Origin of the sequence: Metapseudomonas cellulosilytica, assembly GCF_049334135.1 — a bacterium.
Lineage (GTDB): Bacteria > Pseudomonadota > Gammaproteobacteria > Pseudomonadales > Pseudomonadaceae > Metapseudomonas.
Map to the genome: position 1 here is coordinate 172,720 of NZ_JBHZGN010000005.1, position 57,234 is coordinate 229,953.

48 protein-coding genes and 2 tRNA genes (2 of these 50 cut by a window edge) are annotated in these 57,234 nt (G+C 66.0%); 36 read left to right on the forward strand and 14 right to left on the reverse strand.

Annotated elements, in window-relative coordinates:
• The 4 genes from ACFW0H_RS08390 to ACFW0H_RS08405 form a co-directional block, all read right to left on the reverse strand.
• A protein-coding gene (locus tag ACFW0H_RS08390; RefSeq protein WP_422913439.1) for a molecular chaperone crosses the window boundary here: on the reverse strand, positions 1-975 show its 5' portion. 840 nt of this gene lie to the left of the window's left edge; only the first 975 of its 1,815 coding nucleotides appear in the window; its start codon is at positions 973-975; its stop codon lies beyond the left edge, outside the window.
• Positions 976-1,161: 186 nt separating this feature from the next.
• Positions 1,162-2,025, reverse strand: coding sequence for an archaetidylserine decarboxylase (gene asd / locus ACFW0H_RS08395; protein ID WP_422913440.1), 864 nt, complete (start codon positions 2,023-2,025; stop codon positions 1,162-1,164).
• Positions 2,026-2,191: 166 nt separating this feature from the next.
• Positions 2,192-3,007, reverse strand: a complete 816-nt coding sequence (gene rhdA / locus ACFW0H_RS08400) for a thiosulfate sulfurtransferase (RefSeq protein WP_422913441.1) — start codon at positions 3,005-3,007, stop codon at positions 2,192-2,194.
• 44 nt (positions 3,008-3,051) lie between these two features.
• Positions 3,052-4,575, reverse strand: coding sequence for an HDOD domain-containing protein (locus tag ACFW0H_RS08405; protein ID WP_422913442.1), 1,524 nt, complete (start codon positions 4,573-4,575; stop codon positions 3,052-3,054).
• 116 nt (positions 4,576-4,691) lie between these two features.
• Here ACFW0H_RS08405 and motA point away from each other — a divergent pair, with 116 nt between their 5' ends.
• Positions 4,692-5,543, forward strand: a complete 852-nt coding sequence (gene motA / locus ACFW0H_RS08410; RefSeq protein WP_422913443.1) for a flagellar motor stator protein MotA — start codon at positions 4,692-4,694, stop codon at positions 5,541-5,543.
• 10 nt (positions 5,544-5,553) lie between these two features.
• Positions 5,554-6,612: a flagellar motor protein MotB gene (gene motB / locus ACFW0H_RS08415; RefSeq protein ID WP_422913444.1), complete on the forward strand. Its 1,059-nt coding sequence runs from the start codon at positions 5,554-5,556 to the stop codon at positions 6,610-6,612.
• Positions 6,613-6,736: 124 nt separating this feature from the next.
• Here motB and rsgA read toward each other — a convergent pair whose 3' ends face one another.
• A complete protein-coding gene (gene rsgA / locus ACFW0H_RS08420; RefSeq protein ID WP_422913445.1) occupies positions 6,737-7,768 on the reverse strand; it encodes a small ribosomal subunit biogenesis GTPase RsgA in 1,032 nt (343 codons plus the stop codon).
• Between the two features lie 95 nt (positions 7,769-7,863).
• Here rsgA and orn point away from each other — a divergent pair, with 95 nt between their 5' ends.
• Positions 7,864-8,406 (forward strand): oligoribonuclease, encoded by a 543-nt coding sequence (gene orn / locus ACFW0H_RS08425; RefSeq protein WP_377693906.1) that lies wholly within the window; start codon positions 7,864-7,866, stop codon positions 8,404-8,406.
• A gap of 1 nt (position 8,407) precedes the next feature.
• Here the strand turns inward: orn and queG are convergent, their stop codons facing one another.
• Complete coding sequence (gene queG, locus ACFW0H_RS08430) at positions 8,408-9,478, reverse strand: tRNA epoxyqueuosine(34) reductase QueG (protein ID WP_422913446.1); 1,071 nt, start codon at positions 9,476-9,478, stop codon at positions 8,408-8,410.
• Positions 9,479-9,546: 68 nt separating this feature from the next.
• On the opposite strand from queG, the gene ACFW0H_RS08435 reads away from it, so the two are divergent.
• The 13 genes from ACFW0H_RS08435 (at position 9,547) to ACFW0H_RS08495 (ending at position 24,693) form a co-directional block, all read left to right on the forward strand.
• On the forward strand, positions 9,547-11,046 hold the full coding sequence (locus tag ACFW0H_RS08435; RefSeq protein ID WP_422913447.1) for an NAD(P)H-hydrate dehydratase: 1,500 nt from the start codon (positions 9,547-9,549) through the stop codon (positions 11,044-11,046).
• On the forward strand, positions 11,034-11,501 hold the full coding sequence (tsaE, locus tag ACFW0H_RS08440; protein WP_422913448.1) for a tRNA (adenosine(37)-N6)-threonylcarbamoyltransferase complex ATPase subunit type 1 TsaE: 468 nt from the start codon (positions 11,034-11,036) through the stop codon (positions 11,499-11,501). Before ACFW0H_RS08435 ends, tsaE begins: the two co-directional genes overlap by 13 nt.
• Positions 11,502-11,508: 7 nt before the next feature.
• Positions 11,509-12,945, forward strand: coding sequence for an N-acetylmuramoyl-L-alanine amidase (locus ACFW0H_RS08445; protein WP_422913449.1), 1,437 nt, complete (start codon positions 11,509-11,511; stop codon positions 12,943-12,945).
• On the forward strand, positions 12,942-14,819 hold the full coding sequence (gene mutL / locus ACFW0H_RS08450; RefSeq protein WP_422913450.1) for a DNA mismatch repair endonuclease MutL: 1,878 nt from the start codon (positions 12,942-12,944) through the stop codon (positions 14,817-14,819). The genes ACFW0H_RS08445 and mutL overlap by 4 nt, the downstream gene beginning before the upstream one ends.
• A 97-nt stretch (positions 14,820-14,916) precedes the next feature.
• The gene (gene miaA / locus ACFW0H_RS08455; RefSeq protein ID WP_422913580.1) at positions 14,917-15,888 is read left to right on the forward strand and encodes a tRNA (adenosine(37)-N6)-dimethylallyltransferase MiaA; all 972 of its coding nucleotides are present in this window, start codon (positions 14,917-14,919) and stop codon (positions 15,886-15,888) included.
• 101 nt (positions 15,889-15,989) lie between these two features.
• Entirely contained in the window at positions 15,990-16,244 is a 255-nt protein-coding gene (hfq, locus tag ACFW0H_RS08460; protein WP_003453015.1) for an RNA chaperone Hfq, read from the forward strand.
• A 12-nt stretch (positions 16,245-16,256) separates the two neighbouring features.
• On the forward strand, positions 16,257-17,558 hold the full coding sequence (gene hflX / locus ACFW0H_RS08465) for a ribosome rescue GTPase HflX (RefSeq protein ID WP_422913451.1): 1,302 nt from the start codon (positions 16,257-16,259) through the stop codon (positions 17,556-17,558).
• Positions 17,559-17,654: 96 nt separating this feature from the next.
• Positions 17,655-18,824: an FtsH protease activity modulator HflK gene (gene hflK, locus ACFW0H_RS08470; RefSeq protein WP_422913452.1), complete on the forward strand. Its 1,170-nt coding sequence runs from the start codon at positions 17,655-17,657 to the stop codon at positions 18,822-18,824.
• The gene (hflC, locus tag ACFW0H_RS08475) at positions 18,824-19,693 is read left to right on the forward strand and encodes a protease modulator HflC (RefSeq protein WP_422913453.1); all 870 of its coding nucleotides are present in this window, start codon (positions 18,824-18,826) and stop codon (positions 19,691-19,693) included. Before hflK ends, hflC begins: the two co-directional genes overlap by 1 nt.
• 107 nt (positions 19,694-19,800) lie before the next feature.
• Positions 19,801-19,986, forward strand: a complete 186-nt coding sequence (locus ACFW0H_RS08480) for a DUF2065 domain-containing protein (protein ID WP_044870772.1) — start codon at positions 19,801-19,803, stop codon at positions 19,984-19,986.
• A 34-nt stretch (positions 19,987-20,020) separates the two neighbouring features.
• Positions 20,021-21,205, forward strand: coding sequence for an ATP phosphoribosyltransferase regulatory subunit (locus ACFW0H_RS08485; RefSeq protein ID WP_422913454.1), 1,185 nt, complete (start codon positions 20,021-20,023; stop codon positions 21,203-21,205).
• Positions 21,206-21,308: 103 nt separating this feature from the next.
• Positions 21,309-22,604 (forward strand): adenylosuccinate synthase, encoded by a 1,296-nt coding sequence (locus ACFW0H_RS08490; protein WP_422913455.1) that lies wholly within the window; start codon positions 21,309-21,311, stop codon positions 22,602-22,604.
• Between the two features lie 154 nt (positions 22,605-22,758).
• Positions 22,759-24,693 (forward strand): methyl-accepting chemotaxis protein, encoded by a 1,935-nt coding sequence (locus ACFW0H_RS08495; RefSeq protein ID WP_422913456.1) that lies wholly within the window; start codon positions 22,759-22,761, stop codon positions 24,691-24,693.
• Between the two features lie 115 nt (positions 24,694-24,808).
• On the opposite strand, the gene ACFW0H_RS08500 is transcribed toward ACFW0H_RS08495, so the two are convergent.
• Positions 24,809-24,895: transfer RNA gene (locus tag ACFW0H_RS08500), tRNA-Leu, on the reverse strand.
• A gap of 111 nt (positions 24,896-25,006) precedes the next feature.
• A tRNA-Leu gene (locus ACFW0H_RS08505) sits at positions 25,007-25,093 on the reverse strand.
• A 206-nt stretch (positions 25,094-25,299) separates the two neighbouring features.
• Between ACFW0H_RS08505 and rnr the strand changes: the two genes are divergently transcribed.
• From rnr to alr, 8 genes are all read left to right on the forward strand, one after another.
• Entirely contained in the window at positions 25,300-28,047 is a 2,748-nt protein-coding gene (gene rnr / locus ACFW0H_RS08510; RefSeq protein WP_422913457.1) for a ribonuclease R, read from the forward strand.
• Complete coding sequence (rlmB, locus tag ACFW0H_RS08515; RefSeq protein ID WP_422913458.1) at positions 28,044-28,790, forward strand: 23S rRNA (guanosine(2251)-2'-O)-methyltransferase RlmB; 747 nt, start codon at positions 28,044-28,046, stop codon at positions 28,788-28,790. Before rnr ends, rlmB begins: the two co-directional genes overlap by 4 nt.
• 232 nt (positions 28,791-29,022) lie before the next feature.
• Positions 29,023-29,430 (forward strand): 30S ribosomal protein S6, encoded by a 408-nt coding sequence (gene rpsF / locus ACFW0H_RS08520; RefSeq protein ID WP_422913459.1) that lies wholly within the window; start codon positions 29,023-29,025, stop codon positions 29,428-29,430.
• A 28-nt stretch (positions 29,431-29,458) separates the two neighbouring features.
• Entirely contained in the window at positions 29,459-29,689 is a 231-nt protein-coding gene (gene rpsR / locus ACFW0H_RS08525) for a 30S ribosomal protein S18 (protein ID WP_003452992.1), read from the forward strand.
• Positions 29,690-29,725: 36 nt separating this feature from the next.
• Positions 29,726-30,619, forward strand: coding sequence for a YybS family protein (locus ACFW0H_RS08530; protein ID WP_422913460.1), 894 nt, complete (start codon positions 29,726-29,728; stop codon positions 30,617-30,619).
• 21 nt (positions 30,620-30,640) lie between these two features.
• Complete coding sequence (gene rplI, locus ACFW0H_RS08535; protein WP_422913461.1) at positions 30,641-31,087, forward strand: 50S ribosomal protein L9; 447 nt, start codon at positions 30,641-30,643, stop codon at positions 31,085-31,087.
• 113 nt (positions 31,088-31,200) lie between these two features.
• On the forward strand, positions 31,201-32,595 hold the full coding sequence (gene dnaB / locus ACFW0H_RS08540; protein WP_422913462.1) for a replicative DNA helicase: 1,395 nt from the start codon (positions 31,201-31,203) through the stop codon (positions 32,593-32,595).
• 71 nt (positions 32,596-32,666) lie between these two features.
• Positions 32,667-33,743, forward strand: a complete 1,077-nt coding sequence (gene alr, locus ACFW0H_RS08545) for an alanine racemase (RefSeq protein WP_422913463.1) — start codon at positions 32,667-32,669, stop codon at positions 33,741-33,743.
• 274 nt (positions 33,744-34,017) lie between these two features.
• Here alr and ACFW0H_RS08550 read toward each other — a convergent pair whose 3' ends face one another.
• Positions 34,018-35,925: a diguanylate cyclase domain-containing protein gene (locus ACFW0H_RS08550; RefSeq protein WP_422913464.1), complete on the reverse strand. Its 1,908-nt coding sequence runs from the start codon at positions 35,923-35,925 to the stop codon at positions 34,018-34,020.
• A 208-nt stretch (positions 35,926-36,133) separates the two neighbouring features.
• On the opposite strand from ACFW0H_RS08550, the gene ACFW0H_RS08555 reads away from it, so the two are divergent.
• The 6 genes from ACFW0H_RS08555 (at position 36,134) to ACFW0H_RS08580 (ending at position 46,583) form a co-directional block, all read left to right on the forward strand.
• Positions 36,134-38,431: a YgiQ family radical SAM protein gene (locus tag ACFW0H_RS08555; protein ID WP_422913465.1), complete on the forward strand. Its 2,298-nt coding sequence runs from the start codon at positions 36,134-36,136 to the stop codon at positions 38,429-38,431.
• Positions 38,431-38,643 (forward strand): hypothetical protein, encoded by a 213-nt coding sequence (locus tag ACFW0H_RS08560; RefSeq protein WP_422913466.1) that lies wholly within the window; start codon positions 38,431-38,433, stop codon positions 38,641-38,643. The genes ACFW0H_RS08555 and ACFW0H_RS08560 overlap by 1 nt, the downstream gene beginning before the upstream one ends.
• 108 nt (positions 38,644-38,751) lie before the next feature.
• Positions 38,752-42,039: a transglutaminase family protein gene (locus ACFW0H_RS08565; RefSeq protein WP_422913467.1), complete on the forward strand. Its 3,288-nt coding sequence runs from the start codon at positions 38,752-38,754 to the stop codon at positions 42,037-42,039.
• A 91-nt stretch (positions 42,040-42,130) separates the two neighbouring features.
• The gene (locus ACFW0H_RS08570; RefSeq protein ID WP_422913468.1) at positions 42,131-44,629 is read left to right on the forward strand and encodes a circularly permuted type 2 ATP-grasp protein; all 2,499 of its coding nucleotides are present in this window, start codon (positions 42,131-42,133) and stop codon (positions 44,627-44,629) included.
• Positions 44,629-45,564 (forward strand): transglutaminase family protein, encoded by a 936-nt coding sequence (locus tag ACFW0H_RS08575; RefSeq protein ID WP_422913469.1) that lies wholly within the window; start codon positions 44,629-44,631, stop codon positions 45,562-45,564. The genes ACFW0H_RS08570 and ACFW0H_RS08575 overlap by 1 nt, the downstream gene beginning before the upstream one ends.
• Positions 45,565-45,737: 173 nt before the next feature.
• Complete coding sequence (locus ACFW0H_RS08580; RefSeq protein ID WP_422913470.1) at positions 45,738-46,583, forward strand: mechanosensitive ion channel family protein; 846 nt, start codon at positions 45,738-45,740, stop codon at positions 46,581-46,583.
• A gap of 211 nt (positions 46,584-46,794) precedes the next feature.
• Here the strand turns inward: ACFW0H_RS08580 and ACFW0H_RS08585 are convergent, their stop codons facing one another.
• From ACFW0H_RS08585 to ACFW0H_RS08600, 4 genes are all read right to left on the reverse strand, one after another.
• Positions 46,795-47,241, reverse strand: a complete 447-nt coding sequence (locus tag ACFW0H_RS08585) for a GNAT family N-acetyltransferase (protein WP_422913471.1) — start codon at positions 47,239-47,241, stop codon at positions 46,795-46,797.
• A gap of 3 nt (positions 47,242-47,244) precedes the next feature.
• Entirely contained in the window at positions 47,245-47,616 is a 372-nt protein-coding gene (locus ACFW0H_RS08590; RefSeq protein WP_422913472.1) for a thiol-disulfide oxidoreductase DCC family protein, read from the reverse strand.
• Between the two features lie 58 nt (positions 47,617-47,674).
• Positions 47,675-48,262 (reverse strand): LOG family protein, encoded by a 588-nt coding sequence (locus ACFW0H_RS08595; protein ID WP_422913473.1) that lies wholly within the window; start codon positions 48,260-48,262, stop codon positions 47,675-47,677.
• Positions 48,263-48,512: 250 nt separating this feature from the next.
• A complete protein-coding gene (locus tag ACFW0H_RS08600) occupies positions 48,513-49,136 on the reverse strand; it encodes a LysE family transporter (RefSeq protein WP_422913474.1) in 624 nt (207 codons plus the stop codon).
• A gap of 119 nt (positions 49,137-49,255) precedes the next feature.
• On the opposite strand from ACFW0H_RS08600, the gene azu reads away from it, so the two are divergent.
• Positions 49,256-49,705 carry an azurin gene (gene azu, locus ACFW0H_RS08605; RefSeq protein ID WP_422913475.1) on the forward strand — a complete coding sequence of 150 codons (450 nt, stop codon included), beginning with the start codon at positions 49,256-49,258 and terminating at the stop codon, positions 49,703-49,705.
• 185 nt (positions 49,706-49,890) lie between these two features.
• Here azu and ACFW0H_RS08610 read toward each other — a convergent pair whose 3' ends face one another.
• A complete protein-coding gene (locus ACFW0H_RS08610; RefSeq protein ID WP_422913476.1) occupies positions 49,891-50,790 on the reverse strand; it encodes a LysR family transcriptional regulator in 900 nt (299 codons plus the stop codon).
• A gap of 183 nt (positions 50,791-50,973) precedes the next feature.
• On the opposite strand from ACFW0H_RS08610, the gene amaB reads away from it, so the two are divergent.
• The 5 genes from amaB to livM form a co-directional block, all read left to right on the forward strand.
• Positions 50,974-52,464 carry an L-piperidine-6-carboxylate dehydrogenase gene (gene amaB / locus ACFW0H_RS08615; RefSeq protein WP_422913477.1) on the forward strand — a complete coding sequence of 497 codons (1,491 nt, stop codon included), beginning with the start codon at positions 50,974-50,976 and terminating at the stop codon, positions 52,462-52,464.
• Between the two features lie 28 nt (positions 52,465-52,492).
• Positions 52,493-53,776 (forward strand): L-pipecolate oxidase, encoded by a 1,284-nt coding sequence (gene amaA / locus ACFW0H_RS08620; protein WP_422913478.1) that lies wholly within the window; start codon positions 52,493-52,495, stop codon positions 53,774-53,776.
• Between the two features lie 355 nt (positions 53,777-54,131).
• The gene (locus ACFW0H_RS08625) at positions 54,132-55,253 is read left to right on the forward strand and encodes a branched-chain amino acid ABC transporter substrate-binding protein (RefSeq protein WP_422913479.1); all 1,122 of its coding nucleotides are present in this window, start codon (positions 54,132-54,134) and stop codon (positions 55,251-55,253) included.
• A gap of 237 nt (positions 55,254-55,490) precedes the next feature.
• On the forward strand, positions 55,491-56,405 hold the full coding sequence (locus ACFW0H_RS08630) for an ABC transporter permease subunit (RefSeq protein WP_422913480.1): 915 nt from the start codon (positions 55,491-55,493) through the stop codon (positions 56,403-56,405).
• A 2-nt stretch (positions 56,406-56,407) separates the two neighbouring features.
• A protein-coding gene (gene livM / locus ACFW0H_RS08635; RefSeq protein WP_422913481.1) for a high-affinity branched-chain amino acid ABC transporter permease LivM crosses the window boundary here: on the forward strand, positions 56,408-57,234 show its 5' portion. 460 nt of this gene lie beyond the right edge of the window; the window shows 827 of its 1,287 coding nt (coding positions 1-827); the start codon lies at positions 56,408-56,410; the stop codon falls past the right edge of the window.

The following is a 57,234-nucleotide window of genomic DNA, read 5'->3' on the forward strand; positions in this document are numbered from 1 at the left end:
CGTCCGCTCGGAAATGTCGCCCCAGGCCGAGGCTAGATGCTGCAGCAGGTCGACGCTCAGGCCTTCGGGCATCGGCAGGCGCGACTGGCTGCGCTGCTCGGGTGGCAGCAGCAGGAATTCGCGGATGGCATCCACCAGCGGCAGCGGGTCCAGGCCCAGCAGGGTGGATGGTTCGACTTCATGGAACAGCGACTTGTAGCGCGGCGGCCCATCCAGTTGTGGTGCCACGGCGAAGAGGCTGGAAGGCAGTTCGGCAGACTGCAGCTTTACCATCGCGCTCCAGGCTTCCAGCGCTTCGGCCAGGCGGGCGATGCCGCTCTGGCGCATCTGGTTGCAGCGCGCGCAGCCCAGCAGCAGGGCGACCAGGTAGGTCTGCTCGGCGCTGAGGCCCTGGGTGTGGCGGGCCTGCGGGTCGCGCACGGTCACGCCATGGAGCTGGCGGCTCCGCGCCAACTGGTAGAGCTGGTGCATTTCCAGCCAGAGGCTTTCCGGTACCGGGCAGTACAGCTGGCTGGAGCGGATCAGCGAACCGTTCAGGCTGTGCAGTGCCCGTTGCAGGGCCATGACGAGGACTTGAGCACGGTCGCGGCTGGGGCGCTGCGATTCCTGCACGATGATCAGCTTGTAGCCGATGGCCAGATGGTTCTGCAGCGCCTGGCAAAGATTGGCCACCTTGCGCGGACGCTCGTCCAGGACGATGGACTGGCCGAGGAAGTGGCGCTCCAGATGCTGGCAGACGAAGCAGACCTCCGGGCGCATCAGCTCCAGCAGCTGAAGGCGATTCTCGCTCGGGGTGATCAGCTGGTTCAGCTCCGCCAGGGCCTGGTACAGCTGGCGGGCGGTCTCGCCGAGGTTGGCCTTCGGCAGGTGGGAGATCCAGCGTTTCAACTCGCGGGGAGTGGCGTCGCAGAAGGACAGGCTCTGCTTGCTCGGCGTAGGTACGCGCAATAGCAGGTGCGGGCTCCGGTGGTCCATCTGGATCGGCTACTCCGAGGTCTCGTGCGTTGGCGTGGAGAGGGTTTCAGCACTCTATCAGCATCTGCGCGCAGTGGCAGCTAGTCCCTGGCGGGACTGTCGATGAGTCGGCAGCTCGCCACTGCCGCAGGCGCTTTGCTGATCCGGCCCCGGCCGAGGGGATCGGCTCGACCGGGGGATCGTCGATCAGGCGTCCTTGGGCAGGGCCATCAGTTGGCCCATGCGCACCGGGCTGCCGGGCCAGGCGCTCTCGGCCCAGCGCACCTGGTCCGGGCCGAAGAGGACGATGGCGGTGGAGCCCAGCTTGAAGCGGCCCAGTTCGTCGCCCTTCTCCAGCTTGACGGGAGCGCGTGCCGCTTCGTCGTAGCTGAAGGTCTTCAGTTCGCGCTTGGGCGGCGTGACGAGGCCTGCCCAGATGGTCTCGATCGAGGCGACGATCATCGCCCCTACCAGAACCACGGCCATGGGGCCGCGCTCGGTGTCGAAGATGCACACCACCCGCTCATTGCGGGCGAAAAGCTCGGGGACGTTCTCCGCGGTGCTCTGATTCACCGAGAACAGGCGACCGGGTACGTAGACCATTTCCCGCAGGGTGCCGCCCAGGGGCGCATGCACGCGGTGGTAGTCCTTGGGCGAGAGGTAGACGGTGGCGAACTCGCCGCCCATGAAGGGCGCGGCGCGCTCGGCGTCGCCCCCCAGCAGCTCCAGTACGCTGAAGCTGTGTCCCTTGGCCTGGAAGCAGCGGCCGTGCTCGATCGGGCCGAGCTGGCTGATGGCGCCGTCGGCCGGGCAGAGAATCGCGCCAGGCGTCTGGTCCAGCGGCCGCGCACCGGGCTTCAGGGCGCGGGTGAAGAAGGCGTTGAAGTGCTCGTAGGCGGTGAGGTCCTCGACCAGCGCTTCGCTCATGTCCACCTGGTAGCGCTTGGCGAACCAGGCGGTGAAGGCGTTCTTGAACCAGCGTGCGCGGCATTCGGCGATGCAGCCGGCCACGCGGGAAACCAGGTTATGGGGCAGCAGGTACTGGCCGATGAGGAAAAGGCGTTCTTTCATTGGGTTTCCTTGGCGGTTGTGCCTCAGAGTCTGTTCACGATCTCGCGAGCTAGAGAAGAACAAGGCGAAAGTGGCTGAGGAAGCGGAGTTTACGTGTTGTAAATGAGCATTCCGAAGCAATTTTCAACGCAGTTATTCCGACGCGCAGCTGATCGTGAGCAGGCTCTCAGAGTTCTACGGGGGTGTCCGGATGATTGCCCCACTCGGACCAGGAGCCGGCGTAGCCTTTCACCCGCGGATAGCCGAGGGCCTTGGCGACCAGGTAGGTGAAGCCCGAGCGGTGGTGGGTCTGGCAGTGGGTGACGATTTCCTTGTCCGGGGTGATGCCCAGGGACTGGAGTATCTCGGCCATGTCGGTGCGGATGCGCAGGGCACGGGCCGGGTCCATGCCGGCGGTCCATTCGAAGTTGACCGCGCCGGGTATATGCCCGCCCTTGGCGGCCAGTACCTTGGTGCCGTTGTACTCGCCGGGGCCACGGGCGTCCCAGATCGCCAGGTCGGCGGCGCCGAGGCGGCCCTGCAGGTATTCGCGGGTGGCGGTGGGCTCGTCGTGCAAGGTCAGGCTGAGCGGGCCGCCGACTGGGGCGGGCACGGCGTCGCTGGTTTCCCGGCCTTCGGCCAGCCAGGCATGCAGGCCGCCGTTCAGGTAGTGGTAACGGTGGTGGCCGATCACATCCAGCAGCCAGATGAAGCGTCCGGCCCAGCCGCCGCCTTCATCGTCGTAGACCACGTAGGTGGCATCGCTGCGGTGGCCGAGCTCACCGAACAGTGCTTCCAGGTCGGCCTTGGCCGGCAGCAGGCCCGGCGCCGGTGGCTGGCCGAGTTGGGTGCGCTTCGGATCGACGAAGCGGGCACCCGGAACATGGCCGGCGGCGTAGCGGGCGGCGCTGGTGAGATCGACCAGGATCAGCTCGTCATTACCCAGCAGGGGTGCCAGGTCAGCCGGTTCGATCACCAGCGGCAGGTTGGAGAAGGCGGACATGGAAGCCTCCATTCATTGATGGGCAAAGTGGCGGATTGTAGCGCCTAGCGGCCGCGTCTGGCGAAGCTGGCGAGGGCTCGCTCGATGCACTGGGCGGTCTTGGCGAAGGCGCGCAGGCTGAGGTCGGCGAAGGGGGCCCCATCCTGGTCGGCAACCACCAGCATGGCCACGCGGCCATTCACGGCCAGGGAGCGCAGCAATAGGTGGTCGCCCGGGAACAGGCTCTTCAGCTGGCCCGGCAGCAGGGCCGAGAACTGCGCCATGTTGTCCGGGCCCAGGCGCAATTGCGCGGGCTGGCTGAGCAGGCGGCGCAGCACCTGGCTCTGCGTGGGATCGAGTTGCAGCCCGTTGGCCTCCCTGGGCAGGCCGGCCTGTTGCTGGGCGAGCAGGCGGCTGTGATCGCGGTCAGCCAGCAACAGCAGTACCCGACGCATGCCGCCGCTCTGCAGCGCGTCGCGAGCGCAGGCGCTGAGCTGCACCACATTGGCGAAAGGACTGGGGGCGCGGATCAATTCGGCGCAGTGGCGGCGCCAGTCTTCCAGGGCTGCGGAAGTGGGCGCCGGTGCGGCGACAGGCTCGCGGCGCAGGCGATGCTGGCTCCAGGGCCAGAGCAGCGCCTGCGCCGGGTGCCAGAGGTCGCCCCGGGCATGCAGGCGTCCGCTCTGTGCGGCCTGCTGGTGCACCAGTTGCTGCAGTTCGTCCAGCGGCACTTTCATGAACAGGCCGGCCAGGCGTTGCCAGCGCAGGCTGTGACCGCCGCTCCAGCCCGCGTGGGCGGAAATCGCCAGGCCATTGGCCAGCAGGACCGTGTTGCCCGGCTGGGTCAGCCAGCGGCTCAGGCTCGGGTTGGCGTCCAGTCGCTGCTGCTGGTGCAGCGGATGTTCGTTGTCGCGGGCGATGTGCAGGGCCTTGACCAGGAGGCGGCGGTCATCGTTCAGCAGGCGGTAGCCCTGGATGATCCAGTCGGGCAGCTTCCAGTGTTCCGCCAGCGCCTGGCAAAGCCGCAGCAGGGGTACGCCGAGCAGCTCGCGTTCCACTTTGGCGACCGGCTCGCCTTCGCCCAGGACGCGTTTCTCCCAGATCGCGAACAACTCCGGGTGACTGGCCAGCAGCGGCCAGAGTGGCGAAAGGAACAGCAGGCTGCACCAGTGGATTTCCTGCCAGAGACGCGCCAGGCGGACGGCGAACAGGCCATTGGCCTGCTGGGCGGCGTGCTGGCCGATCAGCTGCAACTGGCGCAGGGCGTGGGGAATCTCGTGTTCGGCGACGGCGGGCAGGCGATTGAGCAGGATTTCCGCGCGCTTCAGGCCCAGGCGGCTTAGGGCGACTTCCAGGCTGTCCGCCGGGCTGCTCAACAGGTTGCCGGCAGCGTTGGCCTCCCGCAGCAGGCTGAGGGCGAGGGCGGGGCTGTCCTGGGTCAGGTCGGCGATCTCGCGCAGAGAGCGGCGGCTGTCGCCCAGGGCGCGACGGACCCGCTCATGGGCGGTGGCGGGCACGGGCAGGCGCACCCCATCGAGGTGCTTGATCCAGCCGTCGAGGCTACGTGGCATGGGCTTTGCGGTTGACATAGAGGGGCCGCCAATCTGGCTTTTCGCCTTAACAGGCTATAGTCTGGCGCATATTTTCCGATAATTAGAAGGGGCTCTTTCATAACCCTTTCTACTGACTCCCCAATCTTCCTCCTATGGCAAAAATCCTCGGCATCATCGTCGTATTCGCCAGCGTGCTCGGCGGATACCTCCTCTCGCACGGCAAACTCGCCGCGCTGATCCAGCCTTTCGAAGTCATGATCATCGGCGGTGCCGCGCTGGGGGCCTTCCTCCAGGCCAACCCCGGCAGCACCACGATGGTCGTGTTCAAGAAGTCGCTGAAGATGTTCGGCACGCGCTTCAACCACGGTTTCTACCTGGACGTGCTGCGCCTGCTCTACGAGATCCTCAACAAGAGCCGCCGGGAAGGGATGATGGCCATCGAGGCCGATATCGAGGACGCCGCCGCCAGCCCGATCTTCAGCAAGTACCCCTCGATCCTCAAGGACGAGCGGATGACCGCCTATATCTGCGACTACCTGCGCATCATGTCCTCCGGCAACATGGCTCCCCACGAGTTGGAAGGCCTGTTCGACATGGAGCTGGCCAGCCTGAAGGAAGAGCTGGAACACCCGTCCCACGCGGTCAACCGCATCGCTGACGGACTGCCGGGCTTCGGCATCGTCGCCGCGGTGCTGGGCATCGTGGTCACCATGGCCATGCTCGGCGAGGCCGAACAGGCTGCCCTGGGCCAGCACGTGGGCGCGGCGCTGGTGGGGACATTCCTCGGTATCCTCGCGGCCTATGGCTTCTTCGGCCCCCTGGCGGTTTCCCTGGAGCACGATGCCCGCGAGGAGCTGAACGTGTTCGAGGCCATCAAGGCCTGCCTGGTGGCATCGGCGTCCGGGATGCCGCCGTCCCTGGCGGTGGAGTTCGGCCGCAAGACGCTGTTCCCGGCGCACCGCCCGAGCTTCAGCGAACTGGAGCAGGCCGTACGCGGCAGCTGAAGGCTGAACCATGGAGAACAACCAGCCGATCATCGTCAAGCGCGTCAAGCGCTACGCCGCTGGCCATCACGGTGGCGCCTGGAAGATCGCCTTCGCGGACTTCGCCACGGCGATGATGGCGTTTTTCCTGGTGCTCTGGCTGATGTCATCGGCCACGCCGGAGCAGAAGAAGGCCATCTCCGGCTACTTCAAGGACCCCATCGGTTTCACCGAAAGCGCCAGCCCCTACGTCATCGACCTCGGCGGCACGCCGACGCCGGCGCCCGACCGCACCCTCAATCCGGAATTGAAGGATGCCCCCGACTCCCAGGAGGCGGCGGTGGATACGTCGGACAACCAGCAGGTGGACGCCAGCCAGGTGGAAACCCTGGCCGAACAGATCGAGCGGGAACGCCTGGAACTGCTGTTGCAGGAGCTGCAGAACAAGGTCGAAGAGAACCCCGAGCTGCGCAAGTTCAAGGACCAGATCCTCTTCGAGATCACCCAGGACGGCCTGCGCATCCAGATCATGGACGCTGCCAACCGGCCCATGTTCGACCTCGGCAGCGCACGCCTGCAGCCCTATTTCGAGGACATCCTGCTGATCCTCGCCGAGACCATCAAGGCAGTGCCGAACAAGATCAGCATCAGCGGCCATACCGACGCCAAGCCCTACGCTGGCGACGGTGAATTCGGCAACTGGGAGTTGTCCGCCGGGCGTGCCAACTCTGCGCGCCGCGCCCTGATCGCCGGTGGTTATCCGGAACAACAGGTGGCGCGGGTGGTGGGCTATGCCTCGTCGGCCCTGTTCGATCGCAACGACCCCTTCAACCCGGTCAACCGCCGTATCGACATTATCGTCCTGACCAAGAAGGCCCAGCGCGCCATCGAAGGCGAGCAGGGCGAGGGCGACAAGCCCGCCGCTCCCGAGCAGCCCCAGTCGCCGGCGCCTGCTGCCGCGCCCCAGGCTCCCGCAGGCGCGTCGTCGGCTCCCGCGCAACCGCGTGAGCTGCGGCAGAAGCTCAACATCTTCGAAGACGGGGTGCTGAAGATGGACGAACCCAAGGGGCAGTACCCCCAGCGTCAATAAAAAGGCCACGCAATGCGTGGCCTTTCTGTTCCATGGGGGTAGGGTGCGCCGCGCGCACCAGCAACTCCGCGCAGAGTTTCCGGTGCGCGCAGCGCACCCTAGGTGGAGTCGTCCCCTGCCTTCTTCAATACTCGTCCTGCGGCAGGCTGGCGAGGATATGCCGGTAGCTGGCCATGCGCTGCGGGTGCACGCGGCCGTCTTCCAGGGCCTTGAGCAGCGCGCAGCCAGGCTCGCGGTCGTGCTTGCAGTCGCGGAAGCGGCAGGTGCCGAGCAGTTCGTTGAATTCGATGAAGCCCGCCTCGACGTCGTCGCGGCTGACATGGCCCAGGCCGAATTCGCGAATGCCGGGGGAGTCGATCAGCTCGCCGCCGCCGGGAAAGTGGAACAGCCGCGCCGTGGTGGTGGTGTGGGTGCCCTTGCCGGTGAGTTCGGAAAGGGCGCCGACCCGGGTGTCGACGCCCGGCAGCAGGCTGTTGACCAGGGACGACTTGCCCACCCCGGACTGGCCGACGAACACGCTGATGTGTCCGTCGAGCCGCGCCATCAGGTCCTCCATGCCACCGCCCTGGCGCGCCGAGACTTCCAGCAAGGGGTAGCCCAGCTGGCGGTAGATGCCGAGCAAATCGTCGAGCACGGCGCTGTTCTGGTCGTCCACCAGGTCGGCCTTGTTCAACAGCAGCAGCGGGTGGATGCCGGCGTGCTCGGCGGCCACCAGGTAGCGGTCGATCAGGTTGGCATGGGGTTCGGGCAGGGGCGCGAAGACGATGACGATCTGGTCGACGTTGGCCGCCACCGGCTTGAGCACCCCGCGCATGTCCGGGCGGCACAGCTCCGAGCTGCGCGGTAGCTGGGCGACGATCACGCCGCTGCCCTGGTTGCCGGCACGCCAGACCACGCGGTCGCCAGTGACCAGTGGCGGCAGGTTGGCGCGCAAGTGGCAGCGCATCACCTCGCCGGCGTGCTCGCCGTCCAGAGCCTCCACCTCGACCTGGACGCCGAAGTGGGCGATCACCAGGCCGGTCTGCTCGGGGCCGAGGTCGCCGCCTTCGAGTTCATCGAGGGCGCGGGATTCCCGCTTGGCCGCGCGCGCCGCGCGCTCTTCCTGGATCTTCTCGATGCGCCAGCTCTGCCGGCGGGTCAGTTGGCGTTTGGCCATGTTGGGTCCGCTTGGAAAAAACCGCGCGAGTTTAGCACGCAGCCCGCAGCAGCAGGCTCTAAGCTAGAATGCGTGCCCCGCCCTGGAGACACGACATGCAGAATGCCTTGAACCTGATCTGGATCGACCTGGAAATGACCGGCCTGAACCCGGACACGGACGTCATCATCGAGATGGCCACCATCGTCACCGACAGCGAACTCAACGTGCTCGCCGAGGGGCCGGTCATCGCCATCCATCAGAGCGACGAGGTGCTCGCCGGCATGGACGAGTGGAATACCCGGCAGCACGGCCAGAGCGGCCTGACCCAGCGGGTGCGCGAGAGCCGCATCGGTACTGCCGAGGCCGAGGCGCAGACCCTGGCGTTCCTCGAACAGTGGGTGCCCAAGGGCAAGTCGCCGATCTGCGGCAACAGCATCTGCCAGGACCGCCGCTTCCTCTATCGCCAGATGCCGCAGCTGGAAGCCTACTTCCACTACCGCAACCTGGATGTCTCCACCCTCAAGGAACTGGCCGCGCGCTGGGCGCCGGCGGTGCGCGACGGGGTGAAGAAGAGCAGCAGCCACCTGGCCATGGACGATATCCGCGATTCCATCGCCGAGCTGCGGCACTATCGTGAGCACTTCATCAAGGTTTGAATCAGCCCGCGCTTGCCCCGTGGCGGGCAAGCGCCCACTGCACATGCTCGCGCACCAGCGCCGATGGGTGCTCGCGGCGCAGGCGCAGGGCCTCCAGCACCGGGATGGTCGACGGCGCATTGCCCAGGCCGATTGCCAGGTTGCGCAGCCAGCGCTCGTAGCCGGCCCGGCGCAGGGGCGAGCCTTCGGTGCGGCTGAGGAACTCCTCTTCGCTCCAGCGGAACAGTTCGGCCAGCTCGGCGTTGTCCAGGCCGTGGCGCGGATGGAAGTCGCCTTCACCCGTTGCGCGGGCGAAGCGGTTCCAGGGGCAGACCATCTGGCAGTCGTCACATCCGAACACGCGGTTGCCGATCAGCGGCCGCAGCTCTTCAGGAATGCTGCCCTTGTACTCGATGGTCAGGTAGGAGATGCAGCGCCGCGCATCCAGCTGATAGGGGGAGACGAAAGCGGCGGTCGGGCAGATATCCAGGCAGGCCGAGCAGCGCCCACAATGTTCGCTGCCATGGGGCTCGTCCACCGGTAGCGGGGCGTCGACGAACAGCTCGCCCAGGAAGAAGTAGCTGCCGGCCTTGCGATTGAGCACCAGGGTGTTCTTGCCGATCCAGCCCAGGCCCGCCTGCTCGGCGATGGCTTTCTCCAGTACCGGCGCGCTGTCGACGAAGGCACGGTAGCTGAAGGGGCCGATGGCCTTTTCGATACGCTCGGCCAGGTGCTGCAGGCGCTTGCGGATCAGCTTGTGGTAGTCGCGGCCCAGGGCATAGCGCGAGACATAGGCCTTTTCCGGCTGGCCGAGGACCTTGGCCATGCGGGTATCGCCAGGCAGGTAATCCATGCGCAGGGAAATCACCCGCAGGGTGCCGGGCACCAGCTCGTCCGGGTGTGAGCGCTTGCTGCCATGGGCGGCCATGTAGTCCATCTCGCCCTGGTAGCCGGCCTCCAGCCAGCGTTGCAGATGGGCTTCGTGCTCACCGAGCTCGACGCCGGTGATGCCCACCTGCTGGAAACCCAGTTCGCGGCCCCAGTCCTTGATGGATTGTGCGAGCGTGGCGAGATCTTGCGTGGAAAGGGTCATGCTGGGGCGGGAAACCGGTGCGGAGGTGGATATAATTCTGCCAGACCTTGCAGCCGTAACCGAATCCGATGCTTCCTTCTCGCGACGACCTGCCTCTCTCCCTCCATTCCGCCGCCCAGGTGCGCGACCTCGACGCCCGCCTGATCGCCGCCGGCACTCCGGGCTTCGATTTGATGCAACGCGCCGCCCATGCGGCCTGGCGCGCCTTGCGCCGGCGCTGGCCGGAAGCGGGCAGCCTTTGTGTCCTGGCCGGGCGTGGCAACAACGCCGGCGACGGCTACCTGGTGGCGGCCCTGGCCCAGCGTGCCGGCTGGCGGGTGAAGGTGCTGGCGGTTGGCGCGGCCGATGCGTTGATCGGGGATGCGGCTCTGGCCCGGGACGAAGCCATCGCTGCCGGCGTCGCCATCCAGCCCTGGAGCGAATGTGCCGCCCTCGACGGCGTGGTGGTGGATGCCCTGCTCGGCACTGGACTGTCGGGCGCGGTGCACGAGCCTTACGCCCAGGCCATTCGCCTGCTCAATACCAGCGGTCTGCCGGTGCTGGCCATCGATATCCCGTCCGGTCTCTGCGCCGACACCGGGCGTGTGCTGGGCGTCGCGGTGCGTGCGGATCTCACGGTGACCTTCATTGGCCTCAAGCTCGGCCTGTTCACCGCCGATGCGCCGGATCAGGTGGGCGAGTTGGTATTCGACGACCTCCAGGCCGATCCGGCGCTCACCGCCGCCACCCCGAAAGTGGCCGAGCGTATGGCCATCGGCAGCCTGTCGCGCCTGGCGCAGCGTCCGCGCACCGCGCACAAGGGGCAGTTCGGCCACTTGCTGGTGGTGGGTGGCGATCGTGGCCTCGGTGGCGCAGCTCTGCTCTCGGCGGAAAGCGCCCTGCGCAGTGGCGCCGGCCTGGTGTCCCTGGCGACCCGGCCGGAGCATGTACCAGCCGCCTTGGCCCGGCGCCCGGAAGTGATGTGCGCCGGGGTGAGTTCCGCCAATCAGTTGCTGGCCTTGGCGGAACAGGCCGATGTGCTGGTGGCGGGGCCGGGGCTGGGGCAGGGCGCCTGGGGGCGCAGCCTGCTCAGCGCGCTGGCCGGCCTTTCCGTGCCGCAGGTCTGGGACGCCGATGCGCTCAACCTGCTGGCCGCCGGGCAGGTCAACCTGCCCGATGCCTGCGTGATCACCCCGCACCCGGGCGAAGCGGCCCGCCTGCTGGGCATTCCCACCGCCGAGGTACAGGCCGACCGGCCGCGCGCCGCCCTGTCCCTGGCGCAGAAATTCAATGCGGTCGCCCTGCTCAAGGGAGCCGGCAGCCTGGTGGCGGCTCCCGATGGACGTCTCGCGCTCTGTGATCGCGGCCATCCGGTGATGGCCGGGGCCGGGCTCGGTGACGTGCTCGCCGGGCTCATCGGCGCCCTGCTGGCCCAGGGGATGGACGGCTTCGCCGCCACCTGCCTGGCCGTCTGGCTGCACGCCAATGCTGGCGAGAACCTGGCCCGGCAGGGCCGGGGGCTGGCGGCCAGTGACCTGATTCCGACCATTCGTCAGCTGCTCGAGGAGTTTGCACCGTGCCTGAAGTGATCCTGCATGCCGAAGGCGAGGAGGCCATGCTGGCCCTCGGTGCCCGCCTGGCGACCCTGACCGCTGGATGCGGCGTGCTGTACCTGCACGGGGACCTGGGGGCGGGCAAGACCACTCTATCTCGCGGCATCCTGCGGGGGTTGGGGCATGCGGGAGCGGTGAAGAGCCCCACCTTCACCCTGGTCGAGCCTTATGAAATAGGTGGCAAGCGCGCCTTCCATTTCGATCTATACCGCCTGGCCGACCCGGAAGAACTGGAATTTCTGGGGATCCGCGACTACTTCGAAGGCGATGCACTGTGCCTGATCGAGTGGCCCCAGCGGGGCGCAGGCATTTTGCCAAAGGCCGACCTGGACATTAACATTACGCCGCAAGCGGGCGGCCGTTCGCTGCGGTTGTCGCCACACACCGAGCGCGGCGAAGCATGGTGTGCCGCCCTGGCCATGGGAGCATGAAAAAAAGATGGGGTGGGGTATGCGCTCGCGCGCACTGTTTGCCGGGATTGGGGTTCTGCTCGCGGCGTTCGCCGCTGATGTCCTGGCTGCCGCGGAGGTCCGCGGGGTGCGGCTCTGGCGCGCGCCGGACAATACCCGCCTGGTCTTCGACCTGAGTGGCCCGGTCCAGCACTCCGTCTTCACCCTGACGGCTCCCAACCGCATCGTCATCGATATCAACGGCGCCCAGCTGGCCACCAAGCTGGAGCAGCTGTCCCTCAGCAATACGCCGATCACCTCGGTCCGTTCCGCCCAGCGCACGCCCAGCGACGTGCGGGTGGTGATCGATGTGTCGGCTGCCGTGACGCCGAAGAGCTTTTCCCTGGCGCCCAACCAGCAGTACGGCAATCGCCTGGTGGTCGACCTGTTCGACCAGGAAGCCGCCGCCGCTGAAGCCAGCGCGCCTCAAGTCGCCACGGCGCCGAGCGCGCCCCAGGTTCCCGTTACCCCGACCCAGCCGGCGCCCAGCAAATTGCCGCCGGTGCCGGGTGGCAAGCGCGATATAGTCGTTGCCATCGACGCCGGCCACGGCGGCGAGGACCCCGGTGCCCTCGGCCCCAAGGGGCAGCATGAAAAGAACGTGACCCTCGCCATTGCCAAGGAGTTGCAGCGCCAGATCAGCCAGGAAAAAGGCTTCCGCGGCGAACTGGTGCGAACCGGCGACTATTTCATCCCGCTGCGCAAGCGCACCGAGATCGCCCGCAAGAAGGGCGCCGACCTCTTCGTCTCCATCCATGCCGACGCCGCGCCCAGCCGCAGTGCCTTCGGTGCCTCGGTATTCGCCCTGTCGGACCGTGGTGCCACCTCGGAAACTGCGCGCTGGTTGGCCGACAACGAAAACCGTTCCGACCTGATCGGTGGCGTGGGCAGCGTCAGCCTGGACGACAAGGACCGCATGCTCGCCGGGGTGCTGTTGGACCTGTCCATGACCGCCACCATGTCCTCCAGCCTCAATGTCGGGCAGAAGGTGCTGTCCAACGTCGGCCGCGTCACCTCGTTGCACAAGCGCCGGGTGGAGCAGGCGGGCTTCATGGTGCTGAAGTCGCCGGACATCCCGTCGATCCTGGTGGAAACCGGCTTCATCTCCAATCACAACGAGTCCCAGAAGCTGGCGTCCCCGAGCCACCAGCAGGCGCTGGCGCGCTCGATCCAGACGGGCGTGAAGCAGTTCTTCCAGCAGAACCCGCCGCCTGGCACTTACATCGCCTGGCTGCGTGATCAGGGCAAGATCGCCGTCGGCCCGCGCGAGCACGTGGTCACCTCCGGCGAGAGCCTGGCGCTGATCGCCCAGCGCTACGAGGTGAGCATGGCTGCCTTGCGCAAGGCCAATTCCCTGGCAAACGACAACATCAAGGTCGGCCAGACCCTGACCATCCCCGCCGCGACCCTGGCGGCCCAGCCATGAGTACGTTGCCGCGCATCCACCTGTTGAGCCCGCGGTTGGCGAACCAGATCGCCGCTGGCGAGGTGGTCGAGCGGCCCGCCTCGGTCATCAAGGAGCTGCTGGAGAACAGCCTGGATGCCGGCGCGCGGCGCATCGACGTGGAAGTGGAGCAGGGCGGCATCAAGCTGTTGCGGGTGCGCGACGACGGCGGCGGCATTCCGGCGGACGACCTGCCCCTGGCGCTGGCTCGCCACGCGACCAGCAAGATCCGTGACCTGGAAGACCTTGAGCGGGTCATGAGCCTGGGCTTTCGTGGTGAGGCACTGGCGTCCATCAGCTCGGTGGCGCGCCTGACCATGACCTCCCGCACCGCCGACGCCGACCAGGCCTGGCAGGTCGAGACCGAAGGCCGCGACATGGAAGCGCGGGTGCAGCCTGCCGCCCATCCCGTGGGCACCTCGGTGGAGGTGCGCGACCTGTTCTTCAACACCCCGGCCCGGCGCAAGTTCCTGCGGGCGGAGAAGACCGAATTCGACCACCTGCAGGAAGTCATCAAGCGGCTGGCCCTGGCCCGCTTCGACGTAGCCTTTCACCTGCGCCACAACGGCAAGACCATCTTCGCTCTGCACGAGGCGCGTGACGCCATCGCCCGCGCCCGCCGCGTCGCCACCGTATGCGGCCCGGCCTTCCTGGAGCAGGCCCTGCCCATAGAAGTCGAGCGCAATGGCCTGCACCTCTGGGGCTGGGTCGGCCTGCCGACCTTCTCCCGCAGCCAGGCGGACCTGCAGTACTTCTATGTGAATGGCCGCATGGTGCGCGACAAACTGGTCGCCCACGCCGTCCGCCAGGCCTACCGGGATGTGCTGTACAACGGCCGGCACCCCACCTTCGTGCTGTTCTTCGAGGTCGATCCGGCGGTTGTCGATGTCAACGTGCACCCGACCAAGCACGAGGTGCGCTTCCGCGACAGCCGCATGGTCCACGATTTCCTCTACGGAACCCTGCACCGCGCCCTGGGCGAGATACGCCCCGAGGATCAGCTGGCGGCGCCGGCGGCCACCGATGCCGTGGTGCGCCCGAGCGGTCTCGCCGCCGGCGAGTTCGGGCCCCAGGGTGAGATGAGTCTGGCTGCCAATGTGCTGGAACAGCCATCGCCCGAGCCGTCCTGGCGTCCGTCGTCCGGTGGTTATCAGGCGCCGCGTCCGCAGCCCGCTGTTCCCGTCGCCGAAGCCCAGGGAGCCTATCGCGAGTTCTTCGCCCCGCTGCCCGCCGCTGCTGCGCCTGCCGCCCTGCCCGAATCCCAGGGCGATGTGCCGCCGCTCGGTTATGCCCTCGCTCAGCTGAAGGGCATCTACATCCTGGCCGAGAATGCCCAGGGCCTGGTACTGGTGGACATGCACGCAGCCCACGAGCGCATCACTTACGAGCGCCTGAAGCTGGCCATGGCCAGCGAAGGGCTCAAGGGGCAGCCCTTGCTGGTGCCGGAGTCCATCGCCGTGAGCCAGCGTGAGGCCGATTGCGCCGAAGAGCATGGTGAATGGTTCCGCCGCCTGGGCTTCGAACTGCAGCGCCTGGGCCCGGAAACCCTTGCCATCCGTCAGATTCCCGCCCTGCTGAAACAGGCCGAGGCCTCGCAGCTGGTGCGTGACGTGCTTTCCGACCTGCTGGAATACGGCACCAGTGACCGTATCCAGGCTCACCTGAACGAATTGCTCGGCACCATGGCCTGCCACGGTGCCGTGCGTGCCAACCGCCGGCTGACCCAGCCGGAAATGAACGCTCTGCTGCGCGACATGGAACATACCGAGCGCAGCGGTCAGTGCAACCATGGGCGTCCGACCTGGACGCAACTGGGGATGGATGACCTGGACAAGCTGTTCCTGCGGGGACGGTAGAGCCGATCCATAAGCGCCTGTGGAAGCACTTGGCCGGATGAGGGTTCTCGTCCGGCCATCGGCCCGCAGCCTCCTAGCCAGCCTTTCGAGTTCGCCAATGTCCCGACTTCCTCCTGCCATCTTCCTGATGGGCCCCACGGCCGCCGGCAAGACCGATCTGGCCCTGGAGCTGGCGCGAGCCTTGCCGTGCGAGCTGATCAGCGTCGATTCCGCGCTGATCTACCGCGGCATGGACATCGGCACCGCCAAGCCGGAAAAGTCCATCCTGGCTGAGTTTCCCCATCGCTTGATCGATATCCGCGACCCGGCCGAGAGTTACTCCGCCGCGGAGTTCCGTGCCGATGCCCTGACCGCCATGGCGGAAATCACCGCCAAGGGGCGGATTCCGCTGCTGGTGGGCGGCACCATGCTTTATTACAAGGCGTTGCTGGAGGGGCTGGCGGACATGCCCAGTGCCGATCCGCACGTGCGGGCAGAGCTGGAGGCCCGTGCCGCCCGTGAAGGCTGGGACGCACTGCACCGGGAGCTGGCGGCGGTGGACCCGGAATCCGCGGCGCGCATCCACCCCAATGACCCGCAGCGCCTGACCCGTGCGCTGGAGGTCTACAAGGTCAGCGGCCTCACCATGACCGCCCATCGTCAGCGCCAAACCGCGCAAAATCTGGCCGGGAACGCGCAAGGTTCGGCGCATTTGCCGTATACTGTGGCGCACTTGGCCATCGCGCCGGCGCAGCGTCAGGTTTTGCACGAAAGAATTGCGCAACGTTTTCGCCTGATGCTGGAACAGGGCTTCATCAATGAGGTCGAAGCGCTGCGCAGCAGAAGTGACTTGCATCCAGGGTTGCCGTCTATAAGGGCGGTCGGTTACCGCCAGGTCTGGGATTACCTGGATGGCGGGCTGACACGGGCCGAGATGGAGGAGCGGGGCATCATCGCCACCCGCCAGCTCGCCAAAAGGCAATTCACCTGGTTACGCAGTTGGTCCGATCTGTACTGGTTGGACAGCCTGGCTTGCGACAATCTGCCGCGTACCTTGAAATACCTGAAGTCGGTCTCCATATTGATCTGAGACCTCGCCGGTAACCGTCTATCCTTGGGGGTAGGGCGGCATTGGCTATTTTTCCTGTCATTTGAAAACTAAAACGATTGATCCCTAAAGGAGTGCGGCACATGTCAAAAGGGCATTCGCTACAAGACCCTTACCTCAATACCCTGCGTAAGGAGCGCGTACCGGTTTCCATCTACCTGGTCAACGGCATCAAGCTGCAGGGCCAGATCGAGTCCTTCGACCAGTTCGTGATTCTGCTGAAGAACACTGTCAGCCAGATGGTCTACAAGCACGCTATTTCCACCGTTGTACCGAGTCGTCCGGTACGCCTGCCCAGCGCTTCCGAGCAAGAGCAGCCTGAGCCGGGTAACGCCTGATAGGAGACTGCTTTGTTTTTCGAACGCCCTGGTGGTGGTGAACGGGCCATCCTGGTTCACCTGGAAGGTCAAGATCCCGAGGCGCGCGAAGACCCGCAAGAGTTCCTGGAGCTTGCACGTTCGGCCGGTGCGGATACGGTGGCATTCGTCTCCGTTACCCGCCACCAGCCAACGGCCAAGTACCTGATCGGCAGCGGCAAGGTCGACGAACTGCATGACTTGGTCAAGGCCGAAAAGGCCGAGCTGGTCATCTTCAATCACACCCTCACGCCGAGTCAGGAGCGCAACCTTGAGCGCGCCTTCGAGTGCCGGGTGCTCGACCGTACCGGCCTGATTCTCGATATCTTCGCCCAGCGCGCCCGAACCCATGAGGGCAAGCTGCAAGTCGAACTGGCCCAGCTCAATCACATGAGCACGCGCCTGGTGCGGGGCTGGACCCACCTTGAACGCCAGAAAGGCGGTATCGGTCTGCGTGGCCCGGGTGAAACCCAATTGGAAACCGACCGTCGTCTGCTGCGTGTACGCATTCGTCAGATCAAGCAGCGCCTGGAAAAGGTCCGCAGTCAGCGCGAGCAGGCACGCCGTGGCCGCAAGCGCGCCGACATCCCGGCAGTCTCCCTGGTCGGTTACACCAACGCCGGCAAGTCCACCCTGTTCAATTCGCTGACCACGTCCGAGGTCTACGCGGCCGACCAACTCTTCGCCACGCTCGACCCTACTCTGCGCCGGCTGGAGTTGGATGATCTGGGGCCGATCGTGCTGGCGGACACCGTAGGCTTCATTCGCCACCTGCCGCACAAGCTGGTAGAGGCCTTCCGGGCTACCCTTGAAGAATCCTCCAACGCCGATCTCCTGCTGCATGTGATCGATGCCCATGAGCCCGAGCGCATGGCGCAGATCGAGCAGGTGCTGGCGGTGCTGGGCGAGATCGGTGCCGAGGGCCTGCCTATGCTGGAGGTCTACAACAAGGTGGACCTGCTGGAAAACGTCGAGCCGCACATCCAGCGCGACGGAGACGGCAAGCCCGAGCGGGTCTGGCTTTCGGCGCGCGACGGGAATGGCCTCGAGTTGCTGGAGCAGGCGGTGGCCGAGTTGCTGGGTGAGGACCTGTTCGTCGGTACCCTGCGCCTGCCGCAGCGTTTCGGTCGGTTGCGGGCGCAGTTCTTCGCAATGGGTGCCGTGCAGACCGAAGAGCACAACGAGGTCGGCGACATCCTGTTGGCGGTGCGTTTGCCGCGCGTCGAACTGAACCGGCTCGTCAGCCGCGAGGGTTGGCAGCCGAGCGAGTTCCTCGAGCAACACACTTTGCAATAAAGCCCGTTTAGGTGATTTTGCCGCGGGCCGCGGGCTTGGGTAGCATGGGCGGGCGCGCCGTGGGCGCGTCTTTGCTTTATCAGTATGGAGAGCGCTATGGCTTGGAACGAGCCGGGTGGCAATTCGAATAACCAGGACCCCTGGGGTGGGCGCCGTGGCGGCGACCGCAAAGGGCCACCGGACCTGGACGAAGCCTTCCGCAAGCTGCAGGACAGCCTGAATGGATTGTTCGGCAGCGGCAAGAAACGTGGCGGCGGTGACGAAGGCGGCGGCAGATCGGGCGGTTTCGGCCTGCTCGGCATCGGCCTGGCCTTGCTTGCCGTGGTCTGGTTGTACAGTGCGGTTTATGTGGTGGACGAGCAGGAGCAGGCCGTGGTGCTGCGCTTCGGCAAATACTACGAGACCGTCGGTCCCGGCCTGAACATCTATTTCCCGCCGATCGACCGCAAGTTCCAGGAGAACGTCACCCGCGAGCGCGCCTATAGCAAGCAGGGTCAGATGCTCACCGAGGACGAGAACATCGTCGAAGTGCCGCTCACCGTCCAGTACAAGATCAGCAACCTCCAGGACTTCGTGCTGAACGTCGATCAGCCCGAGGTCAGCCTGCAGCACGCCACCGAAAGCGCCCTGCGCCATGTGGTCGGGTCCACCGAAATGGACCAGGTGCTGACCGAGGGTCGCGAACTGATGGCCAGCGAGATCAAGGAGCGCCTGCAGCGCTTCCTCGACAACTACCGCACGGGTATCACCGTCACCCAGGTCAACGTGCAGAGCGCGGCTGCCCCGCGTGAAGTGCAGGAAGCGTTCGACGACGTAATCCGCGCCCGCGAAGACGAACAGCGTGCCAAGAACCAGGCCGAGGCCTATGCCAATGCTGTGGTGCCCGAGGCTCGCGGCCAGGCTCAGCGCATCATCGAGGATGCCAACGGCTACCGCGATGAAGTCGTCTCCCGCGCCCAGGGTGAGGCCGACCGCTTCAGCAAGCTGCTCGTCGAATACCAGAAAGCACCGGAAGTGACTCGCCAGCGCCTCTACCTCGAAACCATGCAGGACGTGCTGGCCAACACCAGCAAGGTCTTGATTTCCGGCAAGGAAGGCCAGAGCAACCTGCTTTACCTGCCGCTGGACAAGATGATCGACAACCGCGGTGGCAGCGCCGCGCCGGCGGCTCCAGCCGCATCGGCCACCACCAGCGGCAGCGACCTCGGTTCGCGCGTCGCCACTGACTTGCAGCAGCGCAATCTGCGTTCCAGGGAGAGTCGCTGATGAGCAATAAATCGCTGTTTGCCCTGATCGGCGGCGTGGTGGTGGCCCTGCTTCTGTGGAGCAGCCTGTACATCGTGTCGCAGACCGAAAAGGCCGTGCTGCTGCAGTTCGGTCGCATCGTCGAGGCGGACGTGCAGCCCGGCATTCACTTCAAGATTCCGTACGTCAACCAGGTGCGCAAGTTCGATGCCCGCCTGCTGACCCTGGACTCGCCGACCCAGCGCTTCCTCACTCTGGAGAAGAAGGCGGTGATGGTGGACGCCTACGCCAAGTGGCGAGTGGCCGATGCCGAGCGCTTCTACACTGCCACCTCCGGCATGAAGCAGATCGCCGACGAGCGCCTGTCCCGTCGTCTCGAGGCGGGCCTGCGCGACCAGTTCGGCAAGCGCACCCTGCACGAGGTGGTATCCGGCGAGCGGGATTCGCTGATGGCCGACATCACCGCGACCCTGAACCGCATGGCCAGCAAGGAGCTGGGCATCGAGGTAGTGGACGTGCGTGTGAAGGCCATCGACCTGCCGAAGGAAGTGAACCGCAGCGTGTTTGAGCGGATGAGCACCGAGCGTGAACGTGAGGCCCGTGAACACCGCGCCAAGGGTTCGGAGCTGGCCGAGGGTATTCGTGCCGATGCTGACCGTCAGCGCCGCGTTCTGCTGGCCGAGGCCTATCGCGAGGCCGAGGAGACCCGCGGTGATGGCGACGCCAAAGCGGCGGCGATCTACGCCAAGTCCTACGGACAGGACCAGGAGTTCTATGCCTTCTACCGTAGCCTCCAGGCCTACCGCGAAAGCTTCGCCAACAAGAGCGACGTGATGGTGCTGGACCCCAATAGCGAGTTCTTCCGCTATCTGGACAAGGCCGCACGCTGAATCAGTCACCCCGGCGGACGCTCATCGTCCGCCGGGGTGACCGCCAAGGAAAACGTGTTATCATGGGTCAGCCGGGAAATCCCGGCTTTTTTGCGTCCGCGGGAATCATGTGGCAGGAACTCGGCATTGCGTTTTGTCTGATGCTGGTGCTGGAAGGCATCCTGCCCTTCCTCTATCCGCGCCGTTGGCGCACCGCGGTACTTGGGTTGGCGGAGTTCAAGGACCGCCATCTCCGCCTGATGGGCCTGTCCAGCATGTTGCTGGGGACTGGCCTCCTGTATCTGCTTCACTGATGGCTTGCCGCCCGGCTGAGAGGGGATTGGCGAAATGGCAACGGTAGATCGCTGGCTGCTGCCAGACGGTATCGAAGAAGTACTGCCGCCCGAGGCGGCACGCATCGAGGCAGCCCGCCGCCAGGTGCTGGATCTGTTCCAGCGTTGGGGCTATGACTTCGTGGTCACTCCGCACATCGAATATCTCGAGTCTCTGCTGACCGGTGCCGGTCAGGACCTCGACCTGCGTACCTTCAAGGTGACCGACCCGCAGTCGGGCCACCTGATGGGGTTCCGCGCCGACATCACGCCGCAGGTGGCGCGTATCGACGCCCACACCCTGCGCCGCGAAGGCCCGAACCGCCTGTGCTACGCCGGCAGCGTGTTGCATGCACAGCCGCGTGCGCTGTCCACGTCGCGCAGCCCGATCCAGTTGGGCGCTGAGCTTTATGGCGACGCCAGCCCGGCCAGCGATGTGGAAGTCATCAGCCTGATGCTGGAAATGCTCGAGCTGGCCGCGGTGCCGGACGTGCACATGGACCTCGGTCATGTCGGCATCTACCGTGGCCTGGCCACGGCCGCCGGCCTTTCCGGCGAGGTTGAACGCAGCCTGTTCGATGCCTTGCAGCGCAAGGCGGTGGATGAGGTCGCCGAGCTCACCGACGACCTGCCCCACGAACTGGCGTCCATGCTCCGCTCGCTGGCCGAGCTCTGCGGCGGCCGCGAGGTGCTGGACCTGGCCCAGGGCGTGCTGATGGATGCGCCCACCGAGGTGCACCGCGCCCTGGATGAGCTGATCGCCATCGCCGATGCGCTGGAGCTGCGTTATCCCGAGCTGCCGCTCTATTTCGACCTGGGCGAGCTGCGCGGCTACCACTATCACACTGGCGTGGTGTTCGCCGCGTTCGTGCCGGGCGTCGGGCAGTCCATCGCCCAGGGCGGTCGCTACGACGACATCGGCGCCGACTTCGGTCGTGCCCGTCCCGCCACTGGTTTCTCCACTGACCTGAAGACCCTGGTGACCCTGGGCAGCATGGTGCTGGATCAGCCAGTGCCCGGCATCTGGGCGCCCGACAGCCACGACCCTTACCTCTGGTATGAGGTCAAGCGCCTGCGTGCCGATGGTCAGCGCGTGGTGCAGGCCCTGCCGGGGCAGGAAGTGGCAAGTGCGCGGGAGGCCGATTGCGATCGTCAGCTGGTCCTGCTTGAGGGGCGCTGGCAGGTGGCGGCGTTCTCCTAGGAAGTGGTTTCATGGTTGGCGCTGATGGGCCGGCCACTCACGAGTTTCCGTGTTTTCCGCCGGCGGTTGCCGGCATCGAGCTTCTGCGAAGAGGACAAGTGTTATGGGTAAGAATGTCGTAGTCCTGGGCACCCAGTGGGGTGATGAGGGTAAGGGCAAGATCGTCGATCTGCTGACCGACCAGGCTGCCGCCGTCGTGCGTTACCAGGGTGGCCACAACGCTGGCCACACCCTGGTGATCGATGGCGAGAAGACCGTGCTGCACCTGATCCCGTCCGGCATCCTGCGCGAGAACGTCGAGTGCCTGATCGGCAACGGCGTGGTCGTGGCGCCCGATGCGCTGATGCGCGAAATCACCAAGCTGGAAGAGAAGGGTGTGCCGGTGCGTGAGCGCCTGCGCATCAGCCCGGCTTGCACCCTGATCCTGCCGTACCACGTCGCCCTGGACCAGGCGCGTGAAAAGGCCCGTGGCGATGCCAAGATCGGCACCACCGGCCGCGGCATCGGCCCGGCCTACGAAGACAAGGTGGCCCGTCGCGGCCTGCGCATCGGCGACCTGTTCCACCGCGAGCGCTTCGCCGCCAAGCTGGGCGAGTTGCTGGACTACCACAACTTCGTCCTGCAGCACTATTACAAGGAGCCGGCGGTCGACTTCCAGAAGACCCTGGACGAGGCTCTGGCCTATGCCGAGCTGCTCAAGCCGATGATGACCGACGTCGCCGCGCGCCTGCACCAGCTGCGCAAGCAGGGCGCCTACATCATGTTCGAAGGCGCCCAGGGCTCGCTGCTGGATATCGACCACGGCACCTACCCCTACGTCACCAGCTCCAACACCACCGCTGGCGGCACCGCTACCGGTTCCGGCTTCGGCCCGCTGTATCTCGACTACATCCTGGGTATCACCAAGGCCTACACCACCCGCGTGGGTTCCGGTCCCTTCCCGACCGAACTGTTCGATGACACCGGTGCCTACCTGGCCAAGCGTGGCCATGAATTCGGCTCCACCACCGGCCGTGCTCGCCGTTGCGGCTGGTTCGACGCCGTTATCCTGCGTCGCGCCATCGAGATCAACAGCCTCTCCGGCCTCTGCCTGACCAAGCTGGACGTGCTGGACGGTCTGGAAACCATCCGCATCTGCACCGGCTACAAGGGTGCCAATGGCGAGCTGCTGGACGACGCGCCGACCGACGCCGACAGCTACATCGGCCTGCAGCCGGTCTACGAGGAAATGCCGGGCTGGAGCGAGTCCACCGTCGGCGCCAAGAGCCTGGAAGAACTGCCGGCCAACGCCCGCGCCTACATCAAGCGCGTGGAAGAGCTCGTGGGTGCGCCCATCGACATCATCTCCACCGGCCCGGACCGTAACGAGACGATCATCCTGCGTCACCCCTACGCCTGAGTCGTCTGACTCCCCCGAAGGGCCGCCCAGTGCGGCCCTTCGTCGTTTTCGGGGACGAAAAATCCGCACTGCCGGTCGGCACGCACCTTGCTGCACTTCATAAATCCACGTTGTTGCCGTTACAGGGGTAACGGTCATGAAGGAGCCGCAAGTCGTGTCAGCCATCCTGTCATTGTTGCAAAGTCGTTTGCTGCGTCCGGTCTTCCTTGCCTTGGGGTTGGCCCTGCTGGCGCAGGTGGTGGTGGCCGTCGTCCTGACGCGGGGCACGGTGAATTCCCTGGTCGATGAACTCGGCGTACGCCTGGGTGGCGACACCCAGCGCCTGGCCGGTGACCTGGAGCAGGCCGGGGAGGAGGTTTCGGGCAGCCTGGGCGCGCTTTCCGCGAAGACCCGCGAACGCCTGGGCGTCGCCTTGAGCGAGCGACTCCAGCAGGAGCAGGGTCAACTGCGCCAGACGCTGGAGCAGAATCTCAAGGAGTCGGCCAACGATCTCGCCCAGTTGCTCGCGGCCGTCGCGCCGCGTGCCATGTGGGACAACGACATCCCCACCCTGTCCGACTTCGCTCGCCGTGCCCAGCGCAATCCCAATGTGCTTTTTGTCGTCTACGACGACGCCAGTGGCCAGCACCTGACCCGCTACCTCAATCGCGAGAACCCGCAGATCAAGGCCCTGCTGGCCAAGGGGCAGGGTGAGCGGGCGCTGGACAAGGTTCTGCATGCGGCGGCCGGCGACCCCGCCGTGTACCTGGTCGAGGCGCTCATCAGTCCCAACGGCGTGGAGATCGGCAAGGTGCGCATGGGTGTGTCCACCGCAATGGTGGAGCAGCAGTTGAAGGCCCTGGACCAGCGCTTCTCCAGCCTGATCGCCAGTGGCGGCGAACTGGTGGGACAGAGCCTTGCCGGTGCCGCCACCGAGAGCAGCGCGGCCCTGACTGCGCGCTTGCAGTCGGCACGTGAGGTGGCCGGCAACATGAGCACTGGCACCCGCCTGGCGGTTGAGGAAGCAGCGGGCGAATTGCGCTGGCGCATCGGCCTGGGATTGGCGCTTGTTGGCCTGGGCGTGCTGCTGGTGCTGGCCGTGGTGCTGGGGCGGCGGGTTGTGGCGCGCCTGCGCCTGTTGATCGCCGCCCTGAACGATCTGGCTGCCGGGGAGGGCGATCTGACCCGTCGGGTGCAGCTGGATAGTGGCGACGAAGTGGGTGAGATGGCTGCCGCGGTGAACCGTTTCGTCGACAAGCTACAGCCCATAGTTCGCGAGGCGGGCGATGTGGCTTCGCGTACCGGGGTGGAGATCGAGGCGTTGTCCCGACGCAGCCAATCCGCCGAGGCTGCGGCCCATCGTCAGCGCAGCGAAGTGGAAGGCAGCCTGAGTGCGCTGGCCAATATGGTGGACGAGGCTCGCTCCGAAAGTCAGGCGATGCAGGATGCCTTGCGCCAGGTGGGTGAAATCCGTCAGGCCGCCCAGGACAATGCGGCGATCGCGCGTAAGGTGGGTGGATTGATCGGGGTCCTGGAGGAGCGGGTGCAGAATGGCTCCGAAGTGATCGAGCGGTTGGCGCGGCAGAGTGAGCAGATCGAGATGGTGCTGTCGGTGATTCATGGCATCGCCGAGCAGACCAACCTGTTGGCGCTGAATGCCGCCATCGAAGCTGCTCGGGCGGGGGAGAGCGGGCGCGGTTTTGCGGTAGTGGCTGACGAGGTGCGGGCGCTGGCCAGCAAGACTCAGCAATCCACGGGGGACATCCAGGAGCATATCGTCGCCTTGCAGACCGGTGCGCGTGAGGCGGTGTCGGCAATTTCCCAGGCCCGTCAGCGAGCGGTGGAGGGGCTGGAGGCGCTGCGCGACAGCGAGCGGCTGCAGCAGGGTGTGCAGCAGGCGGTGGAGCAGGTCCATGGTGCGGTCCAGGCTGCGGCTCGTGCCGCGGAACACCAGGCGGCGGGTGCCGACGGCGTGCGTGGCCGGGTGGATGTGATCCATACGCAAGCCCGACTCGCGGCGGAAGCCGTCGCGGCGACGGCCAGCAGTGGGCGCGTGCTCGCCGGTCTGGCCGATCAGCTAAAGGCCAGCCTGGGTCAGTTCAGGGCGTAGTCGATGCGGGGAGCGGGGGCGGGGCGCAGGCCCGGCCCCCTGATCTGGCCGTGAGCGCGGGGAATGCGAAGGCCAGAAAGCACAAAGCCGAGCAGAGCTCGGCTTTGTTGAAGAGTGGTGCCCAGGAGAAGACTCGAACTTCCACGGTGTTGCCACCGCTAGGACCTGAACCTAGTGCGTCTACCAATTCCGCCACCTGGGCACATTGCGATGATCGCTCATCGACTTATACGGACTTCATCGAGGTAGTCGATACGGATCCGTACAATCCGTTTAACGCGAAACCGAGATTTTCGGCTCGGATTCTGAATAATGGTGCCCAGGAGAAGACTCGAACTTCCACGGTGTTGCCACCGCTAGGACCTGAACCTAGTGCGTCTACCAATTCCGCCACCTGGGCACTGGATGCGATGATTGCTCATCCGCTTCCTTCACAACGTCTCAGCGACGCTGTGGGCGCGAACTATACGAGCCGACTTTTGTGTTGTAAACCCCTGAGCGCGAAAAAAATTATTCTTCGGCCGAAGCTGACCGACAATTGGAATTCGCGCTTCAATAGACACATGGCAAATCCCTCTATATGGATAAAAAGGTGATCACCCCCTGATGGCCGATTGGCAGAACCTCGACCCCGAGGCCGCTCGCGAGGCGGAAAAATACGAAAACCCCATCCCCAGCCGCGAGTTGATCCTGCAGCGCCTCGATGAGCGCGGTGCCCCGGCCAGCCGGGAGCAACTGGTGGAGGAGTTCGGCCTGACCACGGACGAACAGTTGGAAGCCCTGCGCCGTCGCCTCCGCGCCATGGAGCGCGATGGGCAGCTTATCTATACCCGCCGCGGCACCTATGCGCCGGTCGACAAGCTCGACCTGATCTGCGGCCGCATCAGCGGACACCGCGACGGTTTCGGCTTCCTCATTCCCGACGACGGCAGTGACGACCTCTTCCTCAGCCCGGCGCAGATGCGCCTGGTATTCGACGGTGATCGCGCGCTGGCGCGGGTCGCCGGGCTCGATCGGCGCGGCCGGCGCGAAGGCGCGCTGGTGGAGATCATCGAGCGCGCCCATGAAACCCTGGTCGGACGCTTCTTCGAGGAAAGCGGGATCGCCCGCGTGGTCGCGGACAATCCGAAGATCCAGCAGGAGGTCCTGGTGCCCTCCGGCAAGCAGGGCGCCGCCAAGCACGGCCAGTTCGTCCAGGTGAAGATCGAGCAATGGCCGAGCAACTTCCGCCTGGCCCAGGGCGAAGTGGTAGAGGTGCTGGGCGACTACATGGCGCCAGGCATGGAAATCGAAGTCGCCCTGCGCAGCTACGACATTCCCCATGAGTGGCCCGCCGCCGTGGTCAAGGAAGCCGCCAAGCTCAAGCCCGAGGTGGCCGAGAAGGACAAGGAAAAGCGCATCGACCTGCGCGACCTGCCCCTGGTCACCATCGACGGCGAGGACGCCCGCGACTTCGACGACGCCGTCTACGCCGAGGCCCGCAAGGGTGGCGGCTGGCGCCTGATCGTCGCCATCGCCGACGTTTCCCACTATGTGAAGGTGGGCTCGGCGCTGGATGAGGAAGCGGCCAATCGCGGCAACTCGGTGTACTTCCCGGAGAAGGTCATCCCGATGCTGCCGGAGGTGCTGTCCAATGGCCTCTGCTCGCTGAACCCGCTGGTGGATCGCCTGGCCATGGTCTGCGACATGACCATCTCCCGCGCCGGCAAGATGACCGGTTACGAGTTCTACGAGGCGGTGATCCATTCCCATGCGCGGCTCACCTACACCAAGGTCAGCCAGTTCCTGGAAACCCCGGAGTCCACCGAGGCCAAGCTGTTCGCCGAACAGTTGCCGCATCTGGTCAAGCCGCTGGAGCAGCTCTACAAGCTCTTCAAGGTGCTGCTGGCGGCACGCCAGGTGCGCGGCGCCATCGATTTCGAAACCCAGGAGACGCGCATCGTCTTCGGCGCCGACCGCAAGATCTCCGAGATCCTGCCGACCCAGCGCAACGACGCCCACAAGCTGATCGAGGAGTGCATGCTGTGCGCCAACGTGGCCACCGCGCGCTTCTTCATGCAGCATGAGATCCCTGCGCTCTACCGCATCCACGAAGGGCCGCCCAGCGAGCGCCTGGACAAGCTGCGGCAGTTCCTCGCCGAGCTGGGCCTGTCCCTCAACCGTGGCAAGAGCGAGCCGACGCCAAGCGACTACCAGGCACTGCTGGAGAAGGTGCGCGAGCGTCCGGACTTCCACCTGATCCAGACGGTGATGCTGCGCTCCCTGAGCCAGGCGGTGTACAGCCCGGACAATCAGGGCCACTTCGGCCTCAATTACGACGCCTATACGCACTTCACCTCGCCCATCCGTCGTTATCCGGACCTGCTGGTGCACCGCGCCATCCGCGGCCTGATCCGCTCCAAGCGCGAGAGCGCCCATGTGCGACGCGCCGGCGCGGCGAGCATGCCCAAGGCGCGCATCTATCCGTACGACGAGCCGCGCCTGGCGCAGCTCGGCGAGCAATGCTCGATGACCGAGCGCCGCGCCGACGAAGCCACCCGCGACGTCACCAACTGGTTGAAGTGCGAGTACATGCGCGACCGCGTGGGCGAGACCTTCCCCGGCGTGATCACCGCAGTGACCGGTTTCGGCATCTTCGTCGAGCTGATCGACATCTATGTCGAAGGCCTGGTGCACGTCACGGCCTTGCCCGGCGACTACTACCACTTCGATCCGATTCACCATCGCCTGTCCGGCGAGCGCAGTGGCCGCAGCTTCCGCCTGGGTGACGAAGTGGAAGTCGTGGTGGCACGGGTCGACCTGGACGAACGCAAGATCGACTTCGAGCTTTCCGACAACGTCCTCACCGCGCCCGTAGGCCGCAAGCAGCGCGGTGCCGAAAAGCCCGTGCCGGCTAAAGCCAAGGCCAAGGTCGCCGAGCCCAAGGTGGGCAAGGGGCGTGGTCGTGGCGCCAAGGCTGCCGCGCGTGCCGCCGCCCAGGAGAAACCCTGGCATGAGCCGCAGGCCGCGGTGGCGCCGCGCCGTCAGCGTGCTGGCAAGGTCCAGGCACTGCCCGCCGTACCGCCGGAAATGCTCGCCCAGGCCGAGGAGATGCTTGGAAACACCGATGTGGACAGGAGTCGCGCCCTCAAGCAGGCCCTGCTGAGCGAGGCCCGGCAGGGTGCCAAGGCCAGCAAGGGCACGCGCCCGGCGCAGAAGGCCCTGGACAAGCCAGCCAGGGGTGATGAGAAGACCGCCACCCAGCCGCCGAAGAAGAAAGCCAAGGCGGCGAAGGCCAAGGCCGCCAGCAAACCCTCGAAACACCGTAAAGGGCCGCCGAAACCCAAGGCGCCCGGTAGCAAGGTCAAGAAATGAGCCAGTTGGAAAAGGTCTACGGCGTGCATGCCGTGGAGGCGCTGCTGCGCCACCACCCCAAACGCGTGAAGCAGCTGTGGCTGGCGGAAAGCCGGCATGATCCACGGGTCCAGGTTCTCCTCGACCTGGCCGGGCAGCACCGTATCGCGGTCGGCCACAAGGATCGCCATGAGTTGGACGAGTGGGCCGAAGGAGTCCACCAGGGCGTGGTGGCTGAGGTCAGCCCCAGCCAGGTCTGGGGCGAGAACATGCTCGACGAGCTGCTCGAACGCACGTCTGGCGCACCGCTGCTGCTGGCGCTGGACGGTGTCACCGACCCGCACAACCTCGGCGCCTGCCTGCGTACCGCCGATGCGGCGGGCGTACTGGCGGTGATCGTGCCCAAGGACAAGTCCGCCACCCTCAATGCTACGGTACGCAAGGTGGCCTGCGGCGCGGCGGAGGTCATGCCGCTGGTGGCCGTGACCAACCTCTCGCGCACCCTGGAGAAGCTGCAGAAGAAGGGGCTCTGGGTGGTCGGCACCGCCGGTGAGGCGGAGCAGGCGGTCTATGATCAGGACATGACCGGCCCCACCGTGCTGGTGATGGGTGCCGAAGGCAAGGGCATGCGTCGCCTGACTCGCGAGCATTGCGATTATCTGGTCAAGCTGCCCATGGCCGGCAGCGTCAGCAGCCTGAACGTCTCGGTGGCCACCGGCATCTGCCTGTTCGAGGCGGTCCGTCAAAGAAAGCTGAAAGCCTGAAGCCGGTGCAGGGGCGAATGAATTCGCCCCTGCAAGGCCCCGGCGCGCCTCCAGCTTTCAGCTGTTCAAATAATCGTCAATCTTTCTTGCGCGGCATTCGGGCCTTCTCTAGAATGTCGCCCCTTGCCGTGGGGGCAGGCTCGCGCACGTCCCCGGCCCGGCAAGCCAAAACGAGATATTCACTCCTTGCCTGACCACGACGTTGGCAGGCTACAACCCGTAAGGAGCATTTATGCGTCATTACGAAATCATCTTCCTGGTTCACCCGGACCAGAGCGAGCAGGTTGGCGGCATGGTTGAGCGCTACACCAAGCTCATCGAAGAAGACGGTGGCAAGGTTCACCGCCTGGAAGACTGGGGCCGTCGTCAGCTGGCCTACGCCATCAACAACGTTCACAAGGCTCACTACGTGATGCTGAACGTTGAGTGCAGCGGCAAGGCCCTGGCCGAGCTGGAAGACAACTTCCGCTACAACGACGCCGTGATCCGTAACCTGGTCATCCGTCGCGACGAAGCCGTCACTGGCCAGTCCGAGATGCTCAAGGCCGAGGAAAACCGCAGCGAGCGCCGCGAGCGCCGCGAGCGCGTTGAGACTGACGCTGCCGCCGAAGGCGATGACAGCGACAACGCTGACGAGTAATCCACGGATCTATTGAGGAGCCAAGTTCATGGCACGTTTCTTCCGTCGTCGTAAGTTCTGCCGTTTCACCGCTGAAGGCGTGAAAGAGATCGACTTCAAGGATCTCAACACCCTGAAGGCCTACATCTCCGAAACCGGCAAGATCGTTCCGAGCCGTATCACCGGCACCAAAGCCAAGTATCAGCGTCAGCTGGCCACCGCTATCAAGCGCGCCCGCTACCTGGCCCTGCTGCCCTACACCGACAGCCACGGCCGTTGATCTCGGTCGGTCGACCTAGGTAAGGGATAGATCGCAATGCGCGCTCTGGCTGAGTTCATCATGCGCGGTCGCACACAGGCCACCCTGGTGGTGGTAGGTGCGGCGGCCCTGCCAATGATGTTCTGGCTGAGCGCAGCCGCCGGCAGCCTGGTGCTGCTGCGGCGTGGTATGAACGATGCTCTCGGCATTGTCGCCTGGGCCCTGCTGCCAGCCCTTGGTTGGTGGTACTTCGGTGAGCCGCGCACCCTGATGGTGCTGCTCGGGGCGCTGGGGTTGGCCCTGGTGCTGCGTTCCAGCGTGTCCTGGACGCGGGTGCTGATGATCAGCGTGGCGCTTGGTCTGTTTTACGGCCTGGTGCTGGGCGCGGTGTTCCGCGAACCCATAGTCGCCATGGCGGACGAGCTGCAGAAGCTCATGCCGCAGGTGATGGGGGAGGTCTATTCGCAACTGGCGGATGACGAGCGAGCGCGTCTGGGAGCCATGGTCGCGCCGGTCCTGACCGGCCTGATCGCGGCGCTGCTGCAGCTGGTGAGCGTGCTGAGCCTGATGCTCGGCCGCTACTGGCAGGCAGCCCTGTACAACCCCGGCGGCTTCGGCAGCGAGTTCCGCGCGCTGAGGCTGTCGCCGGCACTGGCTTTCGGCCTGCTGGTCGCCATGCTGCTGGGCCCGAACCTGGGCCTCGAGCTGGCGATGCTGACGCCGATCTGCAGTGTGCCGCTGGCGGTTGCCGGCCTGGCCCTCGTGCACGGTCTGGCGAAGCAGGGCGGGCTGGCCGGTTTCTGGCTGGTGGGGCTGTACGTGTCGCTGCTGCTGTTCATGCAACTGATCTATCCGTTGCTGGTGGTTCTGGCCATCGTCGACAGTCTGATTGATTTTCGCGGACGCAAGGCGCGCAAGAATGGCGCCGGCCCTGCGAACGGTGAAGGTTAAAAGTTAAGAGGTAAGACCCAAATGGAAGTTATCCTGCTGGAAAAAATCGCCAACCTGGGCAACCTGGGCGACAAGGTGAATGTGAAGTCCGGCTACGGCCGTAACTACCTGCTGCCGCAAGGCAAGGCCACCGCTGCTACCGCCGAGAACGTCGCTGCGTTCGAAGCCCGCCGCGCTGAGCTGGAAAAGCAGGCCGCCGACAAGAAAGCTTCCGCCGAAGCTCGCGCTGCCCAGCTGTCCGAACTGGAAGTGAGCATCACTGCCAGCGCCGGCGACGAAGGCAAGCTGTTCGGTTCCATCGGCACCCACGACATCGCTGACGCCCTGACCGCCGCTGGCGTTCCGGTTGCCAAGGCTGAAGTCCGCCTGCCGAACGGCACCATCCGTCAAGTTGGCGAGTACGACGTTGCACTGCACCTGCACACCGACGTCGAAGCTACCGTCAAGCTGATCGTGGTAGCTGGCTAAGCAAGCCGTCGAAGTGAGCTTGCACTCAGGTGCCGGCTCGCTAACATCGGGCACGTCATTGCGGAAACGGTGACGTGCCCGATGTCTTTCCAGCCCAAGAATTTTCCGAGCCCATGAACGAAATCACCGCCCCGGAACAGTTCGACCTGCAGACCGCTTCCCTCAAGGTGCCGCCGCACTCCATCGAGGCCGAGCAGGCCGTCCTCGGGGGCCTGATGCTGGACAACAATGCCTGGGAGCGTGTGCTCGACCAGGTGTCCGACGGCGACTTCTACCGCCACGATCATCGGCTGATCTTCCGCGCCATCTTCAAGCTGGCCGAACGCAACATGCCGTTCGACGTGGTGACCCTGTCCGAGCAACTGGACAAGGAAGGCCAACTGCCCCAGGTCGGCGGCCTGGCCTACCTTGGCGAACTGGCGAAGAACACGCCTTCGGTCGCCAACATCAAGGCCTATGCCCAGATCATTCGCGAGCGCGCCACCCTGCGTCAGCTGATCGGCATCAGTACCGAGATCGCCGACAGCGCCTACGCGCCCCAGGGGCGCACCGGCGAAGAGATCCTCGACGAAGCCGAACGCCTGATCTTCCAGATTGCCGAAGCGCGGCCCAAGACCGGCGGCCCGGTGGGCATCAATGACATCCTGGTCAAGGCCATCGACCGCATCGACGAGCTGTTCAATGCCGGCGACGCCATCACCGGCCTGTCCACCGGCTTCACCGACCTGGACAACCTGACCAGCGGCCTGCAGCCAGCCGACATGATCATCGTCGCCGGCCGTCCGTCCATGGGTAAGACCACCTTTGCGATGAACCTGGTGGAAAACGCCCTGATGCGCAGCGACAAGGCGATCCTGGTGTATTCGCTGGAGATGCCCTCCGAATCCATCGTGATTCGTATGCTTGCCTCCCTGGGGCGCATCGACCAGACCAAGGTCCGCGCCGGCCGCCTGGACGACGACGATTGGCCGCGCCTGACCTCTGCGGTCAACCTGCTCAACGACCGCAAGCTGTTCATCGATGACACCGCCGGCATTTCTCCCTCCGAAATGCGCGCGCGTACCCGCCGTCTGGCCCGCGAGCACGGCGAAATCGGCCTGATCATGGTCGACTACCTGCAGCTGATGCAGATTCCCGGTTCCAGCGGCGACAGCCGGGTGAACGAGATTTCCGAAATCTCCCGCTCGCTCAAGGCCCTGGCCAAGGAGTTCAACTGCCCGGTGATTGCCTTGTCCCAGCTGAACCGGGGACTCGAACAGCGTCCGAACAAACGCCCGATCAACTCCGACTTGCGCGAATCCGGGGCGATCGAGCAGGACGCCGACATCATCCTGTTCGTGTACCGCGACGAGGTTTATCACCCCGAGACCGAATTCAAGGGCGTGGCCGAGATCATCATCGGCAAACAGCGTAACGGTCCGCTGGGAACTGCTCGGCTGGCCTTCCTCGGCAAGTACTCGCGCTTCGAGAACCTCGCGCCGGGCGCCTACCAGTTCGACGACGAATAAGCTCCAGATCAATGAACACGGGCGCCCAGGCGGTATGATGGGCGCCCGTTTTCGTTCATGAGCCCGTCTCAATGCGCCCGCTGATCGCCGCCATCGACCTTTCCGCCATCCGCCACAACTACGCCCTGGCCAAGCGCTGCGCGCCCGGCCGGCAGGCTTTCGCGGTGGTCAAGGCGAACGCCTACGGCCATGGCGTGCGCGAGGTGGTTGCCAGCCTGCGCGGCGAAGCGGATGGCTTTGCCGTCGCCTGCCTGGAAGAGGCCGCCGAAGTGCGCGCCCTGGACGACCTGGCTCGGGTGCTGCTGCTGGAAGGCTGTTTCGAACCCGCCGAGTGCCAACTGGCGGCGCAGCTGGGCCTGGATGTGGTGGTGCAGGGGCCGGAGCAGGCCGAGGCTTTGCTCGGTGCCGGGTTGTCACGGCCGCTGAACGTCTGGCTCAAGCTGGATTCCGGCATGCACCGGCTGGGCTTCGCCGCCGATGAGCTGCGGCGCTGGCACGCCCGCCTGCGCGGAGCCGCCCAGGTGGCCGAACTCAACCTGATCAGCCACTTCGCCTGCGCCGACCTGCGCGGGCACAGCCTCAACGACGTGCAGCTGGAAGGCTTCCTCGATCTGCTGGACCTCGATTTCGACCAGCGCAGCCTGGCCAACTCGGCGGCCATCCTGACCATGCCGGCCGCCCATATGGACTGGCTGCGCCCCGGCATCATGCTCTACGGCGCCTCGCCCTTTGCCGACCTCAGTGCCACCGACCTGGGTCTGAAGCCGGCCATGAGCCTCAGCGCGCAGCTGATCGCCGTGCGCGAGATCGCGGCGGGGGAAACCGTGGGTTACGGCGCCACCTGGGAGGCCGCCCGGCCATCACGCATCGGCACCGTCAGCTGCGGCTACGCCGACGGCTACCCACGCCACGCGCCCAACGGTACCCCGGTGGTGGTCAATGGCCGCCGCGTGCCGCTGGCCGGCCGGGTGTCCATGGACATGCTGGCGCTGGACCTGAGCGAGATGCCGGAAGCCCGTGTCGGTGACCCGGTGGAGCTCTGGGGCGCGCAACTGCCCGTGGATGAGCTGGCCCAGGCCTGCGGCACCATCGGTTACGAGCTGCTCACCAAGGTCACCGCGCGGGTGCCAAGGCGCTACCTGGCCTAAGGCCCACCCTGTGGGCGATTCCATATCAATCGGCGCGTAGGGTGGAAATCCCTTTGGGGATTTCCACCATCGGTGTCTTGCTTCGCCTCGCTGGTGGATAGAAAAGCGCTATCCACCCTACACGGCCCATGGGACTCGGCTCCCAGCGCGCCGAGACCTCCCTCACCCCCAGCCCCTCTCCCGAAGGGAGAGGGGAGCCTATCCGTGCCGGCTGGCCGCTTCTGCCTTTTCCTGTAGGGGCGAATTCATTCGCCAAGCAGGCTGCAGGTCTGCCCTACAAAAGTCCGCTGCGAATCTTCAGCACATCCAGCTGCAGGCTGGCCTCGCTGGAGAGTTCGCCGTCCTCGCCGAACACCACCACGTCCGAGCGGCCGCGGGCCTTGGCCTTGTAGAGCGCCTGGTCGGCGGTCTGGTAAAGCCCGGAGAAATGCCGGGCGTGTTGCGGGAACATGGCGACGCCTATGCTGATGCTCACCGACAGCTGCTCCGCGCCGTAGCACATGGGCGCCGCCAGCTCGTCCAGCAGGCGCCGGGCAAGGTCCCTGGCCTGGACCTCGGCATCCACCCCGCTGATCAGCACGGCGAACTCGTCGCCGCCCAAGCGCGCCACCGCATCACCGCCGCGCACATGCTCGCGCAGGCGCTGGCCGATGGTGCGCAGCATCTCGTCGCCAGCGTCGTGGCCGAAGCGATCGTTGATCGGCTTGAAGTGGTCGAGGTCGATCAGCATCAGCGCCAGTTGCTCCTTGTGGCGCTTGGCATTGGCCAGCGCCGACTCGGTGCGCTCGATCAGGTAGCGGCGGTTCGGCAGCTCGGTCAGCGCGTCGTGGAAGGCCGCATGCCGCAGGGCGCGCTCACGCTCGCTGAGGCGCTGGTTGGCCGCGGCCAGCTCGGCGGTACGGGCGGTGACGGCAGCCTGCAACTCGTCGGCGCTGGCCTGCATCTGTGCCAGGCGCGCGGCCTTCTCGCGGTCGGCCTGTTCCAGGGCGGCGGCACGTTCCTGCTTGAGCATCTGGATGCGGTAGGCCAGGGCGAAGGAGAACAGGATGGACTCGGCGGCCACGGCAATGGGGAACATGTAGGCGGTGAAGTTGATCGGCTGGATGATGCCGGCGGCGCGCATCACCAGCACCGCCGTGCTGACCAGCACGGTGCCGTAGCCGATCAGGTAGAAGCGCGCCGGAATGAAGCCCTGGCGCCAGCGGATCAGCGCGCTGATCAGGGCCGTGGGCACTGTCACTATGGGGGTGACGGCGATCAGGATGGCGCCTTCGGCGCGCAAGCCGAAAGCGTTGATCAGGATGGCGACGGCGTAGAGCACGCAGGCCACGTTGAACAGGCGGTCGGCCCAGCGCAGGCCGCGGCGGGTGGATAGCAGCTCCTGGGTGAAGCGCATCACGAAGATGCCCCACAACGCCGGCAGGGTGATGCGGTCCAGCCAGACCGGCACCGGCGCGTCCGGCCAGAAGTACTGGAAACCATGCCCGCTCATGCTGAGGATGAACACCAGGGCCGAGGCGGTGGCCAGCACGTACCATAGGTAGGCGGGGTCGCGCAGCGCTACCAGGATGAACAGGTTGTAGAGGAGGAGCGCCAGGATCACCCCGTAGACCAGGCCGAAGCCGAGGTTCTCGGTAGCCTTCAGCTCCTTGAGATCATCCAGTTGCCAGACCTTCAGCGGGAAGGAATTGCCCGCCGGGTCGTAGCTGCGGAAATACAGGGTCAGGGGCTGCGCGCCGATCTCCGGCAGCTTGAACAGCATGCGCCGGTAGGAATAGTCGCGGGTATCGGCGAAGGGCAGGGCCTCGCTGGTTTCACGTCGGCTCCAGCCGCCCTTGCCATCGGGCAGGAAGAGGCTGACCCGATAGACGGTGATGCCCGAGTTCTCCAGCCACCATTGGCGGGGAGCGTCCGCGGTACGGCTGAGCTGCACCCGCACCCACCACACGCTGCGGCTCTGGCCCACGCTGGCGCGGCCGCCCGCCGGGGCGAAGCGCTGCTGCACCTCGGGCCTGGTCATGTCGAGGATATCGAGCTTGCCGTCCGGGTCTTCCAGCAGGTCGATCTGTTCGTTGAGCGGGGCGCCGCTGCTCTGCGGGGTCAGTTCGAAGGCCGCCTGGGCCGGCACGAGGGCGCCCACCCAGCAGAAAAGCAGGAGGAGGATCAGGCTAGGACGAGGCACCGCGCACGCTCCTTGTAAGTTATCTACTGCTGCGGCCTGGCGGTTTATGTCGGCAGGAGTATAGCGATCTGGAGAATTTGTGATCACTCCGTAAGCAATTTGCTTCGGTGTTGTGTCCAGCCCCACAGAAACCCAGCGCAATCGTCGGATTTGTTCAAAATTTGTGCTATATTCCGCGCCCCTCGTGAAAGCCCGCTGGTCAAAAAATATGCAAGCTGCGAAGCCGCTGTTCGACTATCCGAAGTACTGGGCCGAATGTTTCGGTCCCGCACCCTTCCTGCCGATGAGCCGGGAAGAGATGGATCAGCTCGGCTGGGATTCCTGCGACATCATCATCGTGACCGGCGATGCCTACGTCGACCATCCGTCCTTCGGCATGGCCATCATCGGCCGCCTGCTGGAAGCCCAGGGCTTTCGCGTGGGCATCATTGCCCAGCCGGACTGGCGCTCGAAAGACGACTTCATGAAGCTCGGCGCGCCGAACCTGTTCTTCGGTGTGGCGGCGGGCAACATGGACTCCATGATCAACCGCTACACCGCGGACAAGAAGATCCGTTCCGACGACGCCTACACCCCCGGCGGCGTCGCCGGCAAGCGCCCGGACCGCGCCAGCCTGGTCTACAGCCAGCGCTGCAAGGAAGCCTACACCCACGTGCCGGTGATCCTCGGCGGCATCGAGGCGTCCCTGCGCCGCATCGCCCACTACGACTACTGGCAGGACAAGGTGCGCCGTTCGATCCTGATGGACGCCACCGCCGACATCCTGCTCTACGGCAACGCCGAGCGCGCCGTGGTGGAAATCGCCCAGCGCCTGTCCTGGGGTGAGACCATCGACAGCATCACCGATGTGCGCGGCACCGCCTTCATCCGCCGCGACACGCCTTCGGACTGGTTCGAGATCGATTCCACCCGCATCGATCGTCCGGGCCACATCGACAAGATCATCAACCCCTACGTCAACACCCAGGACCTGCAGGCCTGCGCCATCGAGCAGGAGAAGGGACCGGTCGAGGACCCGAACGAGGCCAAGGTTGTGGAGTTGCTGCCCAACCCGCGCCTGACCCGCGACAAGACCGTGATCCGCCTGCCGTCCTTCGAGAAGGTGCGCAACGACCCGGTGCTCTACGCCCACGCCAACCGCGTGCTGCACCTGGAGACCAACCCCGGCAACGCCCGCGCCCTGGTGCAGCGCCACGGTGAGGTGGACGTCTGGTTCAATGCGCCGCCCATCCCGATGAGCACCGAGGAGATGGACTACGTCTTTGGCATGCCCTACGCCCGCGTCCCGCACCCGGCCTACGGCAAGGAGAAGATCCCGGCCTACGAGATGATCCGTTTCTCGGTGAACATCATGCGAGGCTGCTTCGGCGGCTGCACCTTCTGCTCCATCACCGAGCACGAAGGCCGGATCATCCAGAACCGCTCCCACGAATCGATCCTGCGCGAGATCGAGGAGATGCGCGACAAGGTGCCGGGCTTCACCGGCGTGGTCTCCGACCTCGGCGGCCCCACCGCCAACATGTACCGTATCGCCTGCAAGAGCCCGGAAATCGAGAAGCACTGCCGCAAGCCGTCGTGCGTGTTCCCCGGCATCTGCGAAAACCTCAACACCGACCACAGTTCGCTGATCGAGCTGTACCGCAAGGCCCGCGCCCTGCCGGGGGTGAAGAAGATCCTCATCGCTTCCGGCCTGCGCTACGACCTGGCGGTGGAGTCCCCCGAGTACGTCAAGGAACTGGTGACCCACCACGTCGGCGGCTACCTGAAGATCGCCCCGGAACACACCGAGCGCGGTCCGCTGGACAAGATGATGAAGCCGGGCATCGGCAGCTATGACCGCTTCAAGCAGATGTTCGAGAAGTACTCGAAGGAAGCGGGCAAGGAGCAGTACCTCATTCCGTACTTCATCGCCGCCCACCCCGGCACCACGGACGAGGACATGATGAACCTCGCCCTCTGGCTCAAGCGCAACGGCTTCCGCGCCGACCAGGTGCAGGCCTTCTACCCGTCACCCATGGCCAGCGCCACCGCCATGTACCACTCGGGCAAGAACCCGCTGCGCAAGGTCACCTACAAGAGCGAAGGGGTGAAGATCGTCAAGAGCGAGGAGCAGCGCCGCCTGCACAAGGCCTTCCTGCGCTACCACGATCCCAAGGGCTGGCCGATGCTGCGCGAGGCCCTGGAGCGCATGGGGCGTGCCGACCTGATCGGCAATGGCAAGCACCAGCTGATCCCGACCTACCAGCCGGCCTCGGACGAGTACCACAGCGCCCGCCGCAAGAACTCCACCCCCGCTGGCAGCAAGAAGGTCGGTGGCGCCGGCAAGATGCTCACCCAGCACACCGGCCTGCCGCCGCGGGCCAGCGACGGCAGCAATCCCTGGGACAAGCGCGAGCAGGCCAAGGCCGCGGCCTTCGCCCGCAAGCAGGCCGAGAACAAGGCGGCCGCAGCCGAGAAGGGCGGCGGCAAGAAGAAGCCGGCCAAGCGGCCGGTGGCGCCGCGTTGATGGGAACGCCAGCCTTCGGGCTGGCGTTTTTGTTTTTCCTTGTGGTGGCGAATGAATTCGCCACCACAGGTCATCACATTCTTATGCCCAATCGGCCTAAACAGCCTGACGAGAATTCCCTTCTTCTTCATCTTCTGCCGCTAGGCTTGGAATTCACCCGCCGGTTGCGGCCGTTCGTGAACCATTTTTGTGCGGCGGCGCAGCGCGGGTGAGAAGGTGGCCCCTTTCCGGTGCTCGGGAGGGGCCGAAATCCGTGGTTCGGGGGCTGGCACAAGTCTTGCGCGGTCCCCAGCATCGCCCAGGCTCGCAGGAGGCACGCCGTGTCGATCCATGTCGCACTGCATCACGTCACCCACTATCGCTACGATCGTGAGGTCAACCTTGGTCCGCAGATCATCCGTCTGCGGCCGGCGCCCCACAGCCGCACGCGCGTTCTCGGCTATTCGCTGAAGGTGGCGCCGGGCAAGCACTTCATCAACTGGCAACAGGACCCCCAGGGCAATTACCTGGCGCGGCTGGTGTTCCCGGAGAAGACCCGCGAGATGAAGGTGGAGGTGGACCTGGTCGCCGAGATGGCGGTGTTCAACCCCTTCGATTTCTTCCTCGAGCCCTATGCCGAGCAGGCCCCCTTCAGCTACACCGCCGATGACCAGCGCGAGCTGGCACCCTACCTCAGCCGCCTGCCGGCGACACCGTTGTTCGCCGACTACCTGGCGCGCATAGACCTCACGCCCAAGCGCAGCGTCGACTTCCTGGTGGCGCTGAACCAGCAGCTGTCGCGGGACATCCGCTACCTGATCCGCCTGGAACCCGGCGTGCAGACCCCGGAAGAGAGCCTGGAAAAGGCCTCCGGCTCCTGCCGCGACTCGGCCTGGCTGCTGGTGCAGCTGCTGCGCCACCTGGGGTTGGCGGCGCGCTTCGTGTCCGGCTACCTGATCCAGCTCACCGCCGACCAGAAGTCCCTCGATGGCCCCAGCGGCACCGAAGTAGACTTCACCGACCTGCACGCCTGGTGTGAGGTCTACCTGCCGGGCGCCGGCTGGGTCGGCCTGGACCCCACCTCCGGGCTATTTGCCGGGGAGGGGCACATTCCGCTGGCCTGCAGCCCGGAGCCGTCGTCGGCGGCGCCCATCAGCGGCGGGGTGGACGAAAGCGAGTGCGAGTTCTCCCATGAAATGCGCGTCGAGCGGGTCTGGGAAGCGCCCCGGGTGACCAAGCCCTACAGTGCCGAACAGTGGCAGGCCATTCGCGAGCTGGGGGCGCGCATCGATGCGGACCTCACGCGTGGCGACGTGCGCCTGACCATGGGCGGCGAGCCCACCTTCATCGCCATCGACTACCCCGACGACCCCGAGTGGAACACCGCCGCGCAGGGGCCGAACAAGCGTCGCCTGGCCGCCGACCTGTTCCATCGCCTGCGTGCTCATTACGCCCCGCGGGGCCTGGTGCATTTCGGCCAGGGCAAGTGGTATCCCGGCGAGCAGCTGCCGCGCTGGTCGCTCAATTGCTACTGGCGCAAGGACGGCGAACCCATCTGGCAGGACCCGGCGCTCTACGCCGACGAAGGCCGCGGCTACGGCGCCGACGCGCGCCTCGCGGCACGCTTCCTCGATCGCGTGGCCAACCGTCTCGGCGTGTCGGGGGAACACCAGTTTCCGGCCTTCGAGGACTGGTTCTATTACCTCTGGCGCGAGCGCAAGCTGCCCGTCAACGTCACCCCGGAGGACGCCCGCCTGGCCGACCCGATGGAGCGCGAGCGCCTGCGCCGGGTGTTCGAGCGTGGCCTGGGCGAGGTGGTGGGCCAGATTCTGCCGCTGGCGCGCAGTGCGACGGGCGATGCCTGGGAAAGCGGTCGCTGGTTCCTGCGCGACGAGCACTGCCGGCTGATCCCCGGCGACTCGCCACTGGGCTATCGCCTGCCGCTGGACTCCCAGCCCTGGGTCAATGAGGCCGACTACCCCTACGTCAATCCGGCCGATCCCGGCCAGGAATTCCCGCCGCTGCGCCGCGCGACGCTGATCCGCCAGCAGCTGCGCGACGGAACGCCCGGTTGGCGGGGCGAGGCCAGCGAACCGGGCCTGCACCAGTCCGCCGCCGGTATCACCCGCACGGCCCTCTGCGCCGAACCTCGCGAGGGCCGGCTCTACCTGTTCATGCCGCCGCTTTCCGAGCTGGAGGCCTATCTGGAGCTGGTGGCCGCCATCGAAGCCACCGCCGGCGAACTGGACTGCCCGGTGCTGCTGGAAGGCTACGAGCCGCCTGGCGACCCGCGCCTGGTGAACTTCCGCGTCACCCCCGACCCGGGCGTGATCGAGGTGAACATCCACCCCTCGGCCAACTGGGACGAGTTGGTGGAGCGCACGGAGTTCCTTTACGAGGCGGCGCGGCAGAGCCGCTTGTCCAGCGAGAAGTTCATGGTCGATGGCCGCCATGTCGGCACCGGCGGTGGCAACCACTTCGTCCTCGGTGGCGCCACGCCGGCGGATTCGCCCTTCCTGCGCCGGCCTGACCTGCTGCGCAGCCTGATCAGCTACTGGCACAACCACCCGTCGCTGTCCTACCTCTTCTCCGGCCTGTTCATCGGTCCCACTTCCCAGGCGCCGCGGGTGGACGAGGCGCGCAACGACGCGCTCTACGAGCTGGAAATCGCCTTCCGCCAGATGCCCGAGCCCGGCACCGACTGCCCGCCCTGGCTGGTGGACCGGCTGCTGCGCAACTTGCTGGTGGACGTCAGCGGCAACACCCACCGCGCCGAGTTCTGCATCGACAAGCTCTACTCGCCCGACAGCAGCAGCGGCCGCCTTGGCCTGTTGGAGCTGCGCGCCTTCGAGATGCCGCCCCATGCGCGCATGAGCCTGGCCCAGCAGTTGCTGCTGCGCGGGCTGGTGGCGCGCTTCTGGGACGAGCCCTACCAGCCGCCGAAGCTGGTGCGCTGGGGTACCGAGCTGCACGACCGTTTCCTGCTGCCGCATTTCGTCCAGCAGGACTTCGAGGATGTGGTCCACGAGTTCAATGCCGCCGGTTATCCGCTGCGCAGCGAGTGGTTCGCGCCGCACTTCGAGTTCCGCTTCCCGAAATACGGCGATTACCAGGTCAAGGGCATCGACCTGGAGCTGCGCCAGGCGCTGGAACCCTGGCATGTGCTGGGGGAGGAGGGCAGCGCGGCGGGCGCGGTACGCTATGTGGACTCGTCCCTGGAACGGGTGCAGGTCAAGGTCACCGGCATGGCGGCGGATCGCTACGTGCTTACCTGCAACGGCCAGCCGGTCCCGCTGCGGCCCACCGGGCGGGGTGGCGAATTCGTCGCCGGGGTGCGCTACCGCGCCTGGCAGCCGGCTTCCTGCCTGCAGCCCACCATCGGCGTGCAGGTGCCGCTGATTTTCGACCTGGTGGACACCTGGATGCAGCGCTCCCTGGGCGGCTGCCAGTACCATGTGGCCAATCCCGGCGGACGCAGCTACGACAGCTTCCCGGTCAACGCCTATGAAGCCGAAAGCCGGCGCCTGGCGCGCTTCTTCCGCCACGGGCATACGCCGGGCAAGCTGCAGGTCGGCGTACCGGTGGTCGACGACGAGCTGCCCATGACCCTGGACCTGCGCCGCCGCTAGGCGGTGCGGACGCGACCCGGCCCGCGGTGCGGCGGCCGGGTGCCGCGTCGTCCGCTAAAGTTTCCCTGCTGCCCATCTGCCGAGCCTGTCGATGTCCGAGCTGCTAGCCCACTACCCCTTGACCGCAACGGCCTACCACGAATTGCTGGATGCCGAAGGCGAAGTGCGTCCGCATTGGCAGCGCCTGTTCCAGCAGCTGGAGCGTGCCACCCCGGCCCAACTCAGGCAGCGCCAGGAGCTGCTGGTGCGGCAGATCCAGGAGAACGGGGTCACCTACAACGTCTACGCCGACCCCAAGGGCACCGACCGACCCTGGGAGCTGGACCTCTTGCCCAACCTGCTCTCGGCCGCAGAGTGGCAACCCATGGCCGCCGGTGTGGCCCAGCGCGCGCGCCTGCTCAACGCCGTGCTGGCCGATCTCTACGGCCCGCAGAGCCTGCTGGCCGAAGGGTTCTTGCCCAGCGAACTGGTCTTCGGCCATCCCAACTTCCTCTGGCCTTGCCAGGGTGTGCAGCCCCCCGGCGGCATCTTCCTGCACAGCTATGCGGTGGACCTGGCCCGCGACGCCGACGGCCGCTGGCACGTCCTGGCCGACCGCACACAGGCGCCCTCCGGCGCCGGCTATGCCCTGGAGAACCGGCAGATCGTCTCCCGTGCCCTGCCGGAGCTGTACCGCGACCTGCGGGTGCAGTACCTGGCCGGTTACTTCCGCACCCTGCAGGAAACCCTGATCAACCAGGCCCCGAGCGACGGTGAGACGCCCCTGGTGGTGCTGCTCACTCCGGGGCGCTTCAACGAAACCTATTTCGAGCACCTCTACCTGGCGCGCCAGCTCGGTTTCCCGCTGGTGGAGGGCCACGACCTGACGGTGCGCGACGCCACCCTCTACCTCAAGACCCTGGGCGGGCTGAAGCGCGTCCACGCCGTGCTGCGCCGCCTCGACGACGACTACTGCGACCCCCTGGAGCTGCGCACCGATTCGGCCCTGGGCGTGCCCGGGCTGCTCGACGCCGTGCGCCACGGCCGGGTGCTGGTGGCCAACGCCCTGGGCAGCGGCGTGCTGGAGTCGCCGGGCCTGCTCGGCTTCCTGCCACGTGTCAGCCAGCGCTTGCTGGGCGAGGACCTGCTGCTGCCCACGGTGGGCACCTGGTGGTGCGGCCAGGGACAAGGCCTGGGCAAGTCCCTGGAAGGCCTGTCCGGCATGGTGATCAAGCCCGCGTTTCCCTCCCAGAGCTTCGAGCCGCTGTTCGGCCATGCCCTGGAAGACGGCGGCCTGCTGGACCTGCGCAAGCGCCTTCAGGCCCACCCCCACGCCTACGTCGCCCAGCGCATGGCGCAGCTGTCCCAGGCGCCGGTCTGGCAGGGTGACGGCAAACGCGGCCAATTGCAGTCGCGGGCCATCGGCATGCGGGTGTTCGCCGTGGCCGGACGTGACGGCAGCTACTGGGTGATGCCCGGCGGCCTGACGCGGGTGGCGTCGGCGGCCGGCGCCGAGGTGGTGTCCATGCAGCGCGGCGGCGCCAGCAAGGACACCTGGGTACTGGCCGACCTGCCGGTGGTGGGCGAGCCGCTGCGCCCGCGCACCCTCGGCGCGCGCGACCTGATCCGCCAGGACCCCTACCTGCCGTCGCGGGTGGTGGAAAACCTCTACTGGTTCGGCCGCTATGGCGAGCGCTGCGATGATGGCGCCCGCCTGCTGCGGGTGGTGCTGTCGCGCTATGTGGATGCCGACGGCGACGAACAGGCGCTGCAATCGGCCCTGCAGCTGGCCGGCGCCGTCGGCCTGGTGCCGCGCGGCGACGAACCGCTGGAGCAGCGCCTGCTGGCGGCCCTGCTGGACGATGAGTGGCCGAGCAGCGTCAGCGCCAACCTGCGCCGACTGCACTGGGCGGCCGCCCAGGTGCGCGGTCGGCTGTCGCGGGAGAACTGGCACGCGGTGCTGGAGCTGCACCGCGAGGCCCAGGCCCTGGACCGGACCCGCACCGACCTGGGCGAGGCGCTGGAATTCCTCAACCGCCTGCTGATGTCCCTGGCGGCGTTGTCCGGCTTCGCCCTGGACGACATGACCCGCGACGACGGCTGGCGCTTCCTGATGATCGGCCGGCGCATCGAACGGGTGCAGTTCTACGCCGAAAGCATCGCCGGCTTCCTCGAAGGCGGCGCCGCCTGGGACCCGGTCGCCCTGGAGTGGCTGCTGGAGCTGGGCAACAGCACCATCACCTACCGTTCGCGCTACCTGGCTTCGCCGCAACTGATCCCGGTGCTCGACCTGCTCCTGCTGCACGAGCAGAACCCCCACGCCCTGCGCTTCCAGTTGCAGGCGCTGGAGCGCTCCCTGGGGCGTCTGCACCTGGAGTTCGGCGCGCCCCAGGAACTGGTGCTGAGCGGCCTGATCGGACGCCTGCTGGCCTTCGACCTCGCCACCCTGGAGGACCCGCTGTTCGGCAGCGAAAGCCTGGCCGAGGTGCTCGCCGGGTTGGCCGGGCTGTTGCGGGAAATCGCGCAGAACGTCGGACAGGTCTCCGACCGCCTCGGATTGCGCTATTTTGCCCACGTCGACGATGTCAGCCAGCAAACGGTATCCACCTGATGCGCGCGCAAGCCCCATCCATCGCCCCCGTCCAGGGTGCCCGCTACCAGGTGTTCCACGACACCCATTACCGCTATTCAGCGCCGGTTTCCCTGTCCCAGCAGCTGGCCCACCTCTGGCCGCGGGACTGCCCCTGGCAGGCGTGCAGCGGCCGGCAACTGCTGGTCAACCCCGAGCCGACGCTGCGCCAGGACCTCTCGGACGTGTTCGGCAATCCCCTGACGCGCCTGGCCTTCGAGCGCCCCCATGACGAATTGCAGGTGAACACCCGCCTGCAGGTCGAGGTGCTGCCCCACGGGGCGGCGGACCTGGCCGCCTCGCCGCCCTGGGAACAGGTGCCGGCGACCCTGGCCTTTTCCGCGCGCGCCCTGTCGCCCATCGAGCTGGACGCCTGCCGCTATCGGGTGGAGTCGCCCTATGTGCGCATCAAGCGCCAGTTCGCCGAATTCGCCAGCGGCTGTTTCCCCGCCGGGCGGCCGCTGCTGTTGGGCACGGCGGCGTTGATGGAGAAAATCTTCAGCGAGTTCGACTTCGATGCCGAAGCGACCCAGGTGGCGACACCGCTGACCCAGGTGCTGGAGCGCCGTCGCGGCGTCTGTCAGGACTTCGCCCACCTGATGCTCGCCTGCCTGCGCTCGCGGGGGCTGGCGGCGCGCTATGTCAGCGGCTACCTGCTGACCCAGCCGCCTCCCGGCCAGCCGCGCCTGATCGGCGCCGACGCCTCCCACGCCTGGGTGTCGGTCTACTGCCCGCGCAACGGCTGGGTGGATTTCGACCCCACCAACAACATCCTGCCCAACCTGGAACACATCACCCTGGCCTGGGGGCGCGATTTCTCCGATGTCTCGCCCCTGCGCGGCGTCATCCTCGGTGGCGGCAGCCATGATCCCGAGGTCCGCGTTACCGTCATGCCGCTGTGGGAGCTGGCGGTCTGAGGAAGATGTAGGTTGGTGCCGAGCGCAGCGAGGCCCAACGCCGTGCCCGGCCAGGCACCGAATCGTTGGGTTTCGTACCTCTACCCAACCTACGGGGATGTGCCAGACAAGCACTTTGCGGGGAGCGTGCTAGCTTTTTCGGGGCCACTTTCTCTCCTGCAAGGTGCTCCGCCATGGATGAAACAACGATCGTCAATGTAGGGACCGAGAAGGTCAGCGCGTTCATGACCACCGTCATGCAGTACGCCACCACCTTCGGCGTCAAGATTCTCGCAGCCATCGCCTTCTGGGTGGTCGGCCGCTGGCTGATCAACTTCGCGGTAGGGCTGGTCCAGCGTTCCCTGGAGCGGCAGAAGGTCGACCCGACCGTGCTGCGCTACGTCGGCTCGTTCATCACCGTGACCCTGAACATTCTCCTGGTGGTGGGCATCCTCGGCTTCTTCGGCATCCAGACCACCAGCCTGGCGGCACTGATCGCGGCGGTCGGCCTGGCCATCGGCATGGCCTGGTCGGGGCTGCTGGCCAACCTGGCGGCGGGCGGCTTCATCATCGTCCTGCGGCCGTTCAAGGTGGGGGATTTCATCAGTGCCGGCGGTGTGACCGGCACCGTGAAGGAGATCGGCCTGTTCGCCACCGCCATCAACACCCCGGACAACGTGATGACCCTGGTGGGCAACAACAAGATCTTCAGCGACACCATCCAGAACTACAGCCACAACGACTTTCGTCGCGTGGAACTGAAGGCCCAGCTTTCCGGCGCTGCCGACTACCAGGCCGCGGTGGCGCTGCTCAAGCAGCGCATCACCGCCATTCCCAACGTCCTCACCGACCCGCCGGTGGATGTGGAAATCCTCGAGTTCAACCTGGTGGGCCCGGTACTGGCGGTGCGGCCTTACTGCCACAATGACGTCTACTGGCAGGTCTATTTCGATACCAACCGGGTGATCAAGGACGCCCTCGGCGGCGCCGACTTCCCCGCGCCCATGCCGGCGCAGACCGTCATCGTGCAGCAGTCGTAGGGCTGATCTAGCCGTAGGTTGGTGCTGAGGAACGAAGCTCAACAGCGTGCTCGCAGCGGGCCCTTGATCGTTGGGCCTCGCTTCGCTCGGCACCAACCTACTGTCTGGCGAGGCTCAGTGCGTAGGGTGGACATCGCTTTTCATGTCCACCATCGCGGCCCGGGACCCGCTACGAATGGTGGACCGGTGAAGCGTGGTCCACCCTACGGATTTATCTCTTGACCAGGTGCAGGATGGGAAACTCCTTGCCCAGGGCGTCGACTTCCGAGCGGCCGGCCTGGACGAAGCCCAGGTGCAGGAAGAAACCCACTGCCTGCGGGTTCTGTTCGTTCACATCGACCGTCCGGGCCCCACAGGTCAGGGCGTGCTCCATCAGTGCGCGGCCGATGCCCCGGCCATGCTGCGCCGGATCGACGAAGAGCATGTCCACCCGTTCTCCGGTCGTACCGATGAAACCGACGATGTGGCCTGCGGCGTCACGCAGGCAGGCGAGCTGCATGGAGTCCAGGTAGGCGTCGCGCACCAGGGGCTTGAAAAACTGGATGTCGTCTTCGCCGAAGAAGTGGTGGGTGGCGCGCACCGCGTCTTCCCAGACCTCCACCAGGCGCTGGCGGTCGGCAGGGGGGAGGGACGTCAGGGTTTCGATCGTTGCCATCATCGGTCACCAGTGGCGCAGGGCCTTGTTCCAATGATAGAGCAGGCGGGCAAAGGCCTTGTAACCCAGTTGCGCCAGGCCGTGGAGGATCGGCAGGGAAAAAAGCCGGGCCTTCCATTCCTCCCCCGGCGAATGGCGCCAGAGCACGATGAAGGCATCCACGCCCATGCGCTTGATGCCCTGTTCGTCCACGAGATGCAGGCGTTCGCGGACGTATTCAAGGTTCTCGCCGATCTCCTCGACCGCAGCGTTGTCCTGGTGGATGTCGTTCCATTCCACCTGGCAGGCGGTGGTCTTGCCTTTCTGGCCCTCGATCCCGGCTTTGCACACCGGGCAGGCGCTGTTGTAGTAGACCTTGATCCGTTCGTCGCCTGCCATGGGGCGCTCCTGATCGTGGGTTCGTCCCGGACAGTTTAAGGCCTGGGACGGCCAGCGATCAGTGGGGCTTGCGATCGACCCACTTGGGCGCGCTGCTGGGACGCCAGGCTTCCAGGCGGTCGAGCAGGGTCTGGGGGTGGCCGCCGACCTGGAGCATGCCGCGGTGCTGGTCGCGGACGAAACGCTCCTCGACCAGATGGTCGAGGAAATCGGTGAGCTTGTCGTAGAAGCTGTTCACTTCCAGCAGGCCCAGGGGCTTGCTGTGGTAGCCCAACTGGCCCCAGGTCCAGACTTCGAACAGCTCTTCCAGGGTACCCAGCCCGCCGGGCAGGGCGATGAAGGCATCCGACAGCTCGGCCATGCGCGCCTTGCGCGCGTGCATGCCGTCCACCACCTCCAGGCGGGTCAGGCCCTTGTGGCCGATTTCGGCGTCCATCAGGCTCTGCGGGATCACGCCGATGACTTCGCCGCCGGCGGCCAGGGCCGCATCGGCCACGGTGCCCATCAGTCCGACCGCGCCGCCGCCGTAGACCAGGGTGATGCCGCGCTCTGCCAGGGTGTGGCCGAGGAGGGCGGCGGCTTCACGGTAAATCGGCTTGGCGCCGGGGCTGGCGCCGCAGAACACGCAGACGGAACGCAAAGTCATGGGGGACTCCGGGGGCGAAAAAGCGCGCAAGAGTACCGGCTTCGCCCGCGAGCTCCAAGCTGTGCGAGTGGTCAGCTTCCGAACGGTAGTCGGGCGGGGTTATTCGGGGGAAGCGCCGCAGGCCCCGGCGGCGTAAGCGGCGAGCAGGCTTTGCAGGACGTTCATGGCACCTCTCCTTGTCGATGGATGCGGCCATGCTAGTGCCGGCCCGGCTGGTCCGCCCGTTGATTGTTTCGATGGGCCCTATAGGTCAGATGGCTTTCAGCAGCTCCGCCGCCGTCATTCCTGACAATCCCAGCAGACAAAGGCCGCAGGCCAGGTAGGTGAGGCGGTGCCAGAGGGTGGAAGCGGCGCGGCGGAACCAGTCCACCAGGCCGGCGCAGATGAAGCACCAGAGCAGCGAGGAGAGCATGAAGCCGCCGAAGAATACGGCGAGATGCGTCGGTGTCGGTTCGGCCACGCCGACCGCCGCCATGGCCCCGCCCATGGCGGCCCAGTACACGATGTTCTGCGGGTTGGTCAGCGACAGCGCCGCGCCCGAGGCGAACGCACCGCCGCTGGCGCCACCGTCCTCGGCCGAGGGTTGTGGCGGGCGGTGGGCGTCGCGCAGGGACTGCAGGCCGAGCCAGCCCAGGTAGAGGGCGCTGGCGACGGTCAGTGGGTAGCGCACGGCGGCGCTGTCCAGCAGCAGGGCGAGGCCGGTCAGGCCCAGTGCGGCCCAGGTGGCGTCTCCCACCAGGGAGCCGATCTGCACCATCAGGGCGGGCTTGTAGCCGTCCCGCAGGCCACGGCGCAGGGTTTCGCTGAAGACCGCGCCGGGCGCGGCGTTGAACACGAAGCCGAGGAGCATGGCGGCGATGAAGAAGGACAACATGGGGTGGAAATTCCTTGTAATCAGGGTTGCGGCCCGTTGCCGCAGGTCATGGGAACTCGCCGACGAATAGGGCAGTCTCCGGTCTTGGGCCTTTTGCCCTGACTGCCAAGGAGACTCCCATGATTCGCAAGCTCGTCGTTGCATCCGTGCTGGCCCTGGCCAGTGCACCTTTGCTGGCTGCTGAATGTACCGTGGATGTGCAAGGCACGGACCAGATGACGTTCGATACCAAAGAGATCAAGGTCAGCAAAAGTTGCAAGACCTTCACCGTCAACCTCAAGCACTCCGGCAAGCTGGCCAAGAACGTGATGGGCCACAACTGGGTGCTGAGCAAGACCGCCGATGCCCAGGCGATTGCCACTGAAGGCATGACCGCCGGCCTCGACAAGGACTACCTGAAGGCCGACGATCCGCGCATCATCGCCCACACCAAGATGATCGGCGGCGGCGAGAGTTCCAGTGTGACCTTCGAGGTGTCCAAGCTGGCCGCCGGGGAAAGCTACGAGTTCTTCTGCTCCTTCCCGGGGCACGTGTCGATGATGAAGGGTACCCTGGCCCTGGTCGACTGACCTCAGGTGGATATGAAAAGGCCGCTCCGTGTAGCGGCCTTTTTTGTTTTGGCTGTCCAGATGCTGTAGGGGCGAATTCATTCGCCAAGCAGGCCGAAGGCATGCCCTTCGGGGTCGAGCGGGCAGCTGTGCTGCCCTTGGCGAATGAATTCGCCCCTACAAAAAAGCAGGCCGAGTTTATTCTGCTACAGCGCCTCTCGGTCCATCTGCTCCAGCATCCAGCGTACGAAGTCGCGCACCTTGGGCACTTCCGCGGCGTGCTCGGGGTAGGCCAGGTAGTAGGCGTTGCGGCTGGGCATGGGGTGGTCCCAGGGGATCACCAGCTTGCCTTCGGCCAGTTCTTCTTCCACCAGGAAGCGCGGCAGCAGGGCGACGCCGCAGCCGGCCTGGGCGGCGCGGATGCACATGTAGGAGGTGTCGAAGCGCGGCCCGTGGTAGCTGTGTTCGGTGTGCCGGTCCTGGCTCTGGAACCACTCATGCCAGGCCTCGGGGCGGGTGGCGTTCTGCAGCAGCACCAGTTCGGTGAGCTGAGTCGGCTCGGTGAAGGGCTGCTCCGGCATCACGCCAGGGGCGCACACCGGCACCACTTCCTCGCTGAACAGGCGGATGCACTCGGCGCCGGGCAGGGCACCATGGCCGAAATAGAAGGCCAGGTCGCAGCGCCCCTGGACCAGGGCGTTGGGCTCCAGCTCGTTGCGCAGGTCCAGGTGGATGTTCGGGTGGCGCAGGCGCCAGCCCTTGAGACGCGGGATCAGCCAGCGCGCGCCGAAGGTGGGCGGCGTGGCCACCCGCAGGACTTCGGTGTCGCCGCCATAGGACAGCATGTAGTGGGTGGACATCTCCACCTGGGCGAGGATCTTGCGCACTTCGGTGAGGTACAGCGAGCCCGCCGGGGTCAACTGAAGGCGCCGGCGCACACGGCGGAACAGCAGGTGCTGGAGCAGTTCCTCCAACTGCGCCACCTGCTTGCTCACCGCGCTCTGGGTGAGGCTCAACTCGTCGGCGGCGCGGGTGAAACTCAGGTGCCGGGCCACCGCCTCGAAGCATTGCAGGGCGGTGATCGACGGCATGTGGCGTTTGAGCATCGGGGTTCTCGAAAACGGTTCGGATCATGAATTAACGGAATGATATGTGTCGGAAAGGTCATTTGTTGGCAAGCCCTTTTCGCGGCTATTACTGGCTCTTTCAAATTCCGTTCATGGGCTCGTCAGCTGGAGCGCGGCCATTCATGAACAGGCGTTTGCCCGATTCAGAAACAGGAGTAGCTCATGGTTGCCGCACTGCTTGACCGCCTCGGTGTCGATCCGTCCCTCTACCAGCAGGGCGATCACGCCGTTCATTCGCCCATCGACGGCAGCCGCATCGGCACTGTGCGCCTGGAAGGCCGGGCTGAGGTCGACCAGAAGATTGCCCGCGCTGCCGAGGCCTTCCAGGCCTGGCGCAAGGTGCCGGCTCCGCGCCGCGGCGAGCTGATCCGCCAGTACGGCGAAGCGCTGCGCCAGTACAAGGCCGAGCTGGGCGAACTGGTGTCCTGGGAGGCCGGCAAGATCACTCAGGAAGGCCTGGGCGAAGTGCAGGAAATGATCGACATCTGCGACTTCGCCGTGGGCCTGTCGCGCCAGCTCTACGGTCTGACCATCGCCTCCGAGCGTCCCGGCCACCACATGCGCGAGACCTGGCATCCACTGGGCGTGGTCGGCGTCATCAGCGCCTTCAACTTCCCGGTCGCCGTCTGGTCGTGGAACACCGCGCTGGCGCTGGTCTGCGGCAACCCGGTGGTGTGGAAACCCTCGGAAAAGACCCCGCTGACCGCTCTGGCCTGCCAGGCGCTGTTCGAGCGCGTGGCGAAGAATTTCAGCGAGGCCCCGGCCCACCTCAGCCAGGTGGTGATCGGCGCCCGCGATGCCGGCGAAGCCCTGGTGGACGACCCGCGCGTGGCCCTGGTCAGCGCCACCGGCAGTACCCGCATGGGTCGCGAGGTGGCGCCCCGGGTGGCGGCGCGCTTCGCCCGCAGCGTGCTGGAACTGGGCGGCAACAATGCCATGATCCTCGCCCCCAGCGCGGACCTCGACCTGGCGGTTCGCGCGATCCTCTTCAGCGCCGTCGGCACCGCCGGCCAGCGCTGCACCACCCTGCGCCGGCTGATCGCCCACGAGTCGGTCAAGGCCGAGATCGTCGAGCGGCTGAAGGCCGCTTATGCCAAGGTGCGCATCGGTCACCCGCTGGAAGGCAACCTGGTCGGTCCGCTGATCGACAAGCAGAGCTTCGACGGCATGCAGCGCGCGCTGGAGCAGGCCCGCGCCGAAGGCGGCACGGTGTTCGGCGGCGAGCGTCAGTTGGCCGAGCGGTTCCCCAACGCCTACTACGTGTCGCCGGCCATCGTGGAAATGCCTGGCCAGAGCGCCGTGGTCTGCCATGAAACCTTCGCGCCGATCCTTTATGTGATCGGCTACAGCGATTTCGAGGAAGCCATCGCCCTGAACAATGCCGTACCCCAGGGCCTGTCCTCCTGCGTGTTCACCACCGACGTGCGCGAAGCCGAGCTGTTCCAGTCGGCGGTGGGCAGCGACTGTGGCATCGCCAACGTCAACATCGGCCCCAGCGGCGCGGAGATCGGCGGGGCCTTCGGTGGCGAGAAGGAAACCGGCGGCGGCCGTGAGTCCGGCTCGGACGCCTGGAAGGCCTACATGCGCCGCCAGACCAATACCGTCAACTATTCCCACGAGCTGCCGCTGGCCCAGGGCATCACCTTCGACTGACGGGTTCCGGCCCTAAGGATTGCGACCCATGGCCCTGCGCCAGGAATGCCTCTGGGAGTATCTGACGCCCCGACTGCCGGAGAGCCCCGTGCTCCATGGCGAGGTCAAGGTGGATGTGTGCGTGATCGGCGCCGGCTTCACCGGCCTTTCCGCCGCCCTGCATCTGCTGGAGGCGGGCAAGCGCGTCTGCCTGCTGGAGGCCCATACCGCCGGCCATGGTGGTTCCGGGCGCAATGTCGGGCTGGTCAACGCCGGCATGTGGATCCCACCGGACGAGATCGAAGCCGGCCTCGGCCGGACGGTGGGCGAACGGCTCAACCGCACCCTGGGTGCGGCGCCGTCCCTGGTGTTCTCCCTGGTCGACCGCTATGACATCGACTGCCAGTTGCGCCGCGAAGGCACCCTGCACATGGCCCACAACGCCCGTGGTCAGGCCGATCTCGCCAGCCGCTGCGAGCAATGGCAGCGCCGTGGCGCGCCGGTGGAGTTGCTGACCGGCGCCGCCTGCCGCGAGGCCACCGGCACCGACCGGATCGCCGCCGCGTTGCTCGATCGCCGCGCCGGTACCCTCAACCCCATGGGCTACACCCGCGGCCTGGCCCGCGCGGTGAAATTCCTTGGCGGCCAACTCTTCGAGCATTCGCCCGTGCAGCGCCTGGAGCGCCAGGGCGCCAATTGGTGCGTGATCACTGAACATGGCGCGGCCATCGCGCCCCAGGTGGTGATCGCCTCCAACGCCTACACCGAGGGCGAGTGGACCGAACTGCGCCGCCATTTCTTCCCCGGTTACTACTATCAGGTGGCCTCCACGCCGCTCACCGGCGAGGCTGCCGCGCGCATCCTGCCGGGTGGGCAGGGCTCCTGGGATACCCGCCAGGTACTCAGCAGCATCCGCCGCGACGCCGACGGCCGCCTGCTGCTGGGGAGCCTGGGCAACGGTGCGCGCAAGCCGGCCTGGTTCCTGCGTGCCTGGGCCGACCGCATCCAGCGCCACTACTTCCCTTACCTGGGCAGCGTGGAGTGGGAATTCACCTGGACCGGCTGCATCGATTTCACCCCGGACCACCTGATGCGCCTCTACGAACCGGCACCTGGCCTGCTGGCCTTCACCGGCTACAACGGCCGCGGCGTGACCACCGGCAGCGTGGTGGGCAAGGCCTTCGCCGACTACCTGCTGAGCGGGGACGAAACGGTGCTGCCGATGCCGTTCCAACCCATGCGCGCGGTGGCGGCAGTGGGCCTCAGGAGCTCGCTCTACGAAGCGGGTTTCTCGCTCTATCACGCCGGGCAGTGTTTGCGTGTCGTGATCTAGGTCGCAAAAAAGCGGGTTGCACCGCTTCGAGGCAAGCATTTCTTTCTTGCAGGATGGGGGGAACAAGGGGCAGGGTAGTAACAGTGCGTTGTGGGAAATTTCGCGCACCAGTGATGTGCAAATAAGTACCGCGAGTCTATTGTTACCGCACGTGCTGGCACGCTGATGCCAGGCACCTTCCGGGCACGTCTGATGGTTTTTTGGGGTGACTTGGAAGTTGTTGATTTAGAAGAAGAAAAATAAGAATTAAGGAGGTGGGAAAGGCCTTTCAGGGCGCGGAGCAACTACAAGAATTAATGGCACGCCACTTGCTGAATACGAGCGCTAACCCTAAAAACCTCAGGAGCAAAACTCCATGTCGCAGAAGATTTTCAGAAAAGGCTTTCTGGCTCTGGCGGTTACCACCGCGCTGGGCGTTTCTTCCGTAGTACAGGCTGATGTAGTAATCGGCGTCGCCGGACCGCACACCGGCGCCAACGCTTCCTTTGGCGAACAATACTGGCGCGGGGCCTCCCAGGCCGCCGAGGACATCAACGCCGCCGGCGGCATCAACGGCGAGAAGATCAAGCTGGTGAAAGCCGACGACGCCTGCGAACCCAAGCAGGCCGTGGCCGTCGCCAACCGCCTGGTGGACCAGGACAAGGCCATCGCCGTGGTCGGGCACTTCTGCTCCTCCTCCACCATCCCGGCGTCCGAGGTCTACGACGAAGCGGGCATCATCGCCATGACCCCCGGCTCCACCAACCCGGCCGTGACCGAGCGCGGCCTGTCCGGCATGTTCCGCATGTGCGGCCGTGACGACCAGCAGGGCATCGTCGCCGGCGACTACATCGTCGACGTGCTGAAGGCCAAGAAGGTCGCCATCATCCACGACAAGGACACCTACGGTCAGGGCCTGGCCGACGCCACCAAGGCGGAACTGGCCAAGCGCGGCGTGAAGGAAGTCCTGTACGAAGGCCTGACCCGCGGCGAGAAGGACTTCAACGCCCTGGTCACCAAGATTCGCGCCACCGGCGCCGAGGTGGTCTACTTCGGCGGCCTGCACCCCGAAGCCGGCCCGCTGGTTCGCCAGATGCGCGAACAGGGCCTGACCGCCAAGTTCCTCTCCGGCGACGGCATCGTCACCGACGAACTGGTCACCACCGCCGGCGGCCCGCAATACACCAAGGGCGTGCTGATGACCTTCGGCGCCGACCCGCGCAAGATCCCGGACGGCAAGGCGGTGATCGAGAAGTTCCGCGCCGGTGGCTTCGAGCCCGAAGGCTACACCCTGTATGCCTACGCCACCCTGCAGGCCCTGGCTGCCGGCTTCAACGGCGCAGGCTCCAACGATGGGGCCAAGGCCAGCGAATGGCTGAAGTCGCACGCGGTGCAGACCGTAATGGGCAAGAAGGAGTGGGATGCCAAGGGCGACCTGAAAAAATCCGACTACGTGATCTACGAGTGGGACGACAAGGGTAAGTACGCCCAGCAGTAATGACCGGCTCGCGCAATCCGCAAGGGGCGCGAGCCGTAAGCTCGGCTGACCAGCCAGGCGCCACCCGCGCCTGGCTGGTCGGTGCATTCCGGGAAACTGCTGAAGTCCTTTTCTGCTTGAGCCGGGTGGGGGTCTTCCCCCCCGATTTGACACGGTAATTCAGTGGTGCCCGTCTGATTCCACTCGCGGGGGCTTGGCCGAACCCAAGGCCGGTCCTCCAAAAGACGAGACTGAGTGATGGACGGTATTATCCTGCAACAGCTGATCAACGGGCTGACCCTCGGGTCGGTCTACGGTCTGATCGCCATCGGTTACACCATGGTTTACGGCATCATCGGCATGATCAACTTCGCCCACGGCGAGGTGTACATGATCTCCGCCTACCTCGCCGCAATCACCATGGCCATCCTGGCCTTCTTCGGCCTGGAATCCTTCCCCCTGCTGATCCTCGGCACCCTGCTGTTCACCATCCTGGTGACCGGCGTGTACGGTTTCGTGATCGAGCGCATCGCCTACAAGCCGCTGCGCAACTCCACCCGCCTGGCGCCGCTGATCTCCGCCATCGGCATGTCGCTGATCCTGCAGAACTATGTGCAGCTGAGCCAAGGGGCCCGCCAGCAGGGCGTGCCCACCCTGCTTGACGGCGCGCTGAAGTTCCACGTGGGCGAAGGCTTCGTGCAGCTCACCTACACCAAGGTGTTCATCCTGGTCGCCGCCTTCATCGGCATGGGCGTGCTCACCTACGTGATCCAGCACACCAAGCTCGGCCGCATGTGCCGTGCCACCCAGCAGGACCGCAAGATGGCCTCGATCCTCGGCATCAACACCGACCGGGTCATCTCCTACGTCTTCGTCATCGGCGCCGCGATGGCGGCCCTGGCCGGCGTGCTGATCACCATGAACTACGGCACCTTCGACTTCTATGCCGGCTTCATCATCGGCATCAAGGCCTTCACCGCCGCGGTGCTCGGTGGCATCGGCTCGCTGCCCGGCGCCATGCTCGGCGGCATCATCCTCGGCATCGCCGAGGCGCAGTTCTCCGGCATGGTCAACACCGACTACAAGGACGTGTTCAGCTTCTCCCTGCTGGTGCTGATCCTGATCTTCCGTCCCCAAGGCCTGCTGGGCCGTCCGTTCGTCGCGAAGGTGTAAGCATGTCCTCTGCCATCGCCAGGAAACCCCTGGATATCACCAAGAGCCTGATCGACGCCATCATCGCCGGCCTGCTCGCCCTCATCGTCTTCGGCCCCATCATGGGTGTGGTGCTCGACGGCTACAGCTTCAACCTCGAGTTCGGTCGCGTCGGCTGGATGATCGGCATGGTCATGGCCGGCCGTTTCGCCCTCAGCCTGTACACGCAGACCGCGCGCGGCGAAGCCATGATGCAGCGTTTCGAAACCGCCGGCTCCGGGGTGCACGTGCGCTCGCCCGACCACAAGAGCCGGCTGCGCTGGATTCTCCCGCTGATCGTGGTCGCCGCGGTGCTCTTCCCCTTCGTGGCCACCAAGTACCTGCTCACCGTGGTGATCCTCGGGCTGATCTACGTGCTGCTGGGGCTGGGGCTGAACATAGTGGTGGGCCTCGCCGGCCTGCTCGACCTCGGCTACGTGGCCTTCTACGCCATCGGCGCCTACGGCCTGGCGCTCGGCTACGAGTACCTGGGCCTGGGCTTCTGGAGCGTGCTGCCGCTGTCGGCGCTGATGGCCGCCCTGGCCGGTGCGCTGCTGGGCTTCCCGGTGCTGCGCATGCACGGCGACTACCTGGCCATCGTCACCCTGGGCTTCGGTGAGATCATCCGCCTGATCCTCAACAACTGGCTGGACTTCACCGGCGGCCCGAATGGCATGTCGGTGCCCTCGCCGACCTTCATGGGGCTGGAGCTCGGTCGCCGGGCGAAAGAGGGCGGGGTACCGTTCCACGAGTTCTTCGGCATCGCCTACAACCCGAACCTGAAGTTCCTGTTCATCTACGTGGTGCTTTT

Excerpts from the sequence above, each read along its gene's own strand:
- asd (WP_422913440.1), bottom strand. The coding sequence starts at position 2,025 with ATGAAAGAACGCCTTTTCCTCATCGGCCAGTACCTGCTGCCCCATAAC.
- rhdA (WP_422913441.1), bottom strand. The coding sequence starts at position 3,007 with ATGTCCGCCTTCTCCAACCTGCCGCTGGTGATCGAACCGGCTGACCTG.
- ACFW0H_RS08405 (WP_422913442.1), bottom strand. The coding sequence starts at position 4,575 with ATGTCAACCGCAAAGCCCATGCCACGTAGCCTCGACGGCTGGATCAAG.
- motA (WP_422913443.1), top strand. The coding sequence starts at position 4,692 with ATGGCAAAAATCCTCGGCATCATCGTCGTATTCGCCAGCGTGCTCGGC.
- motB (WP_422913444.1), top strand. The coding sequence starts at position 5,554 with ATGGAGAACAACCAGCCGATCATCGTCAAGCGCGTCAAGCGCTACGCC.
- rsgA (WP_422913445.1), bottom strand. The coding sequence starts at position 7,768 with ATGGCCAAACGCCAACTGACCCGCCGGCAGAGCTGGCGCATCGAGAAG.
- orn (WP_377693906.1), top strand. The coding sequence starts at position 7,864 with ATGCAGAATGCCTTGAACCTGATCTGGATCGACCTGGAAATGACCGGC.
- queG (WP_422913446.1), bottom strand. The coding sequence starts at position 9,478 with ATGACCCTTTCCACGCAAGATCTCGCCACGCTCGCACAATCCATCAAG.
- ACFW0H_RS08435 (WP_422913447.1), top strand. The coding sequence starts at position 9,547 with ATGCTTCCTTCTCGCGACGACCTGCCTCTCTCCCTCCATTCCGCCGCC.
- ACFW0H_RS08445 (WP_422913449.1), top strand. The coding sequence starts at position 11,509 with ATGGGGTGGGGTATGCGCTCGCGCGCACTGTTTGCCGGGATTGGGGTT.
- mutL (WP_422913450.1), top strand. The coding sequence starts at position 12,942 with ATGAGTACGTTGCCGCGCATCCACCTGTTGAGCCCGCGGTTGGCGAAC.
- miaA (WP_422913580.1), top strand. The coding sequence starts at position 14,917 with ATGTCCCGACTTCCTCCTGCCATCTTCCTGATGGGCCCCACGGCCGCC.
- hfq (WP_003453015.1), top strand. The coding sequence starts at position 15,990 with ATGTCAAAAGGGCATTCGCTACAAGACCCTTACCTCAATACCCTGCGT.
- hflK (WP_422913452.1), top strand. The coding sequence starts at position 17,655 with ATGGCTTGGAACGAGCCGGGTGGCAATTCGAATAACCAGGACCCCTGG.
- hflC (WP_422913453.1), top strand. The coding sequence starts at position 18,824 with ATGAGCAATAAATCGCTGTTTGCCCTGATCGGCGGCGTGGTGGTGGCC.
- ACFW0H_RS08480 (WP_044870772.1), top strand. The coding sequence starts at position 19,801 with ATGTGGCAGGAACTCGGCATTGCGTTTTGTCTGATGCTGGTGCTGGAA.
- ACFW0H_RS08485 (WP_422913454.1), top strand. The coding sequence starts at position 20,021 with ATGGCAACGGTAGATCGCTGGCTGCTGCCAGACGGTATCGAAGAAGTA.
- ACFW0H_RS08490 (WP_422913455.1), top strand. The coding sequence starts at position 21,309 with ATGGGTAAGAATGTCGTAGTCCTGGGCACCCAGTGGGGTGATGAGGGT.
- rnr (WP_422913457.1), top strand. The coding sequence starts at position 25,300 with ATGGCCGATTGGCAGAACCTCGACCCCGAGGCCGCTCGCGAGGCGGAA.
- rlmB (WP_422913458.1), top strand. The coding sequence starts at position 28,044 with ATGAGCCAGTTGGAAAAGGTCTACGGCGTGCATGCCGTGGAGGCGCTG.
- rpsF (WP_422913459.1), top strand. The coding sequence starts at position 29,023 with ATGCGTCATTACGAAATCATCTTCCTGGTTCACCCGGACCAGAGCGAG.
- rpsR (WP_003452992.1), top strand. The coding sequence starts at position 29,459 with ATGGCACGTTTCTTCCGTCGTCGTAAGTTCTGCCGTTTCACCGCTGAA.
- ACFW0H_RS08530 (WP_422913460.1), top strand. The coding sequence starts at position 29,726 with ATGCGCGCTCTGGCTGAGTTCATCATGCGCGGTCGCACACAGGCCACC.
- rplI (WP_422913461.1), top strand. The coding sequence starts at position 30,641 with ATGGAAGTTATCCTGCTGGAAAAAATCGCCAACCTGGGCAACCTGGGC.
- dnaB (WP_422913462.1), top strand. The coding sequence starts at position 31,201 with ATGAACGAAATCACCGCCCCGGAACAGTTCGACCTGCAGACCGCTTCC.
- alr (WP_422913463.1), top strand. The coding sequence starts at position 32,667 with ATGCGCCCGCTGATCGCCGCCATCGACCTTTCCGCCATCCGCCACAAC.
- ACFW0H_RS08555 (WP_422913465.1), top strand. The coding sequence starts at position 36,134 with ATGCAAGCTGCGAAGCCGCTGTTCGACTATCCGAAGTACTGGGCCGAA.
- ACFW0H_RS08560 (WP_422913466.1), top strand. The coding sequence starts at position 38,431 with ATGGGAACGCCAGCCTTCGGGCTGGCGTTTTTGTTTTTCCTTGTGGTG.
- ACFW0H_RS08570 (WP_422913468.1), top strand. The coding sequence starts at position 42,131 with ATGTCCGAGCTGCTAGCCCACTACCCCTTGACCGCAACGGCCTACCAC.
- ACFW0H_RS08575 (WP_422913469.1), top strand. The coding sequence starts at position 44,629 with ATGCGCGCGCAAGCCCCATCCATCGCCCCCGTCCAGGGTGCCCGCTAC.
- ACFW0H_RS08580 (WP_422913470.1), top strand. The coding sequence starts at position 45,738 with ATGGATGAAACAACGATCGTCAATGTAGGGACCGAGAAGGTCAGCGCG.
- ACFW0H_RS08585 (WP_422913471.1), bottom strand. The coding sequence starts at position 47,241 with ATGATGGCAACGATCGAAACCCTGACGTCCCTCCCCCCTGCCGACCGC.
- ACFW0H_RS08590 (WP_422913472.1), bottom strand. The coding sequence starts at position 47,616 with ATGGCAGGCGACGAACGGATCAAGGTCTACTACAACAGCGCCTGCCCG.
- ACFW0H_RS08595 (WP_422913473.1), bottom strand. The coding sequence starts at position 48,262 with ATGACTTTGCGTTCCGTCTGCGTGTTCTGCGGCGCCAGCCCCGGCGCC.
- ACFW0H_RS08600 (WP_422913474.1), bottom strand. The coding sequence starts at position 49,136 with ATGTTGTCCTTCTTCATCGCCGCCATGCTCCTCGGCTTCGTGTTCAAC.
- azu (WP_422913475.1), top strand. The coding sequence starts at position 49,256 with ATGATTCGCAAGCTCGTCGTTGCATCCGTGCTGGCCCTGGCCAGTGCA.
- ACFW0H_RS08610 (WP_422913476.1), bottom strand. The coding sequence starts at position 50,790 with ATGCTCAAACGCCACATGCCGTCGATCACCGCCCTGCAATGCTTCGAG.
- amaB (WP_422913477.1), top strand. The coding sequence starts at position 50,974 with ATGGTTGCCGCACTGCTTGACCGCCTCGGTGTCGATCCGTCCCTCTAC.
- amaA (WP_422913478.1), top strand. The coding sequence starts at position 52,493 with ATGGCCCTGCGCCAGGAATGCCTCTGGGAGTATCTGACGCCCCGACTG.
- ACFW0H_RS08625 (WP_422913479.1), top strand. The coding sequence starts at position 54,132 with ATGTCGCAGAAGATTTTCAGAAAAGGCTTTCTGGCTCTGGCGGTTACC.
- ACFW0H_RS08630 (WP_422913480.1), top strand. The coding sequence starts at position 55,491 with ATGGACGGTATTATCCTGCAACAGCTGATCAACGGGCTGACCCTCGGG.